This window comes from Aporhodopirellula aestuarii (assembly GCF_023701485.1).
GTDB classification, from domain to species: domain Bacteria; phylum Planctomycetota; class Planctomycetia; order Pirellulales; family Pirellulaceae; genus Rhodopirellula; species Rhodopirellula aestuarii.
Genome location: NZ_JAMQBK010000065.1, coordinates 84,235 through 134,269 on the forward strand (window position 1 = coordinate 84,235; position 50,035 = coordinate 134,269).

The following is a 50,035-nucleotide window of genomic DNA, read 5'->3' on the forward strand; positions in this document are numbered from 1 at the left end:
GTCCCCCGAGACCGAGAATGCAGGCGTTACCCGCTTTCGGAACCCGGGGGAGACTCAGCTAGGTGAGAGCGAAGATTTTAATCAGTCTGCCAGCAAATGACGCAGTCCGGCTAAGTCGTGGTGAATACGCGGATCGTTCATGCCGTGGCAGAATGATCGCGTGTTGAGGAAGGAGGGATTGTACTCGATGTCGATGCGCCGTACCGGTTTTCGTGCTGCCGAGTGTTCGCTCTAGCTACGGCGTCTGGGGCATCGTTGGCATTGCACTGGCCGCGATGCTAATGTGTTTGTCATGCAATACATGCATGGCAAATTCTGCCCGGGGGCAACGAGGTCGGAAGATCAGAGGTTTGGGAACCAAAGATGGACATGGATCAACTGGCGTACTTTCAGTGCGTCTCGGAAACTCGAAATTTCACACACGCGGCGGAGCGTTTATGCCTTTCCCAATCCGCGCTGAGCCGGGCGATTCAGCGACTCGAGGACGAGATCGGACAGCCGTTGTTCGAACGAAAGCCTCGCAGCGTCGAGCTGACGGATGCCGGTCTCATCTTCCAATCGCGTGCCGAGCAGATCCTGTTGATCGTCGAAGATATGAAGGCGGAAATTTGCGATGACGGGCAAACCGGCCGAATTCGGATCGGAGCAATTCCCACGGTCGCGCCGTACTTTTTACCTGATCTGCTGCGTCAGTTCGCCGATCAGTTCCCCCACGCGACCCAGGTCGTGCAAGAAGACACGACCGACAATTTGGTGCGGCGATGTAAGCAAGGCGAGTTGGATGTTGCGATCGTCGCGCTACCCATTCCCGCGAGATATGTGGAGATCGATAGTCTGTTCGAAGAGGAGCTGTACTTAGTCATGCCACCGGATCACCCGCTAACGCAAAAAAAGCAGATCCGTCTGAGTGACATTCAGCACGAGCCTTTTGTCTTGCTCAACGAAGCGCACTGTTTGTCTGACAACATTGTGTCGTTCTGCCGCCAGCGTTCGGTTCATCCGTTGGCGGTCGAACGCGCCAATCAATTGGCGATGGTCCAAGAACTCGTCGCGTTGTCGCACGGCATCTCGCTGATTCCTGAGATGGCGAAGAAGATCGATAACACGAAACGTCGTGTGTACCGATCGTTAAGTGGTGTGAAACCGAAGCGGACGATCGCGGCGATCTGGAATCCGTATCGGTTTCAAAGCCAACTGCTGATCCGGTTTCGTGAGACGCTTCACGACTTCGTGCAAGAACTGTCTTGATCGTGTTCAGGAATGCTGGACACGGTCGCGAGAGACCTTCGCCCAGTCAAATCGCTCGATCATTTCGCGGTGCCAACGAGCGAGCGTCCAGTCGGCGGTTTCGGTTTCGCTCGGGAATCCGTCGATGCGTCCGAACGCCGAGCGGGCGGCCCAAGCGACGATGCTTTCCGGTGCAACGCCTTGTTCTCGATATTGCGATAGCCGCGTGTCACCGTGTCGTTTGGCGAGTCGTCGTCCGTCTTCACCGACGACGAGCGGAACGTGGGCGTAGGTGGGGTGTGTGATTCCGAGATAGTCGTAGATTTGCATCTGGCGAAATGTGCTGACGAGTAAGTCATCGCCACGCACGACTTCAGTTACTCCCGCATCAATGTCATCAACGACGACTGCGAGTTGATACGCGGCAACGCCTTCTTTGCGTGTGACGGGAAAATCGCCAATCGACTCGTCGGGTTTGCAACAGACTTGACCGGCGACGAGATCATCAAACTGCATCCATGTTTTATCGACTCGCCAACGCAGGCAGTAACTACCTGCAGTCGGGAATGCATCGCCCGGATGCCAGCCGCTGCAGGTGCCAGGATAGAGCGTGTTTTCCGCGACAACCGTTCGTGCAGCAGCCAGTTGGTTTGGGCGCGTGATGGACTGTTCGTGCGGCGCCGAAGATGCGGTTTCGATGTCTTTCCGCGAACATGTGCAGGGGTAGACGCGATCATCTGCGATCAGACGATCGAGCAAGTTTTGGTAGAGCTCGGTGCGCTGAGTTTGAATGATCGGTTCGCCGTCATGTTCGATGCCGAGCCAAGCGAGGTCCTCGATCGCTTGCACGGTCGCCCACGGCTTGACTCGCGGGGAATCGATGTCTTCGATTCGCAAGATCAGTTGGGCATTTTGGGAGCGAGCACTCCAGTACGCGAGCAGGAACGTGCGGGCGTTGCCGAGATGTTGGGCGCCCGTTGGTGAGGGCGCCAAGCGGCATACCGGCGTTGCCACATTGTGGTTCGTGAGCACGTCGGCGGCCTCGGTTTAAAACTCCGCGTTGCCGGGAGTCCGTGGGAAGGGGATCACGTCGCGGATGTTGGTCATGCCGGTGGCGTACTGCACCGCTCGTTCGAGACCAAGGCCGAATCCCGCATGGGGCACGCTGCCGTAACGCCGCAGGTCGACGTACCACCAGTATTCTTTGTCGTCGAGGCCGGCCTCTTCCATCCGCCGCAACAATACATCGAGACGTTCTTCGCGTTGGCTGCCACCGATGATTTCGCCGACTCCCGGTACCAGCACATCCATTGCCGCGACGGTTTTTTCGTCGTCGCTAACCCGCATGTAAAACGGTTTGATTGTCGAAGGATAATCGGTCAGGATCAAAGGTCCGTTGACCAATTGCGTCAGGTGTTTTTCATGTTCGGCTTGGAGGTCGATCCCCCATTTCACTGGGTATTCGAACGACTCATCGCTCGCGGTCAGTCGCTCGACCGCCTCGGTGTAGGTCATGTGTTCGAACGGTTTGTCGACGACCGCTTTTAATTGTGCGAGTTTCCCTTTTTCGATCATCTTGTCGAAGAATTCCATGTCTTCGGCGCAGTCTTCCATCACATCGGCGAAGATGCGTTTGAGGAATGACTCGGCGAGTTTCATGTTGTCTTGGAGGTCGAAGAACGCAGCTTCGGGTTCGACCATCCAAAACTCGGCGAGGTGCCGTGACGTGTTGCTGTTTTCGGCGCGAAAGGTGGGGCCGAACGTGTAAATCTTCGACAGCGCGCTGGCGTACGTTTCGCCTTCGAGCTGGCCACTGACGGTGAGATGGGTCGGTTTGCCGAAGAAGTCCTGGGAAGGATCAAGAGGGCGATTGGAACCCGCGAGCTTCTCGAGGTTGAGCGTGGTGACTCGGAACATCTCGCCGGCACCTTCGCAATCACTCGCGGTCACGATCGGCGTGTGCAGGTAATAGAAGCCGGCTTCGTCAAAGAATCGGTGAATCGATTGGCTGAGCCGGTTGCGGACTCGCATTACCGCACCGAGCGTGTTGGTGCGGGCCCGGAGATGCGACCACTCGCGTAGTTTTTCGAATGAATGGCGTTTCTTTTGAAGCGGATAGGTTTCCCCATCACACCATCCGAGCACGCGAACGGATTCGGCGTGCAGTTCGGTTGCCTGTCCCTTTGCGGGCGACTCAACGAGATTTCCTTGGACGACGACGCTACAGCCCGCGGTCAGTTTTTGCACCTCGCTGGTGTAATTCTCCAATTCGGCTGGAGCGACGACTTGCAGGTTTCCCAAGCACGTTCCGTCGTTGATTTCGAGGAAGCTGAACCCGCCCTTGCTGTCGCGGCGGGTACGAACCCAACCGCGAATTTCAGCCGGCAGTGGCAATGCGTCACTGCGTCGGCAAGCGTCAATTGTCATCCAGTCCATGGAAAATTCACTCGATGGGGTGTTACCAGAAATAGTAATACAGGCCGGCGGTAGCGATGATGATACCAACGCCTGCCAGTCGTGCTCCCTTGGACGAATCCAAGTTCATCTGTTCATTCACCGGCATCGTTACAGGCGTCCTCAGCGGATGCAAGATCGTGACGACCAAACCAGTCAACAATACGATGAAGAAGCACAACGCCATACGATCCAAGAACGCGATTTGATCAGCGTACCACCATCCTTGTGCGACAATCATCGGGCCGAGCACCCATTTGAACGCGGCGTACGCGACGACGTTGACGATGATCCCTAGCGTACCGAAGTACCGTGGGGTTCGAGGTGAGAAGAAACCAAGCAAGAACACGGCCAGGATACCGGGCGAAATAAACCCTTGGAATTCTTGGATGTAAGTGAAGATGCTGGTGAAGTTATCCAGCCGAGGGGCGACCAACGCCGACAACAACACGAACGTGATGACGAAAACTCGTCCGACGACGACCAATTTGTGTTGGTCCTTCTCGTGAGTGACTTTAGCATACAAGTCCATCGTCGCGATCGTGGATGCGGAGTTGAGCATCGACGCGAGCGAGCTGATCACGGCCCCGGAGAGGGCGGCGAGGATGAACCACGAGATCATCGGATAGGGTTTGATCAGGTTGCGGACGAGCACCGGGAACGCGCGGTCATAGTCGTATTCATTGGTGGCGTTGTTAAACAGATCGGGCGCGAACAAGTTGTATGCGAGAATGCCGGGAATTACGACCAAGAACGGGATCAGCAGTTTCATGAAGGCTGCAAACACGATCCCCTTCTGACCTTCCGCCAGAGACTTCGATCCGAGGGTTCGTTGGACGATGTATTGGTTCAGACCCCAGTAGAAAAAGTTGGGAATCCAGAGTCCGACGATGAGGGCAGTCCAAGGCAACTCGGGGTCTTCCTTGGGGCGAACCATGTGGGTCTTGCCGCCGCTGCCGTTGGGGCCGTTGACAGCGACCGCTTCGTTGTCGACACCGTCGTTGAGCAGGATGAATCGCTTCCAGAACCCAGCCTCCTCCAAGTCAGCGACGGTTGCTTCGGAGTTGGCAACTTTGGTTTTGATCAAGTCTTCGGCGGGCCGCTCGGAGAGTTGGATGAATGCCATCGTCATGACGATGATACCGCCGAGAATCAACGCCGAGCCCCACACCAAGTCGGTCCAGGCACACGCCTTGAGACCACCGACAAACACGTAAGCCGCCGCAAACAGGGCGATCAGCCAGCACATCGCGGTCAAATTGTTGAGCACGGGGACGGTGTTGTAGTATTCCGAGATGAACTTCGCCCCGGAGAAAATCACTGACGAGGTCGCGACGAAGACCAGCGTCACGACGGCGGGAATCGCCATCACCAATCGTGCGATCGGGCCGAATCGGTATTCCAAAAATTCAGGAATCGTGAACAATCCGGCCTTGAGAAAGCGTGGCAGGAACAGGAATCCGACGACGACCAAAGTCACCGCTGCCATCCATTCATAAGAGGCGATCGCCATCCCCAGCCAGTTCGCGGCCGAACCCGACATGCCGACGAATTGCTCGGTCGAAATGTTGGCGGCAATCAATGAGAAACCGACCAGCCACCACGTCAATCCGCGACCGGCGAGGAAGTAATCCGACGCGTCGTTGGTTGGATCCCCATCATCCGGCTCGCTCGCCATCCAGATTCCCAGCGCGATGACGCCGATAACTGAGCCTAGAAACAAAACTACTTCGAGGATATTCATGAGCGAACAGAGGGATCGAGGGGAAAAGGCGTTTAGGCTCGGGTGCGGCAACGCACGTTGGGCGATGTTTTACGATATTTCGCAAACCCGTGTGAGGCTATGCGGTGAATCGATGGACAGTTTTCTCGTGAAAGTGGGCGCCCGGACGTAACAACGTCGTGGGAAAGTTTGGATGGTTAGGGGCATCGGGATAGTATTGCGTCTCGAGGCAGAAGGCGTCTTGAGGACCATAGCCGCCACTGCGTTCATCCTTTTTAAGATGGTTTGCTGTATAGAGTTGCATCGCGGGGAGGGTGGTTTCGATTGCGAGGCCCCGCCCCGATACCGGGTCGACGACGTGGGCGGCCGGTCGGAGCGTGCCGGCGGGGCCATCGACGACGTAGCAATGATCGTATCCTTTGGTTGCCTGCAGCGATTGGATGCGTGCGGCAAAAGAGGTTTGCCGCCGGAAATCGAAAGGTGTGTTTTCAACGTGAACCAATTCACCGGTCGGAATCAGGTCATCGTCGATTGCCAGAACTTCCTCGCCGTGGATGATCGCTTCGTGGTTGACGGCCGATCCCGAGTCGACGCCGCCTAGATTCCAATAGCTATGGTTGGTCAGATTGACGTGCGTGGGCTTTGTCGTCGTGGCGGTGTATTCGATGGTCAGCTCGTTGGCATCGTTCCAGCGGTACAGCGTCGTGGCGGTCAGTTCGCCCGGGAATCCTTCTTCCCCATCGGGGCTGACGAGGGTGTAGCGAACCATGTCTTCGCCGCGAGTTGCATCGTCTGGAATGATTTCGGTCGTCCAGTTGTGGTGCGAGAAATTAACGCTGCCGCCGTGGAGGCAGTGTTTGCCGTGGTTCGCAGTGACAGGGTACTCGACGCCATCGATCGTGAATTTGGCCTGGCCGATGCGATTGCAGAAACGCCCGATGGTGCTCCCGAATCCGGGGTGCGGCGCCAGATAACGTTCGATCGAATCAAATACGAGGTTCACGTTCGCGAGTTGACCGTCCCGGTCCGGCACAACAACCTCCAACAGGGAGGCACCCCAGTTCATGACGCTGATGTGGTTGCCGGAGCGATTGGTGAGCGTGATTTTGGTGACGGGGGCTCCATCCTCAGTTTGTCCGAACGGTTTGGTCGTGATGCTCATAGCGTTGCGGGGTGGGCGGTCGCGGCTGTTCGTTGACGAAGAGCCGAGGAGTTTACCCGCAAAGCACATCAAATCACTAGGCCCGCGAGCCCTAACTCGCAGGTCGGACGCGATTTGCCGCAGTCAAATGACGACGTCAGAGATAGAGATCACTATCGCAACTGCATCAGCACGGGGCTGCGGATCTCTTCGAGCGAGGGCACGTCGATGGGCGTGGTGCCTTCGATCAATTCGCTGGCTTCGGTGTAAAACGCGAAGAACTCAACGAAATCGAACCAGGGCGGTTTCGTCGCCGGGTTTCGTTCATCGCTGAGCATTGCGGTCACTTCTCCGATCGATTGACGTGATCGAGCTAACGCGTCGGCAGCATCGTCGGCCCGATTTGTGGCGTGCAAAGCGATCGCCATGGGGGCGTCGACGATCCAACTGGCCGGCCAAGACCGGTCGTCTCGGGCCTGTTCAAGCAGCTCGATCGCCCGTTCGTGCTCGCCGATTCGGAGGTGCACGAGTCCAGCGATGTATTGGCGAACGTTGCGTGGCAACTCATGAGGTGAGCGTGGCGGCCCGGTCCGATTGGATCGTGGTGGCGGGGGCTGATCCGAGTCGAATGCCCCCGGATCCCTCGGATTGCTGCCACTCGGTTCAGGACCAACCCAATCGGTGTCGCCATCATTTGGTCCGGTGAAATCAGATCGCGAGAAGTCAGACGGCATTCGTTCCGGAGGAGGACGTAACGGTCTACCTTCGGGTTCGAACAAGAATCCGGGGTGCCGTCGGCGATCGGGAGGACGAGGTCCATCGTCCCACTGCGGTGGTGGTTCCGGTTTGGCGAGTTCGGTGCGTGTCCACGCGGCCAGGTCGCGAAGCGATTGATCGCTCATGCAATCGCGGCAGGCCGCACAGGTGCGGACAAATTCCCACTGCTCAATGGGTTTGTGCAGAGCGATCTGACGATTGAGTTGCAGGCACAATTCGTTGGCGGCCTGCATGTGATCTGTCAACGTGAACAGTGCCACCACGCCCCACCACTGCGGCGTGTCGGTGGCGGCTCCGAGCGAGAGGGCATGAGCGTAATCGTTCGCCGCTTCTTCCCACATGTTCAACCGCGTGAAAAATTGGGCGCGGCCGATCCATGGCAAATCATAGTTGCGTTGCAATTCGATGGCTCGGTCGTAGTCATCCATAGCCGCCTTCCATCGTCCGGATCCGGCGTGCGTTTGTGCGCTGGCCACGAGTGAGTTCGCTTCCGTCACGACGGCGGCAAAACGTTCGACGTCGCGTTTAGCTTGAGTCGCTTCACGGAGGGCGACTTCTTTGAGATCGCGTTCGTGGTAGGCCACTCGCATCTGCCAGATGCTCGCGCCGGTACCGATCATCATCGCGAGCGCGACCAACGAGAACGTGGCGATCGCCACGCGTTGTCGACGGGCGAACTTAAGAAGTTGATACGACAATGTCGGCGGACGGGCTTGGATCGGTTGCTCGGTGAGATGCCGGGAGATGTCGTTGGCCATCGCCGCGGCGGAATCGTATCGGCGGTTGCGGTCTTTCTCGAGCGCTTTCATGACGATCCAATCAAGATCGCCCCGCAGCGTCGATGTCAGCCGTTTGACGTCCAATCGTCGCGCGTTGGAGACCGTGGTCATGCGGGCGTTCAGTGTCGTCAAACGTTGACTCGGCCGCGGTGGGTCTTCTTCCCGAATGATCCGACGCATTTCATCGAGTCCTGCCGAATCGAGTCGCTCGCGATCGAAGGGCGTTTCACCGACCAGCAATTGGTACAACAGCACACCGAGTGAATAGATGTCACTGCGGGTATCGACGTCCAGGCCGCTCATCTCGGCCTGCTCGGGGCTCATGTAGAGCGGCGTGCCAATCATCGAAAAGAATCGCGTGTAGATCGTCTTGTCGGTCAGCGATTGTCCGATTGCTTTGGCGACGCCGAAGTCAATGACTTTGACAACAGGCCGGTCATCGTGCAGCGTGACCATCACGTTAGACGGTTTGATGTCGCGGTGGATGACCCCTTTTTGATGCGCGTGATGTACCGCAGTGCAAACGTTCTTGAAGAGCTCTAACCGGTCGCGGATCGGCATCTGGTGCGCGTCGGCGAACTCACTGATCGGGACGCCACGGACGAGTTCCATGACGAAGTAGGGGCGACCGTCATCGGTAACACCGGCATCAAATACCTTTGCGATATTGGGATGGTCCATCATCGCGACGGCTTGACGCTCCGCTTCGAAACGGGCCAGAACCTCTTTGGTGCCGGTTCCAGGTTTTACGATTTTAAGTGCCACCTTTCGGCGCACGGGATGTTCTTGTTGGGCGACAAAGACGAGCCCGAAACCGCCTTCACCGATCTGTTCCATCAAGCGATAGGGGCCGATTTTCGAACCGATATGGTGCGGGAAGTCGATCTTCGGCACTTCCACCGGTGGCCGATCCAAGGCGTGGTCGGGAGCCTCGTGAGCCTGCAGTAACGCGTCCACGCTAGCGCGAAGTTCCGCGTCGCCCCCACAGGCTTGGTCGAGGTAAGCTCGTCGTTCGTGGGGATCGTTGAGGTCGATCGCTTCGAAGAAAATGGAACGTTCGGAGAGATGCGGCATAGCTCGGCTCGGCAATTCTAAACCGAGACGTCTCCTTCCATTTCGCGGCGCAGCCACGCTCTCGCGTAGGCCCAGTTGCGTTTGACGGTACGGGGCGAGACCCCGAGGATCTCGGCGGTCTGGTCAATCGTCAGTCCGGTGAAGTACCGCAATTCGACGAGCCGGGCCAATTCGGGATCTTCGTTGTCGAGTTTCTTGAGTGCGTCATCGAGGGCGAGCAGAGTTTCGGAATCTTCCGGGTGCGCCACGACGTCGTCAGACGAAAGGTCGATCCGCTGTCGATCACCGCCACGCTTTTCGGTTTTGCGTCGCCGTGCGGCTTCGATCAAGATTCGACGCATCGATTCGGCCGCGGCGGCGAAGAAGTGTCCCCGTCCATCCCAGTTCGGCTTGTCCTCACCGCCGACCAACCGCAGGAACGCTTCGTGGACCAATGCGGTCGGCTGGATCGTTTGCCCGGCGGGTTCACGCGTCATCTTTTGCGTCGCCAATCGGCGGAGTTCGTCATAGACCAGTGGCAACAACTGGCTGGCCGCTTGGCGGTCGCCGTCTTCGATGGCATTGAGGATTTGCGTCACTTCACTAGTCATTGGTGTCCATTGTAACTCGATGCAACGATGCCAAAATGTGCCGGGTAGACGCACATCGCTGGATGTTGACGGGTGTGTTGCTTGTCCACAAGGCTGTTGCTCGAGTTGCTGATACACGTGCGAGTCTTGTTGAAACCAGACGTGCTATTGGCCATGCGAGATCGCGCTCACGTGGGGGCCACCTTTTCAGGAGAATTTTGAAAGGGATTTTGCGGTGGGAAAAGCAGACCCCGCCTCTGGGGTCGCGGGGCGTTGCCTTGTGGAAGACTCAGACGCGAGCGGTCGAGCTGGACAGAGTCGTACTGGAGTTTTCGCCTCTCGCGTCGTTGGGCTCTCAGAGGCTCTGGAAGCGGGTAACGCCTGCCATTCTCGATTCCGGGGAGACCTAATGACGTAAACCGAGCTAGGCGAAAAGTGGTGCGGTCCAGTTAAAAGCCACGTTGCAGACCGGGGGTAATGTCGAGGTCGAGCGAGGCGAACTCTCCTCGATCGATCTTTTTCCACGCGATGGCGCCCATCACGGCGTTGTCGGTACAGAGTTCGGGTGGCGCGATGACAAGGTCGAACCCGTCTTGTTGGGCTGCCTCGGTGAGTTGTCGTCGTAACCTGCGATTTGCCGCGACGCCGCCACCGACGAGAAGTCGCCGCACGCCGTGTTCGGAAATCGCCCGTCGACTTTTGGCGACCAGTACGTCCACGACCGCAGCTTCAAACGAAGCGCACACGTCTGCTTTGACGTCATCGGTAAGTTCGAGTGATGAGAAGTCCTGCCGGCCGGGGCCGACGATCGCGTACCGGACGGCGGTTTTGAGCCCGCTGAAGCTAAAGTCGTATGATCCGTCATGCTGCATCGATCGTGGGAAAGCGAACGCCGAGTCGTTTCCCTGTTCGGCCCATTTCGCGACAGCCACGCCGCCGGGAAATCCGAGCGACAACATTGTGGCGACTTTGTCGAACGCTTCGCCGGCCGCATCGTCGATCGTTCCGCCAAGGTATGTTAGGTCGATGGCATCGCGGCAAAGGTACAATGTTGTGTGACCGCCGCTGACGATTAGCCCGATTGCAGGATAAACGCTCGTGTCCCCCTTTTCGTCCGCCGCCGTCGTCACCGTCGAAGGTGACGTGGAATCCGGTGCAGAGTCTGGTTGCCCGGCTGATTGAGGGCTCGTTGTCGGTTGCCGTGATTGGCTTAGCTGGCAGGCGTACAGGTGGGCGTGCAAATGGTTGATCGCGACGAGGGGTTTCTGCCACGCCATCGCGAGCGATTTGGCCGCGACGACACCGACGAGCAACGATCCGGCGAGCCCAGGACGATCAGCGACCGCAATCGCCTGGAGATCACTGCCGCTGATACCGGCCTGATGTAGCGAGGTGTCGATGACCGGGAGGATCCGTTCGAGGTGCGCGCGGGCGGCGATCTCCGGCACGACTCCGCCAAACTGTTCATGCAGCTTTTCCTGCGTCGCGATGCACTCGCCAAGCACGCGACCGCTCCGCGTGACCACCGCGGCTGCAGTTTCGTCACACGTCGATTCGATTGCCAGCAAAACGTCTTCGTTGCCGCATCCGCTCACCTTACAATTCCACCGTGTGCATCACGTTGTACGTCGGTCCGCGTTTTTCCAAGAAACTGCCGACGACCTGGACGCAGCGGGCGGTCATTTCACCGAGCGGGTCGTTTTCGTAACGTTGCCACATGTCGATGGCTGTTTGCGAAATTCGCCGACTGCCGCCGCGGGCACGACCGAGGGTGAGATGGGGAACATAATCGCGGGGTTCGCGTTTGAATCCCAAGGCCGCGTAACGGTCTTCCAATTGGCTGACCATCGCGGTGAGGGAATCGGTAGGGTCTTCGACCGTCGCGATGAGCACCCTTGCGCGTGCCAAGTCGGGTAGGAAGCCCGAACCGGTGAAGTTCAGCTCGAAGGGATCGAATCCGCTGCAGACGTCGGCGGCAACATTGCAAATCTCAGGGATTTGCACGTTCTCGACCTCGCCGAGGAATTTCAACGTCAGATGAAGATTATCTTCGGGAACCCACTTAATACCCATCGCGGAATTCGTCGATGGAGGCGAAACTGTAGCTCGCTTGTGCGTGGTCGACGTTTTTGAAGGTGTCGGCGATTTGGAGTCTGCAGGTTGCTTCATTTCGAGAATCCATTCAGACGCACCCTGGGCCAGGGATGCGGGTAATGGAATCGCGAGAAAGGTTCGAATGGTTTTCATGGCTGATAGTTGTACGACAAACCACGCCGCTCTTGAAGCGTCAGGGGGAAACGCATCTCGAGAGCATTCTTTCATGGATGGTGCGATGTTAGACGGGAATTTTGCGAGATGGATCCATGAGTTCGAGATTCCTGCCTTCGTCCCACACCGATTTTTGCGTGGTGGCCATTTGCAGACGCTGCTCGGGGCGCGGCCGGGCGACGCGCTGCGCCCGTTTGAAGCCAGCCACCGGCGACACATCATCCCGCTCAGCGACGGGGATGCATTGGCGATGCACGATGACGAGCCCGCAGGGTGGACGCCCCGAAACGGTTCGGTGCTGATGATACACGGCATTTGCGGATGTCATGCGGCTCCTTACATGGTGCGGTTTCAACGGCGTTTGGGCCAGCTGGGCATCCGGACGTTTCGGCTCGACATGCGAGGATGCGGCGATTCGGCAGCTCTCTGTCGGTCGATCACGCATGCCGGCCGGAGCGAAGATGTGTTAGCGGCGATCGAGTTTATCGCGTCGGTGGTCAACGATTCTGCGAGCCCGATCGGTGCCGTGGGCGTATCGCTCGGCGGCAATCAGTTGTTGCTGACGGCCGGTCGTGTGGGCAATGGTGTTCACGCCGCGCCTTCGGGATGGGATCGGGTGGGGCCGATCTTGGCGATCGCGCCGCCGTTGGATCTGCAGCGATGCAGTGATGCGATGCAGTCGGCGAGGCTGCGGTTTTACAATTGGTATTTCATCAAACATTTGCTCCGCCGTGCCTCGCCCCAATTGCGCTCGCGGGAGGACTATCAAGAGATGCTTCGTCAGCCGCGGCCGCGAACGCTGAGGCAGTTCGATCGCAAAATCACCGCCCCGTTGGCCGGATTTGAAAGTGAAACGGACTATTATGGGCAATCATCGGCGGCCTCGGTTGTCGGTGATATCGCGGTCCCGACTTTAATCGTCACGTCCAGTGACGACCCTTTGGTGCCCGTGGAGTCATTCTCTCCGTATTTGGCGGGAACTGACGGCGTGGGGAGGCATGACGCAAAGAGTCGAGGTGTCGAGGACGGGGGCCGGCCGGTTCGGTTGCACGTCTCCAACGGCGGTGGGCATCATGGTTTCTTGAAACGCGATCGGACGTCGTGGTCAGATGATTTGGTGAGCGCGTTTTTTGCGGGCGCGTTTGCAGCCCGTTCTGGTGGCTGAACATCACCTCACACACGATTACCTCGCCCACTATCTCCGAAGGCGAGGAGAGACGGCGTGCATCGACGACATCGGGATCATGTCCGGAGGGTTGGGGCACCGGTGGGAACGCGTGAATGTTCTTCCTACCCTGTGAAAAAAAATCGTCTGGGCTAATCTAGTGCTTCGTCCAACCTGAACTTGGGGGTTGCTTGAACCGCAGGGCTCGCGCCCCGCCGCTGAAAGACTTAGCGGAATACCGCAAGTCGTCCGGTCCCACACCGAGTTTTAGCACTGACAAAGCACGAGTGCCCCCGCCAGTCCTTTCCCCCACACGAGTCTTCACGTTTTGATCACGCCTCCGCACCAGAGACACGCTGCGGCGATGGCGTTCATTCTGCTGACGCTGTTCATCGATATTTTGGCGATCGGGATCATCATCCCCGTGCTGCCCGAATTGGTGATCGAATTCGTGGGTGGTGACGAGTCGAAAGCCGGGTGGTATGTCGGGATTATCGCGGCCACGTTTTCGCTGATGCAGTTTTTCTTCGCCCCGGTTTTGGGCGCCTTGTCGGACCGATTCGGACGTCGTCCCGTGATCTTGGGTTCACTGTTTGGGCTCGGCGTCGACTTCATCATCACCGGCCTTGCGACGTCAGTGGCTTGGTTGTTTGTCGGTCGCTTTATTGCGGGTGTGATGGGGGCGAGTTTTTCGACGAGCAACGCGTACATTGCGGATGTTTCCACCAGTGAAAATCGGGCCCGCAATTTCGGTTTGGTAGGGATGATGTTCGGGCTCGGGTTTATTATCGGTCCCGCTTTGGGTGGGCTGCTCGGCGCGATCTCGTTGCGGTTGCCTTTCTATGTCGCCGCCGGTTTGTCGCTCGTCAATTGGCTCTACGGATACTTCGTTTTGCCGGAATCGTTGCCGCCTGAAAAACGCAGTTCGACGATCACATTGCGGAGCATGAATCCATTTGGAACGATCACCCGGTTGCGATCCTATCCGATGGTGTTGGGGCTCGCCGTGGCGTTCGTCTTCAGTTCGCTCGCCCAACGTGGATTGGAGAACGTCTGGGTGTTGTCGATGGGGTTCCGGTTCGGCTGGGAAGAGCAGACGAACGGTTTGATGCTCGCGTTGGTCGGCTTGATGGCCGTGATTGTACAAGGCGGACTGGTTCGCCCCGTGATCCGTCGGTTCGGTGAACGACGCACGGTGATGATGGCGATGAGTGTCTCGAGCATCGCGTTCTTGTGTTATGGACTCGCCACGAGTGGTTGGATGATTCCCTGCATCATCGTGTTCGGATCGCTCAGCGGTTTGTCGGGGCCGGCGATCCAAAGCCTGATTACGAGCACGGTCGATCCGGCCGAACAGGGGCGGATCCAAGGAGCATTGACGTCGCTGTTGAGTTTGACGAACATCCTCGCGCCACTGATCTTCACCGCCGGGCTGTTTCGTTACTTCACGCACGAAGATACGGCGGTCCGCTACAACGGCGAACCGTTTGCGGGAGCACCGTTTGTGTTCGGTTCGTTTTTGTTGTTGGTCGCTCTCGGTATTTTGTACCGCGTGCTCAAACGGTTTCCTGCCAAGGTCGCGCCGATCGAATCCACGATTCCGGCTACCCAAGAACCCGTGGGTTGATCGCATGCGAATACTCGTCACCGGTTGCAGCGGGTTTTTAGGCAGCGAAATTGTTCGGCAGTTGATCGATCGAGGCGATGAAGTCGTCGGTCTGTCTCGACGGGAAACGCCGGATCTGGTGCGTCTCGGGATGCAGCACCATCGTGGCGACTTGGCCGATGTCGACTATGTGAATCGCACGATTGCAGATGTTGATGTGGTGATTCACACCGCTGCCGTGGCCGGAGTATGGGGGCCGTGGAAACACTTTTACGTCAACAATGTTGTCGCGACTCGGAACGTGCTTGCTGCCTGCAAAAGCTCCGGTGCATCGCAGTGTATCTACACGAGCAGCCCGAGTGTGACGTTTGCCGGGGGGCATCAAAGCGGGATCGATGAGTCGGCCGGGTATCCCGATCGATGGCTGTGTCATTACCCACACACCAAAGCGATCGCCGAACAAGAGGTACTTGCCGCAGACAGCGTTGGTGGGCTTCGCACGGTGTCGCTGCGTCCGCATCTCATTTGGGGCGATGGTGATCCGCATTTGTTGCCCCGGTTACTCGATCGTGCCCGTTCGGGTCGTCTGCGGATTATCGGCGATGGCGAGAATCGGATCGATACGGTTCACGTGACCAACGCTGCTTCGGCCCACGTCAGCGCGATCGGGGCAATTGCCTCATCACCGGAATCCGCCGCCGGGCGAGCCTACTTCATCGCGCAGGACGAGCCCGTTCGGTGTTGGGAGTGGATCTCGCGGTTGTGCCAGAAATTTGACGCCCCGCCCCCGACCCGGCACATCTCTTATAGGGCCGCTTATGCGATCGGTGCGACGTGTGAAGCGGTGTACAAGGCTCTCCGTCGCCGAGAAGAGCCGCCGATGACGCGATTCGTTGCCGCGCAGCTCGCCAAAGATCACTACTTCGACATCACGGCCGCAAAAGAGCGGCTCGGATATCGTCCAACGGTCAGCATGGAGGAGGGGCTCGACCGACTCAGCCGCGGCGAGAAAACACCCGTTTGAGTTCGTCGAGGCTGGTCAAGCCGCGGGCGACGGACAGGACGGCTTCGGCTTGAATGCCCCGGTGTCCTTCGGCCCGTGCAATCGAGAACAACTTGCTGGCGTCACTTGTTTGGACCAACGCGGTTCGGAATTGCGGTCCGGGGCGGAGGAGTTCAAACACGCCGATGCGTCCGAAATAGCCGCGGCCACCGCAGACGTGGCAGGGTTCGATCGGTGCCGGACGTCCGTTCTCGTCGACCTGTTCTTCGATCGGAGGGGGAATAAACGGTTGATACATCACGGGCACGCGGCCGGCGGGGATGCCGAGTTGGGCGAGCAGTTGTGGTGGCGGTTCGAAACCAACTTTGCAGTTCTCGCACAATCGTCGAATCAGCCGTTGGTGTAGCACGGCACCAAGTTGTTCAGCGATCAGCTTTCGCGATTCGGGGTAACGGCCCACGAACGACAAAAGAACCTCGATGGCGTTTTCGCCCGCGGCGCGGTGGATCACCTGGCGGTCTTCCTCCACCACCTTCTCCATGCACAGGTGCAATGATTCCGGTTCAGGAGGATTCGGGAACAACAGCACGTCAGGTTCCCGCAGCACCATCCGCTGGACCACTTGGAGTTCCGTTTTGCCGGTATCACCGCCGAATAGGTTCGAGGTGATGTTGATGATTTCCGGCTCTGGTGATTCGGCAGGTTCAAACGACTGGAAGTCGCGGATCAGCCGGTCGGCGGCATTGATGGCTACGTTCCACAGCGTCGTGACGCCTTCGCCTTTCTTGGCCGAGATCAAGACGACGTTGCCGTGGCCATTGAGTTGTTCCTTGAACTGCTCGACCATTTTGTCTCGCATGCCCAAGTCGGCGAGGCTGCTGAAGGGCACCTTTTCGGCGTCGAGTCGGCAGATCACACGTTCGCCCGTGGGCACGCCCTGCGACTGAACCGAGAGTTGATATTTGTCTTTGTTGACCTTCAGCCCCATCGAGCCCTTTTGGGCACCACGCCGGTCGGCCGGATTCATCAAACAGAGTTGTTTGAGGGCGTAGAGCATCGCGTCGCCGCTCTCGCGGTCGAGCGGCGGAAGTTGTTCCCAGTTCCCGTCGATTTGGTAGCGAATCGCGGTCGCGTTCTGCGAAAAGTCCATCAGCACGTGCGTCGCCCGGGACTGGATCGCGTGACCCAACTGGCCGGCGGCGATTAAGTAGCCGGCGCCTTGGCGGGTGGTGATCAGCAATGCCTGGGCATCGGTGCGCGATTCCACGTTGGGAACGAATTCCACGGGTGCCGCGGTTTGCCATAGTTGAATTTCTTCGGGTGCCTGTGCCACTTAGATAATCCCTGGAGCTTTGACATCGATGCCTTTGAGCGACATCTTCAGTGAGTCTTTGTTTGGAGCGACAGCAAATGCGGTCGGACGATCAATCAAGTCATCGTCAATTAATTGTTTCAAACTCATGGTGAAATCCTGCATTCCGTCCTCGGCACCGATCCGGATCGCATCGGGCAGTTTACTGTCATGCCCTTCGAGAACGAGTTTGCGAATCATCGGTGTGAACGTCATCACTTCGCACGTCGGCACGCGGGAGACGCCCGGGCGGATACTGCGGAGGAGTTTCTGAGCAACGATACCTTTCATATTCATCGCGATCGCCCCGCGGATTGCTCGGTGCATTTCCTCGGGGAAGAGGTCGAGAATACGACCGATGCACGTCGACGCACTTGCCGCGTGAATGGTCCCGAACACCAAGTGACCGGTTTCGGCGGCGTGGATCGCGGTCATGAATGTTTCTTCATCCCGGAGCTCACCGACGAGGATGATGTCGGGGTCTTCCCGCACCGCGTGTTTCATCCCGACGGAAAAGTCGACGACGTCTTGGCCGATCTCGCGTTGGTTGATCAGCGATTTGTCTTCGGTGAAGATAAATTCGATCGGGTCTTCAAGGGTGAGGATGTGTTTGCGGTAGATGCTGTTGATGTAGTTCAGCATCGAACCGATCGTGGTACTTTTTCCCGAACCCGTCACACCGGCGAGCAGCACCATGCCCTGTTCGTAGTGACAGAGTTTCTCGATCGAATCGGGAAGATAGAGCCCTTTGAAATCGGGGATGAAATTGCTAATCCGCCGTGCAACCAGCCCGATATTTCCCAGCGATTTGAGCATGTTGATCCGGAAACGCCACCGGACGCCGTCGACTTGGCATTGATACGAAAAGTCAGCCCCGCCCTCTTCTTCAAAGATGATGAGGTTGCGTTCGTCCATCATCGGCAGAAGGAGACGGACCATCTCTTCGGCTTCGATCGGGCCTCGGTTGAGCGGTTTGAGTTCGCCGCCGACGCGGACCATCGGCGGTTGGCCGACTTTCATGTGAAGGTCAGAGCCTTCGAGTTTCACCAACGCTCGGAAAATCTTGTCGACCTCGAGTTCGGTCGACTCTTTGAGCAAGGAGCTTTTTAGTCGAGCGGCGACCGCTTCTGCTGACATATCTCGACCGCCCACAACAGGGGCCGCTTTGGCAGGTTTTCCGTGTGACATGTGTTAAGGCCGAACCGGCGGGAAGAGAGCGAAAGAGTGAGGAGGGCTTAGCTTAGTTGATTGTAGGACGTCTGCGAGAGGAAAGTAGGAGGCTGACGACGAGACGGTTTGTGTATCAGTTCATTTTGCCGGCTAGGACGATCAGGCGATAAAATCCGAGCGAGAAACCGACGAACAACCCGGCGATTCCCAGGTAAGGTGTTCCGTTGCCTAGCCAGTGATCGATCGCGTAACCGGCACCGCCGAGAATCAACGAGAAGCTCGCTAATTCAAAACCGGCTGACGCCAAGTGCATGAGTGCTTGGCGATCTTCCACCGTTTCGGGGGCGACGGATGAGCGGTTGGGTTGTGATTTTGCGGAGGGATGGGGCGTGCCTGCCTGTTCTGCGTTTGCGGCAGTTGATTCGGACGCGGAGGAGGGGCTTCCGGGGGGGCTGCTCCCGTCAGGGTGCTTCTGTTCAGTTTCCGACTGGGACGCGTCCGGTTCGATCGGCATGTGAACGATTCCTAGAAAAAATGCTGGCGTTCGCGACTTGCGTGTCTAGGTTGAGATTAAGGAAAAATTCGGTTCTGGAACCTAATTGATTACACTTTTTAGGTCGAATTGTACAAATTAATCACCTAGCCCTAGAACCATTGGTGGTCCCTTGCCATAATGCTTGGGCAGCGAATTCTCCCATTACCAGAACCTTTAGGGGCTATTCTGGTGTTTGAGGCGAGCCGCCCTCGTCGGAGTTCTTCCTGCATGACAACTTTTGCACAAGTCCTGAGCTCGGTTTCAGGTCGAACTGACGAGGAATCCCCATGATCACCAACGCAGACCTCAGTTCTCAAACCCGCCGGGAACTTGCCGAACTGGCAAAAAACTACGGTATCGCCGGTTGGCATTCGATGCGGAAGGATGATTTGGTCAGCGAGATCACAAAAATCCAACGCCGACTCCGCCGTCAAGTCAGCGAGAAGAAAGCCACAGCGTCCACCAAGAAGGAAACGGCCGCTAAAACGTCGACCGCCAAGACTTCCACCGCCAAACGACGCAGCGGTGACGTGATCAGTCGGAGTTCGCCCGGATCGACCGCGAAACGGGTGACGCTCAGCAGTTCGGCAAAATCGGAATCCTCCAAGAAGGTGAAGAAGCCGATCATGACCACGACGGCACTCTCAGCGTCATCATCGAGTGGAAGCTCGACGAAGTCGTCAGGTGTCAGCGGCCGGTCCAAGGCTCGCAAACCGGTCTCTCGCAACGACGTTCCTCTGCCAGAGTTGAGCGAACCCAAAGTCTCCGCGAAAACGCTTCGCATCCGCGCCGAAATGCGTCGACGGCGTGAGCTGATGCAAAAACGCAAAGATCTTTCGACCAGCACGTTGGTCGGCGGTGCCGCGGTTACCGACGGCGCCGAACGCCATCGCAGCACCACGCCGCACCGTGATCGGATCGTGTTGCTCGTTCGTGATTCGTTCTGGTTACAGGCCAGTTGGGAAATCACGCAAAGCAGCGTGCAACGTGCCCAATCGGCGTTGGCCGAACGATGGCATTCTGCAGTTCCGACCGTCCGGCTGCTAAGCGTCGGCGACGTTTCGAGCAACCGAGCCGAAACCGTCAGCCGCGATATCCCTGTGCACGGTGGCGTGAGCACGTGGTATATCGACGTGCAAGACCCGCCGTCCCGCTACCGGGTCGCGATCGGGTATCTCACCGAAAGCGGTGAATTCCATTGCCTCTGTCGTAGCAATGTCGTTGAAACACCGGTTCCCGGTGACTGCGAGCGACTCGATGAACACTGGCAAGACATCGCGGAAGACTACGAGCGAATCTACGCTCTCAGTGGTGGACTGGAATCGGGTAGTGGCGAGTTACGCGAAGCGTTCGAAGGCCGGCTGCAACGTCGGATGCCCTATCCTGCTGACTCGGGTAGCATGACGGGCGATCCCTCGTTGCTACGTCAGTCGAAACTGCGTCTGGATGTCGAAGCCGAATTGATTGTGTACGGGAAATCGGATCCGACTGCCTCGGTGATGGTTTCCGGGCACCCGGTGAAACTGCAGAAGGATGGTGCGTTCACGGTGAGACTCGAATTCCCTGACAAACGCCAAGTTCTGCCGATCACGGCTGAGACTCGTGATGGATTGCGGCAACGCACCACCGTGATTGCGGTCGAACGCAATACCAAGGTGATGGACACCGTTGAGCTGCAAGAGAACAACTAGCGAACCAACAGGCTCCCTTTTGAATCCGCTAAAACCGAAGTCTTTTCAAGACTTCGGTTTTTCTTTTGTCGGTATCGTCCTGTCGCGGGGAGGGAAATCTCTCACTGATCGGCAAGCCAGCGGATCTGTGCGATAATATCGCGATACCGCCGCTGGCGAGCGAACCCGAGTTCGGTAAGCCGCGTGCATCCCACCTCCTATGCCCAAAGGCCCCTCCGCACCATGAAGTTTCCCGCCAATTCCCTCGCCCATCTGACGCTCGCATTCGCCATCTCACTTTCGGCTGTGTCAGGCACGGTTGACGCCGATGAGTCAGCGGCTTCACCAAGCAAGCCGCTGAACGTGCTTTTGATCACGAGTGGGTGCTGTCACGATTATGATTTTCAATCCAAGTCACTTCAGTTGGCTGCCGAGAAGGCTGGCGTGAAAGCGGCGTGGACGGTTGTCTCTCAAGGCGGCAAGGGAACCCACGCCGAGATCGATTTCTACGACAACGCCGATTGGGCCAAAGGCTTTGATGTCGTGGTCCACAATGAGTGTTTTGCCGCGACCACGTCGCCGGAGTAAATCCGCAAGATCACAACCGCCCACCACGCGGGAGTGCCCGCCGTCGTGATTCACTGTGCCATGCACACTTATCGCGACGCAAAAATCGATGATTGGCGAGAGTTTCTCGGCGTGACCAGTCGCCGCCATGAGCATCAGGCTCATTACGGTGTCGAAGTAGTCGCCGCGGATCATCCGGTCATGCGTGAATTCCCCGAGCCGTATGCGACTCCGATGGACGAGCTGTACGTGATCGAAAAAGTGTGGCCGAACACGACGGTGCTCGCCAAATCAAAGAGCCAGGTGACCGATAAATGGCACCCCGTCGTTTGGACGAACCGGTACGGCGATGCACGCGTGTTTGGCACGACTTACGGTCATTCACGAGAAACGTTTGAGGATGAGACGTATCTCGCGATGCTCGTTCGCGGCATGGTTTGGGCAGCCGGTCAGTAGCTCAATTGATCGGTTGCGGGGACTTCGGCTAGGCTAGGCGGTTTTCTCAATCGTCGGAAAGCCAAGCCATGCCCCGCACCCTGATTCGAAACGCTTCTATTGTCTTGCCCGGGGACGGGCTGCGGTCCGCCTCCGGCGAAATTCGCACCGGAAACGTGCTTGTCGGCGATGGGCAAATTCTCGACATCGACGCGTCGGATTCGGCGGCCTGCGATGAAGTGATTGATGCGACGGGATTGCATCTCCTACCCGGCGTGATCGACGATCAGGTTCACTTTCGCGAACCCGGGCTGACCCACAAGGAAGATCTCGCAACGGCTAGTCACGCGTGCGCCGCAGGTGGCGTGACTTCGTTTCTGGAGATGCCTAACACCAAACCTCCCGCGATCACGATCGAGGGAGTTCGTGACAAAGAACGGCTCGCGTCGGAAAAGTCGCTGGTCAATTTTGGGTTCTACATCGGTGCGACGCCTGACAACGCGGACGAACTTGCCCGAGCGACCGAAGTTCCAGGGATCAAGATTTTTATAGGCAGCAGTACGGGCAATCTGTTGGTTGACGAACAGGAGGCCCTGGAGCGGATCTTTGCCGAAACCACGCTCCCGATCTGTTCGCATTGCGAAGACGAATCGACCGTTCGTGCCAATACCGAAAAGTTTAAGGGCACCACCGACATTGCCGATCACTCGCGTATCCGTGATGAGCAGGCAGCCATGATCGCAACCGCTCGTGCTACTGACCTGGCACGGCGACACCGTCACCGGTTCCACGTGCTGCATGTCTCAACAGCGGCTGAGCTCGTTTATCTGAAAGATCCGTCGCCCTACCTCACCGCGGAAGTTTGTCCGCACCACCTATTCTTTAACGTCGATGACTATCCGCGACTGGGTAGTCGGATTCAGATGAACCCGTCGATCAAGACGGCGGCCGATAACGCGGGTTTGTGGCAGGCGCTGCTCGACGACGTGATCCAAGTGATCGCGACGGATCACGCGCCGCATACACTCGAGGAAAAGTCACAGCCGTACCCAAGCAGTCCTTCGGGTTTACCGGCGGTCGAAAACTCGCTGGCGTTAATGCTCAATCAAGTTCAGTTGGGCAAAGTCGGCGTGCAGCAGATCGCACACTGGATGAGCGACGCGCCGGCGCGGGTTTGGGGGATGACCGCCAAGGGCCGGATCGCTGAAGGCTATGATGCCGATCTCGTATTAGTTGACCTCCAGGAGTCGCGAACGATTCAGGATCAAGCTCAACACACCAAGAACCGTTGGAGTCCTTGGCACGGCGAGACCTTGACCGGGTGGCCCGTTAGGACGTTCGTCAACGGTCGTCAGGTATGGTCGTCGGAAGCCGGGTTCGACGAAACGGCCAGAGGCACCAAGCCGACGTTTGATCATAGCCGTGGAGGTTATTGGGCCACGGCGGGCGGCATCGGCCCGCGACAATAACTCGGCTCACGTCTCGCGATTCTGATCAAATATCCGCCACGACCGCCGAATTAGTTAAGTTGACATATCGTGAAGTGACGATATAATCCGCCAGGTCGTGTAGGGACCAGGTGGCTGGGCCAAGTTCGCGTGGTGAGAAGGTGTGTTTGTTTGAAAGCACACTTCCGATTGAAAAAAACGCGGGGCCTCACCGGTTTTTTTTGCGATGAAATATCGGCGACCCGCGACATAACGACGCATCGATTTATGATCAGGCAACCATCCGATGAAAACTGACGCCCTCAAGATTTGGCTCCGGCACTCCGTTCGGTTGCTCTCCGTCATCGGTGCGATGGTCGCCCTGGTCGCGACGATCGCTTGGCTGTCAGGCATGTTCGAGGAGAAAATCGAACCCGGTTGGACGCAGGCGACCGGTACTGAGTTGACCGATCAGCCGACGGATGTCGTGCACGAGGTCGAAAAGTCGTACGTCGAAGAGGCCGTGGGAACGCTCAAAGCGTCCAGCCGCATGATCGTCAGTTCGAAATTATTGGCGACGATCGACGAAGTCACCGTGGCGGCCGGTGATGAGGTCGAGAAAGGACAATTGTTGGTGCGGCTCGATGATAAGGAATATCAAAGTCGCTTGGCGCAGGCGAACCGAGCTCTGGAAGCAGCCACCGCGAATGCAGAACAGGCCGAAAAACAGTTCGCGCGGATGCAAACGTTGATCCAACAGAATGCCGCATCGCGTTCGGATTTCGATAACGCGAGTCGAGATTTGCAGGTGACGATCGCGGACGAATCCCGAGCGAGACAAGCGATGCGAGAAGCCGAAGTGATGTTGTCTTACACCACCATCACATCCGCCAAGAATGGCCGCATCGTTGATCGCACTGCCGAACCGGGAGACATCGTTCAGCCGGGGCAACCGATCTTGACGCTCTACGATGCCAGTTCGCTGCGTCTCGAAGCTCCCGTGATGGAACATCTCGCCGTCAAGCTTCACGCCGGAGATGAATTGCAGGTACGAGTCGATGCGCTCGATCGAACGTTTGCTGCCGTGGTCGACGAGATCGTGCCGCAAGCGGACGCGCCGAGCCGATCGTTCTTGGTTAAAGCCAGCCTGCCAAAATCCGAAGACTTATACGAGGGCATGTTCGGCCGATTGTTGATCCCAGCTGGCGAGCGACGGCATCTGTGTTTGGATTCCGACGCGGTCGTGCGGATCGGACAACTCGAATTTGTCGACGTCGTCTTGCCGGACGGCAACATCGAACGGCGTTTGATCAACAGCGGACAACTGGGGATGCCAGGCCGACAAGAGGTGCTCAGCGGCGTGGATGTCGGCGAGCGTGTGGTGCTCCACTCACGATCGAATGAGGATTGAGTTTTATATTCAAGGGGAGTCGTGCAAAACGCGAACTTGGATGGCCAGCCTGTTTCCAACGACTGACCCGTTCAAAAGAGGAATCTGCCAGTCTGATTGTTTAAGTTCATCATGAGTGTCATACGACTGACACGCCTCGATCGATAATCCGTTGCACCCAAGTGTCTGTACCGATGGAAAACCAAGACCAATCCCCGATATTGACTCGCATCGTCGAGATCTTCTTGCGCGGCGATGTGGCAATCATGTTGATCGTGGTATCGCTGATGTTGGGAGCAGCGTCGTTGGTATTGACTCCCCGTGAAGAGGAGCCGCAGATTGTTGTCCCGATGGCGGACGTGATGGTCAATGCACCGGGACTATCGGCCTCCGAGGTGGAGCGTCAAGTTACCGATCGGATCGAAAAACTCCTGTATCAAATCGACGGCGTGGAGTACGTCTATTCGATGTCGCGTCCAGGTGCGAGCATCGTCACCGTGCGGTTTTATGTCGGTGAGGACCGCGAAGATTCGTTGGTCAAACTGTACAACAAAATTGATTCCTCGATCGATTTGATTCCACCGACGGTGGAGTCTTGGGTGGTCAAGCCGATCGAAGTCGATGACGTTCCGATTGTGATTGCGACATTGTGGTCAGAGCAAACGGAACGATACGGCGATCATGAACTGCGTCGCATCGCAGAAGAACTCCAGCACAAGTTGCAATCGATTCCAAACACGAATCGCGTGGAAGTGATCGGGGGACGGCCCCGCCGGATCAACGTGCGGTTGGACGCGCAGCGGATGGCGGCACATCAAACGTCGCCATTGCAAGTCGCCAACGCGTTGCAATTAAGCAACGTCACACGACGCAACGGAAACTTTTCACAACAGAACGAATCATTTAATGTTGAAACGGGCACCTTCATTCGAGGCGTGGATGATCTGCGGGAAATCGTTGTTGGCGTTAATGGCAACCGACCCGTTTATCTCAAAAATATCGCCTCCGTGATCGATGGGCCGGCTGAAGCGGAGAGTTACAGTTGGATCGGTTTCGGCCCGGCGGATCGTGCCGTTGAGAGCAACGGAGGCGGCGGCGAACCGTCCGCTGGACCGGTCGATTCGGACGGTGTGAATTCGATCGCCGAGACTTTTCCGGCGGTAAACATCTCCGTCGCCAAACGCAAAGGCACCAACGCGGTACACGTTGCCGAAGCGGTGGATGCCAAGATGAGCCAACTCGCCGCAACACACTTGCCCGACGGAGTGCAGTACCGGATCACGCGAGATTATGGCGAAACCGCCAACGACAAGGTGAACGAGTTGGTCGAGGGGTTAGTCGTCGCGGTCTTAACCGTGATCGGGTTGATCGGTTTGACGATGGGATGGCGTCCGGCACTCGTTATCGCACTAGCCATTCCTGTTTGCTATAGCCTGACCCTGTTCATCAACCTGATGGTCGGCTATTCCATTAATCGCGTCACGATGTTTGCGTTAATCTTGTCATTGGGATTGCTCGTCGACGATCCGATTACCGATGTGGAGAACATCGCCCGATATTTTGCGATGAAAATCTTGCCGCCGCGCGCGTCTGTTTTGCGAGCGGTGCAGGAAGTTCGCCCAGCGTTGTTGTTGTCGACGCTCGCGATCATTGCGAGTTTTCTGCCGTTGGCGTTCATCACGGGGATGATGGGGCCGTACATGGGACCGATGGCATTGAACGTTCCATTGACCGTGACGATATCGACATTGGTCGCATTTGTGATCACACCTTGGTTGGCGATGGTTTCATTGAAGCAGATGAATGACGCCCATTCGGAGGAGAGCGGATACGACGTTACCAAGACCCCGCTTTATCGGTTGTCACGCTTCGTGTTGTCGCCGATCCTTAAAGGACGCGCAATGGCGTGGGGTGTGTTGTTGGCGGTCGGTGTGATGTTGGCAGCCGCGATGATCTTGCCGGTGCTTCGCATGGTGCCAGTCAAGATGCTGCCGTATGACAATAAGAACGAATTCCAAATCGTTATCGACATGCCCGAGAACACCACGCTCGAACGCACCGACGCGGTCGCTCGACGGTTGGGGACTTATATCGGTGGATTGTCCGAGGTGCGTGATTACGAAGTTTTCGTGGGTCTCAGTTCGCCGATCGATTTTAACGGACTCGTGCGTCATTATTTCTTGCGAGAAGGCAACAACGTCGCGGACATCCGCGTCAATTTGGTCGACAAGGATCACCGCGTGCAGCAATCACACGAGCTGATCTTGCGGATTCGTAATGATGTCACGCGGCTGGCGGAGTCGATGGGTGCGAACGTGAAGCTGGTGGAAGTCCCTCCCGGACCACCGGTGTTGTCGTCGATTACGGCCGAGGTTTATGGGCCACCTGAGGATGACTATGCCGATCAGATTGCGTTGGCACGCCGTGTGGAACAACGCATGGCCCTTGAACCGGGGTTGGTCGATCTCGATGTCAGTGCCGAAGACGATCAGGTGCGATATGTGTTCGAAACTGACAAGCCCAAAGCGGCCTTGTCAGGGATCTCGACGCAAACAATCGCCGATACCGTCGCCGCTGTCTTGAGTGGGACGCGGGCGACGGTGCTGCACCTGCCCGATGAAGTCGAACCGTTGTGGATCGAGTTGAGGCTACCGCGGGAAAGCCGCTCGGCGCTCGATGATTTGGAAGAGGTGTATGTCAAGGGTGATGGAGGGCAAGTCGTTCAGCTCGGTTCGCTCGGCAAGTTTCGCTCGGCGGTCGAAGACAAAACCATCTATCACAAGAATCTGAAGCGTGTCGTCTACGTCTATGCGGAAGTCGCCGGTCGCCCACCCGCCGATGCGATTATGGATATGGAATTTGACCGCATCGATGGCACCGCCGGAGCCGTGTCGGTCGGAAACAGCGAGGCAGTCATCCCGTTGGATGAGCGTTCGTGGTTGTCGATGGGAGGCGGTGTGCCGTGGGTCGTGCCCGACGGGTATTCCGTTGTTTGGTCCGGCGAAGGTGAATGGGATATCACTTTGGACGTGTTCCGCGATCTCGGCATGGCGTTTGGGGCGGCACTCTTAGGCATCTTTGTGATTTTGATGTTTCAAACCGGCTCGCGCATTTTGCCTGTGTTGATCATGCTCGCGATCCCGCTAACGATGATCGGCATCATGCCCGGATTTTGGTTGTTGAACGTGCTCACGGATAGGCCGATTGGTGGGCATCCCAACCCGGTGTTCTTTACCGCGACGGCGATGATCGGGATGATCGCGCTGGCTGGGATCGTGGTTCGCAACTCGGTTGTTTTGATCGACTTTATTCACCTAGCCCAAGCCGAAGGTCACGACCTGCGAGAGTGCATCATTCGTTCGGTTGCGGTGCGCACGCGACCGATTTTGTTGACCGCGGGAACGACGCTGCTCGCGAACTGGGTGATCACACTGGATCCTGTCTTTTCGGGCCTAGCATGGGCAATCATTTTCGGAATCCTGACGTCTACCGGATTCACGCTTGTGGTCATCCCAGCAGCCTATTGGCTGCTGTATCAAGGAAAGGAAGATTCTGCAGAGAGCGCAGCTTCCATCACTTAATCGCGGTCAAGTCCGCGCCGTGATTGATATGGAAGACGGCGTCGTTGAGCACGAGCGCGGGAACGGACACAACGCCGAGTTGTTCTGCCTCACGAATGCGTTCTTTGGCTTGGCCGAGATGAATGACTTCGACGTCAAACCGTGTGGGATCGAGCGAGGCTGCGACAGATTGCTCCGCGCTGATGCAGACTGGGCAGCCTGCATGATAGAATCGAGCTTTCGTTTTCATGATCGTCTCCATTGCGAGTGCATTACGTCGACCGTTGGCGGCTGACATGGGTATACCCCAAATCTAGACGCGAAAACGAAGCGATCTAGCAGGTACTTTTGGGTGCCCTACTTACCTATTGGTAACAATTTGGAAATGCGGGAGAAAATGTTTGAGTGAATCTTCGCAATCGACCGATGTCGCCACGATTCTTCAGAACGTGTTGGGATGCAAATGGACACTACACATCCTCGCGGAGGTTCGTGATGGTGTGAATCGTCCCGGTGAATTGGTGCGATCGGCAGAAGGCTTAACCACGAAAGTGCTCAACGAACGGTTGGTCAAACTCGTTCGATTTGGCATCCTGCAAAAGACAAGTTATCCCGAAGTTCCTCCGCGAGTTGAGTATGAGCTCACGCAATTCGGAAAACGATTCTCAAGACTTCTTGATGAAATAGATCGGCTTCAGAAGGAATGCTGATTATCGAATGGCTGCGTGACGTTGTTTTCCCGCGGGCACGCGTGTGGCGTGTTTGCTGCCCCCTGATTTCAAAATGTCGAGTTGAAATGAAACATTGCATCGTTGTTCTGACGCTACTGTCTGCGTTGTCCGCCGGCTTCGTCGCCGCTCAAGACAAATCACCGAGCGTGGTACCGCCGGGAATAAACGACAACTTCAAAAAACCGGAACTCAACGTCGATGAGTGGATGGCGAAGTTAGAGGTTGAGAGCCGTGAAGTCTACGCCGCCCGCGATGAAGTGATTAAAGCCTGCGAAATCAAGGCTGGCGAACGGATCGCGGACGTTGGGGCGGGGACCGGTTTCTACAGCCGATTGTTCGCACGCAAAACCGGTTGGGACGGATGGGTTTACAGCGTTGATATCGCGCCGAATTTTTTGCAACATATTGCTGCTCGTGCGACGGCTGATGGAATCGAGAACCTGACGACGGTGCTTTGTACTGACGTTTCGGTCCGGTTGCCGCCCGAGTCGGTGGATCTCGTTTTCATCTGTGATACGTATCACCACTTTGAACAGCCGACGGCGTCGCTGGCATCAATTTTTCGAGCCCTCAAGCCAGGTGGGCGGTTGGTGCTGATCGATTTTGAACGCGTTCCGGGGAAGTCACGAGACTTCATTCTCGGGCATGTTCGGGCGGGCAAAGACGTCTTTCGAGATGAAATTGAGTCGGCGGGATTTGAGTTCGCCGATGAAGTGGACGTGAAGGAATTCAAAGAAAACTACATGTTGCGTTTCCGTAAACCTGAATAGTTCCGAAATCGCTACCGATTCTGACTGAGATGAAAGGGACGGGCAATGGATGTTGAGATGCTGAGTCGCCTCCAGTTCGCGGGGACGATCATGTTTCATTATCTGTTCCCGCCGCTGTCCATCGGGCTCGGGCTGCAGTTGTTCCTGTGCGAGTTAGCGTATTTCCGCACTCGCAATCTTGCCTGGGAGGCCGCGGCTCGTTTTTGGACCCGCGTGTTCGCGGTGAATTTTGCGATGGGCGTGGCAACGGGCATCGTGATGGAGTTCGAGTTCGGGACGAACTGGGCGGCGTATTCGCGGTTTGTCGGGGACGTGTTTGGGTCGGCGCTGGCCGCCGAAGGGATCTTTGCGTTCTTTCTAGAGAGCGGATTCTTGGCAGTACTCGTCTTCGGTTGGGATCGGGTGGGGCCGAAGATGCATTTGCTCAGCACGTTAATGGTGTTTTTAGGGTCGGTGTTCAGCGCCGTGTGGATCGTCGTCGCGAACAGTTGGCAGCAGACTCCGGCGGGGTACCACATCGTCTGGCATGATGTGCAGGGCGAAATGATGCCTCGTGCCGAAGTGACTGATTTTTGGGAGATGGTGTTGAACCCGTCTTCGGTCGATCGGTTGACGCACACGCTGATCGGCGCGTTCGTGCTGGGCGCCTTTTTTGTCGCGTCGGTTTGTTCTTACTACCTGCTGAAGAACCGGCATCAAGAAATCGCAAAACGGTGTCTGGCGATCTCGCTGCCGACGGCACTTCTGTTCACGTTTCTTGCGGCGGCGACTGGTCATGACTCGGCACAAAAACTCGTCGAAACGCAACCTGCGAAATTGGCGGCGATGGAAGGTCACTTCCACTCGAGCGATCAGCCGACGGGATTGAACTTGTTCGGATGGCCGGATACCGAAAACGAAACGGTGCGTTTCAACGTCGAGTTACCGTATTTGCTCAGTTTGTTGGTGTACAACGATCCGACCAAGCCGGTGCCCGGGATGGATCAGATTCCCAAGGATGAACGTCCGCCGGTGTGGCTGCCCTTTCAAACGTTTCATTTGATGGTCGCGTTGGGAACGATGATGATCCTGGTCGCCGCCTATGCGTGTTGGTCTTGGTATCGGGGCGCTTATGAACAACGTCGTTGGTTACTATGGGCGATGGTGTTCATGCCGGTCGCGGCGATGACGGCCAATCAAGCCGGTTGGGTCACCGCGGAGGTTGGCCGGCAGCCATGGATCGTTTATCCGTCGGTTCAGAACGGTGTCGAAATGATGGGGCTGCGGACTGCGGACGGACTCAGTGAATCGGTTACCGCGGAACAGGTGCTCAGTTCGATTGTTCTCTTTGGCATCATCTATTCGATGTTGTTCGCGGTTTGGATCTTCGTTCTCAATCACAAGATTCAACACGGACCCGAGTCGCCCGAAGAGCTCGCTGAGTACAAAAAGAAGCTGCACGCGGAATCGATGAGCGAAGCGTTCGGGCATCATGGCACGTCACGCGGTGGCGGAATGATGGAGGATGGAACCCAATGAGTTATGAACTGCTGACGATGATTTGGTTCTTCTTGCTGGGCGTGTTGTTATGCGGCTACGCGATTCTCGATGGATTCGATTTGGGGGTGGGCATCCTGCACCCTTTTCTCGCCAAAGACGATTATGAACGACGTTTGGTGATGAACTCGATTGGTCCGTTGTGGGACGGTAATGAAGTTTGGTTGGTGACGTTTGGCGGTGCCCTATTCGCGGCTTTCCCGGTGGCGTATGCGACCGTGTTTAGCAGTTTTTACACCGCGTTTTATTTGTTACTGACTTGTTTGATCGGTCGTGCGGTTAGTTTGGAATTCCGTTCGAAGGTGAGCAGTCCGTTGTGGCGGCGGATTTGGGATTGGGCATTTTTTCTCTCGTCGATCACGGCAGCCCTTTTGTTGGGTGTTGCGGGTGGGAATGTATTGGCCGGGATGGAGTTGGGGCCGAAATACCGATACGAAGGCAACTTACTAAGCCAGATCTATTGGTACCCGTTGCTGGTCGGCGCGTTAACGGTTTCATTGTTCGCACTCCACGGCGCGATCTATTTGTATTTGAAAACCGAAGACGACTTACAGGCACGCGTTCGCCGGGCGATCACGCCGCTGTTCTTTGTATTCGCGGGCTTGTATCTCATCGTCACGCTGGCGACGTGGTGGCATGTTCCTCATGCGACGGCGAACATTTCCCGGCATCCTTGGTTGTGGATCGTGCCGGTACTCAACGCACTGGCGGTGTTGAATATTCCCCGAGCGATGCACTGGGGACGACCCGGCTACGCGTTCTTTAGTTCGTCGATGGTGATCTTGGCGTTGGCGACTTTATTCAGCGTTGAGATCTTTCCAAATTTCATGCTTTCGACAATCGATCCGGCATATAGCGTGACGCTGGAGAACGCTCGCAGCAGTCGTGACACACTCGAGACGATGCTCATCATCGCGGGGATCGGGTTTCCTTGCGTGCTCAGCTACACGGTGATCATCTACTGGATTTTTCGAGGCAAGGTGAAACTCGATCCGCACAGCTATTGAATATGCCGGGCGGGATTGATGGCGGTGCGATGTCGATTCGACCGTGTTAGGCGACGGTCATGGTTTCAACATCGTTGGGTGTCTTCTCGCTCTCCTCGCTTCCGTTCGGGGATATCCGAGTGTCGTCCTCGCCAATGCGTCGGACGACCCACCACAGTGCAAACGTGACCATCAAAATGGATGCGATCGCAGCGAGTCCTTCGCGGAACAGCGAGCGTCGGAGTTGGCCGACCGGGCCAAGGACTTCGGACAATCGATATTGCACGAGAACGAGCAAATCCGTTGAACGACTGGAATCGTGCAGATGGAGATCGTCCTGTTCGTCGTCAAGGTCCATCCCATCGGAGTCGTCTTGGTTGACGACCGTCTGACTCGGTGCCGCCGGCAGCGATACCGGTTGCATGGCGGCGATCCATTGGCCGGCATAGGATTGACCACAGGGGGCCAAGGCCATCGGATCGCGGTAGTCGACATCACCACCTTCGAGTAATTGATCGATGAGATCCGGTGCGACTTGGAAGCGTTGTTCTGACAAAGTCACGCCATGGCGTTGTTGTTCATCCATCAACGGGTGCTGTAGGACCGTGCCACGTAAAGGACCTTGCCGCGCCTCGACGAGAACGGCGACTTGGCTTCCCGAGCGTCCTTTCGGTCCGGTCTTGTTTTCCCGGAGCAGTTCAAAATCCCCGAGGTTGATCGTGGCGACGAATACCGCATCGACTTGATCGGGCGCCGTATCGGGGTTGAGTCGGACCGGGGTGCTGATGGCGACCTTCCACAAACCGGTCGCGGTGCTTTGAAATGCAGGCGACAGGTGGGTGGTTTGCAACGGAGAGACGCTTCGAATGTCCAATTTGTCGGGGGAATAGTCGCGTTGTCCGTTAAAGTAGGCTCGATAGGCGTAATTCCGGCCTGCGCTGTTTTGTTCACGGGCGACCGGTTTTCCGTATGCAATCGAGAAGATCGTTCCGGCGGAGTCCACCACAAACAACGAGGCGAGTCGTTGCCGGTGGGTGGAGAGGCCTTTCTCAGACGTGTAGATCTGCAAACGTCGATCGAGATAGGAATTGAGTTTTTGGCGGACCGGCGAATCAAGAATGAGATCTCGAGCTTCCGTTTTCGAAAGCGATGCGGTTGGAGTTTCCGATGACGCGACCTCCTGCAAGGCGTCTGCCATGACGGGATCTTCGAGCGTCTCACGCAGCAATTTGATGAATGAGTCGCGTTCGGCTTCGTCTTCGGTGAGATGGAAGTAACGTTCGATTTCGGTTTCGAGCGTTTGCGCGGCGAACTGGGCGGCGAGCTGGTTGCTGCCGAACGCTTCTGTGCGAAGGGCGGTCGTTGCCGCTTCGGTGGCGCGGTTGATGCTGCGGATGGCGAAGACACATGTCGCGATGAGCAACAGGATGGGGCCCACGATACCGAGCAACATCAACGGGCGGCGATGCTGTTGGTCTTCACGGCGTTTGAGGTCGCCGAGCACCTGTTGCATGTTGGCGTATCGTTTTTTGGGATCAACCTGCAGCGTTCGTTCGAGGATACGCCGTAGCGGTCGGTCGATGCCGCGACGCGATAGCGAGTCGACTGCCGACGGCGCCGCTGCAATGGCATCACGATACCGGGCCAACCGTCCCGGCAGTGATCCGGCGGTATCGAGTTGTGATAGCAGTGATTGGTCGCGGTGGGGGGCGTTGCCCGACAACATCCGATACAGCAACGCACCGGCGGCGTAGACATCCCATCGGCTGTCCGGGGTCGAGTTCAAGTCGGCTTGCTCGGGCGCCATGTAAAACAATGTTCCCATTGCCGGCGTTTGATCATGCGACATCCGGCTCTGCCCGAAATCCGCCAACCTCGGTTCGTTGTCAGCGGCGAGCAGAATGTTGGCGGGTTTGATGTCACAGTGCAGCACCCCTTTGCCGTGGCAATGGTTGAGCCCGACGCATATCTTCTGAAACATCTCGACAGCTTCTCCGACGGGCAATCGGCCCCGTCGCAGCAACATGTCTTCGAGTGAACCGCCCTCGACGAGTTCCATGACGTAATAGGGCGGGTCGGCATCCCAGCCGACCTCGAGAACTTGCACGACGTGTCGATTGGCGGAGAGCTGGACGAGGTTTTTGACTTCGCGTGAGAGCAGCGACCAATTCACGCCGCTGCGGTGCAGATAGAACTTCACCGCGACGCCGCGACCGGTATTCAAGTCGCGTCCGATCCAGACTTGGCCAAACGCCCCCGCCCCGAGAAATCGTTCGACGCGGACCCCCGGGACCTCCGCGGGCGGCATGGTGGCCTGCATCGATAGCCGACGCGCCGCCGCCTGGCCGAGCGCACCCTGGTCTTCGGTCTGATCCGGTTCGGGGGACTCGGGATTTTTCGACGGGGAAGGTTCAGTCACCCTGTTGTCACCCTGGGGTAGACGGGGAAATTCGGACGCGGTGGGGATATCATTGGAACATGATAGGCAATGATGCAAGCCCGGCGACGAGCGGCAGCGGTTGGGTTAAACTGAGGCAACGCGAGGGGGTCGGAATTCGGCCCATCGGCACCACCACTTCTCATCTCTTCCGCCCTGCGAGTCGCAATGTCGATTCAAGTCACCTGTCCCCATTGCTACAAACGGTTTCAAGTCAGCGATAAGTTCGCGGGCAAATCGGGGCCATGCCCGGCGTGCAAAAAAACGATTAAGGTTCCTGAAGCCAGTGAACAAGTCGTCATCCATGCACCGGCGGACGATTCACCCAAGGACTCCAAGGGACGCAGCGTTCTGAAGCCGATCACGGCCAAGGATCCCGAGCTGACCAATCGGATGTTGTTCATTGCGATCGGCTGCGTGGTCGGGCTGTTCGCGATCGCACTCGGGTTTCGTTTCTCCGGTGGAACGCCGCTGTGGGCACAAATCCTCGGGGTGATCTTGCTGGCGCCACCGCTAACACGGATCGGATATGGTTTTGTCCATGATCGTGAATTGGCTCCCTACACTGGTATAGAACTTCGCAACCGCGTGCTGATTTGTTCTGCCTTGTTTGCCGCGACGTGGATTATTTATGCGTTTGCTCCGGCGTATGTGTTCGAATTGGATGCGGCGAAAGAAATGTCGTGGACGGTTGCTGGAATCACGTTTTGCGTGATGGTGGTGCTCGGCGCGTTCGCTTCGGTGGCTTGTTTTGAACTCGAATTCGCCAACGGACTGACGCACGCGGGATTTTATTTCGCCGTCGTGATCATCTTGGCACTGGTGGCCGGGGTGACCCTCGCCGGTGTTGCGCCACCTGACCGATTTGCGACGCCGGCGAGCTTAATTCTGTGAGCGGCGCCCTCCCGGAAGTCGTTTCCCTTCGCCGGGGTTCGTCACGTGTTCGCATCCCACCGTCGATGGACGTGCCGATGACGGAGCGGGTTCGGCGGATCGTGGACACCGCACCGATCCGTCATCTCGCGACGATCAGTCAGCTCGGATTGGTGTCGCTGGTTTATCCAGGGGCAACGCACAGCCGTCTGGAGCATACTCTCGGCGTGTATGCCAACGCATTACGTTTGCTCGACCATCTTGGATCGTTGGAGGGGCCAATCAACGAGGTTGCCCAGGAAGCGTTCATTGTCGCCTCGCTCGTGCACGATGCCGGTCATTGGCCCTTCTGCCACCCGATCGAGGATATGGGAGATGCGCTGCGGCGCAGCCGCGACGATCCACAACGGGGAGCGATCAAGCACGAAGACCGTGTTGACGCAATTTTGCGAGGTTCGGACATTGCCGCGTGCCTCGAACGAGATTGGAGTTGCAACGCCGATGACGTGATGTCGATCCTACGTCCCAAAACGATGACGGATCGCTCACAATGTCAGTTGTCGCCGTCCGACGTGTCGTTCTATGCGAGTTGTCTGAGCGGCCCCATTGATATCGACAAACTCGATTATCTCCAACGTGACAGTCTGCACGCGGGGGTCCCCTACGGCCGAAATTTTGATGCCGAGCGAATCGTTTCGTCGTTGTGCGTTCATCCCACCGAGCCGAAGCTCGCGATCGGCGCCAAGGGCCGGACGGCAGCGGAGATGATGGTGTTCGGTCGCTATGTGATGTTCAGCGAAGTGTACTGGCACCACACCGTTCGTGCGGCGACCGCGATGTTGCAGCGGGTGTTATTTTCGTTGCAACATGAAATGGATCCCCGGGCCGATGTCGAACCGCTCGACATTTCGGCGTGGTCTGACCTCTCGGAAGCGGCGTGGATCGATTCACTCAAAAAAGTCTCGCGGGTGGTTTCGCACGCGAGTGGATCCGGCGACGACCTGGGGCCGCAAGCGACGCTGACCGAAGGTTTGTTTGGACCGACGCGGGGGTTGGTCAAACTGGCGGCGGAGTTCAATGTCGAATCGGGCGATGAGGTGCATTCGCTGCTCGCCCGGCGTCCGTATTGGTGGCTGGTAGCGTGTTCGCGACGATTGGCGGTATCGATCAGTCGCGCGATCGGCCGTGAAATTGATCCGACGATGGTGTTGATCGATGCCCCGCCGGTGAAGCTCGAAGTGGACATCAACATCGATGTTGTGGGGAGAGGTGGCGAGGTGATGGCGCTTGGTGATGTGTCGCCGGTTGCCTCGGTGCTCGCTAACCGCCAATTTGATAACCACGTCAAACGGGTGCGGGTGTTTGTGCCCAAAGGGGTGCGTGCTGACCTAAGTCGACGCGATGCGAATTTGCATGCCTCGATCGAAGAGTGGCTGGTCCGGGCGGTGGAGGAAATGGCGGACGAAATCGCATAGCGATGGGTGTCCACTTTTTCGCGAGGCCCTCAAGAGAGCCACCGCATCGCAGCGAATGCTGTTCTTAGCCAATCGCACCGCGGTCGCCGGTCGTGGCGAGGGTGAGGTCAGCGGCATAGCAATCGATCAACGTGCTCAAGTTAGCACTGCGGTCAATTTCACGAAACACACGTAGCGTGCGATCAAGACGATGGGCGCAGTCGTTGTCGAAACGCCCCTGTCGTGCTGACTCACGCAGACTGCTGCGGTAGTGTTGCACCGCGATCGAGCACAGGTCTCGCAGGGCGGCCCGACGCAGCGGTGCTTCTTTCTTGCTGATCTCGTTGAGGTGGTCGTTGATGCAGCGGGCGACGATCACCGGATCGGGAATCGGCGTGTCGAGTTGGGCGAGCAATTTGCCGCGAATCTCGCCGCTCTGGCCGCTCGCCAACCGGGCGGCGACCTGCATGTCTCCGGCGGCTAGCTCGATCGCCTCGTCAAGTGCTGCGTCGCTGAGGGCAGGTGGCGTTTCTCCCTCTTCGGTCATCCGCACCAAATGGCCACGCAACAGTTCACGGCCTTCAGCGCCGACCGGGCTGTTGAATCGCATCGTTTGGCATCGCGAACGGATCGTCGGTAACTGCCGCTGTTCGCTCGTCCCGATCAGGACGATGACGGCATCCGAAGGAGGCTCTTCGAGTGTTTTGAGAAGGCAGTTGGCGCCTTCTTCGTTGAGGAAATCAGCGTCGTGGAGGATCGCGACTTTTCGCTCGCCCTGCATCGGTCGCATATGAACGTCGTGGCAGAACCCTTGCTGCAACCGGGCTTCGACCGGGCCGATGAGAGCCTCCAGTGGAATCAGGGTTCGATCGACGGGTTTGGAAACCTGAATCAGATCGGGGTGAGTCGCCGCGCGGACTTGAGCACAATCGGGACACTGCCCACAGGGGTTCATGTCCGACGAGGAATTGCGTCGGCACAGGATGGTTTGGGCGAGCAGCAACGCCGCAGCGGTTTTGCCGACGCCGGGCGGGCCGACAAAGAGCAGACTGCCGCCGAGTCGCCGTTTGGTGATGGCGGTGGCGATGGCAGTGCGAATGCGTTCGTGGCCGATTAATTCATCCCATGACCGCGGGAACGCGTGGGATTCGATGCGAGGAGATGCCAAGACGGTAGATGCCCCAGCTCAGTTTGCTCGAGAAGTGACGGACGATTTTTGAGCCGGCGTGCAATCCGTCGACTGTTCGGACGTGGTGTTCACGGTGGACTCCAAGCTGCAGATTTTGTCGACGCGAGTGCCGTGTCGTCCGGCTTCGAATTCCGTACGCAACCACATCAGCACGAGGTCATCGATCGGGCGTTCGCCGATCAAGTCCCCCGGAAGGCATAGCACGTTGACATCATTGTGTCGCCGAGAGATCTCAACCATGACTTCGTCATAACACAACGCTGCCCGAACCCCCGGAAACTTATTGGCTGCGATCGACATGCCGATTCCAGTGCCACAGATCAATATCCCACGATCGAGCTCACCGTTGGAGATCCGCCCGGCGACTTTCATTGCGAAATCCGGATAGTCGACCGGTTCCGATGAATCGGTGCCTTCGTTGCTGACGTCGAAGCCAGCGGCGGTCAAAGTTTGCAGCAATCTCGCCTTGATATGCACCCCGCGGTGATCGCTCGCTATACCAACTCTCAAAATAATCCTCCTCAGGAATGGCTCGTGTCGTCCGTGGGTTCGGGCTCATTATGGCCCTCGGGAGGTTCCGTGTCAGATGTTATTGGGAAAAAATCGTCATCTAATGCGTTGAGCCACTTTTCCAGCTCGTCTCGAATTTGGTCGGCGCACTGCTCGTAAATGTCAACGGGCAGGCCCACGGGGTCGCTAACGTCCCCCCCGTCGCGGCGAAGGGTGAAAACACGGTCCTTACGGTCAGGCCAAGCCGCCAGGATGGCGTCCCGGTGTCGCCGAGTCAGGGTCAGAACGAGATCCGCCATCGACATCAACGGATCATCGAGCGGTTGGCTGCAATGCCCCGTCAGATCCAATCCACGACGTCCCATCACCTCGACCGACTGGGGGCTCGCCCCATTGCCGCGTTGGGCCGCCACGCCGGCGGAGAGCACCCTGGCGACGTCTTCACGCCCGAAACGCCGGTGCAGAAGGTCTCGCAAGAGGGTCTCCGCCATCGGGCTGCGACACGTGTTGCCCGTACAGACGATGACAATGACTGGTTTCACAAACTGGTTCATAGCTGCTCGCTGGATCACCCCTTCGCGGAGGATATGCCAATAATTTCCTGACACTCGGACAATTGTTCCCATTCCACCATAACGACTCACCCCGTCATCGAGCAGCACTGGTAACGGATTGTCGCCCACGATTTCGGACAGATGCTGGTTCAATTTCTCCGCCGTCGAAATCGCCGAACCCCCAGCAGGCGAGAACTCACCCCACACCAGAGGCGCCGACAAATAGCGGTGGATGTGGCTGAGCAAACGGTGGTTGGAGACACGAAACGCGATCTCGCTCTGAGAACCGGCATCCTCGGCACCGTCGGCGGCGCTGCCAAAGCGATGGAGGATCGCACGTACCGAATCGGGCAGCATTCCCGCCGCCGAAATATTGGCGTCACAGGACGCGATCAGGGTTAGCGGACCGGGAAAGCATCGCTCGTTCAGGCGGCGAGCCAGACGCGTTTGGGGAACGAGATAATCGGCGGCGGCGTCGCTGCTCCGCAGGCAGAGGGCGACTTGGCCGAGGGTTGTCCCCCCGCTGGTGTTTTTTCCGCCCGCTGACTGCCCAGGAGCCACGCTCGAGGCGTCCACCATCGCGGCGACACGTTCGACGGCTTCGGGGCACAACGAGCTCGCGACGACGCCATAGACCGTTTCGCTGGGGATCCCGATCACCTCGCCTTCCACGAGTGCCTGGACGCTGCGGTGGACGATGTCTCGTGGGTCATCGGTTTGCTGCAGGTCGTAGATCATTCGCGGTTACGAAAAGAGGCAAAAAGTGGGGAAGCTCATTTTTAGTGATGAACTTTTGGACCGGAGCCGTGGCGGATGTGGCCGGTCGGTTATCCTATGTCGATGAGTAAAGCCGATCCAGTATGCGACAAAAGTCCGAACCGACGAAAGTGCTTGGCGATGCTAGCCGCGATGGCGTCGGCTCCGCTGGCGATGCCTCTGAGTGGGTGCGTGGCGACCGGAGGTCCAGGCCGCGTGGATCTCGTGTGGGGGCGACGCGGGCTTAGTGACGGCCGGTTTCTCAAACCCAGGGCGATCACGATCGACCCCGATGACCAGTTGTATATCGTCGACACAACCGGGCGGATCCAAGTCTTCGATGCCGATGGCAACCACCTCCGCACCTGGAAAGTTCCCGATACGGCCAATGGACGCCCCACGGGATTGGCCTTCGATGTGCGGCCCGATAAGCGGGCGGATCCGAGGTTGCTCGTCGCGGACACGCACTACTACCGGATGTTGGTCTTTGATACCGAGGGCGAGTTGCAACACGATCAACAGATCGGAGGCGTCAAAGGATCCGCGGACGGCGAGTTCGCTTTCGTGACCGACGCGGTTTGTGATGCGGAGGGCCAAATCTATATCGGCGAATACGGTGCGTCCGATCGAATTCAGAAATTTTCGAGCGACGGAGAATTCATCGCCTCTTGGGGAGGCACCGGCGAAGAGCCCGGGCGTTTTTTGCGTCCGCAGAGTCTCGTCGTCGAAGGGCAAACGCTCTGGATCGCCGACGCCTGTAATCATCGCATCGTGCGATATGATCTGTCGCATCCGACGCCGCAACTGATCGGGCTCTGGGGCACCGAGGGAACCCTACCCGGGCAACTGCACTATCCCTACGATCTCGCCGTCGATCGAGATGGGACGGTGATCGTTTGCGAGTATGGAAACCAGCGTTTGCAACGGTTTTCCGCCGACGGCGAGTGTCTCGGCGTGTGGGGGTCACCCGGGCATGAGCCGGGGCAGCTGTATCAGCCTTGGGGCGTCGTGATCGACACGCAGCGACGAGTGCATGTCCTCGACAGCAACAACCACCGCGTGCAACGTGTCACCGCGATCTAGCAGCGTGTGCGGGGCGATGGAGCCGCACGCGGCTGACTCGAATACTGCCTGCAAGCAAAGCCGATGCGTTCGAACAAAGCCAGTGCCTGCGAACTAACTCAGCGGGCTGCGACGGAGGTGTTCACCCCGGTCCCGTTCATGATCGCTTTGCTGGGCAGTTCTTTCGTTGGCCCATCCACGCGTTGTTGTGGTGGGACGACGACGCCGCAGCTGACGACAAACTGAATCGCTTCGTCGATCGTCAAGTCGAGGTCGATCGCTTCGCTGCGTCGAACCGTGACGGTGAACCCGGTCATCGGCATCGGGCTGGTCGGCATCAGCACGCTGAGCATCGGTTCGCCAGCCGCTTCGGAGATTTCTCGCATGCTGTTGCCGGTAACAAAACCGAGTGACCAGATGCCTTCGCGCGGATACTGGATCGCCACAACGCGGTTGAATTCGATTTGGCGGTCGTCGAACGCGAAGTCGGTGATCTGTTTCACGCTGCCGTAAACTTTGTTTACGATCGGAATGCGTAAGATCGTCGCGTCGAACGTGCTCAGGAACCATCGTCCGATTCCGCCGGCAAACAACCTGCCGAGGAAATACAGCAGGGAGAGAAAGACGATCAGGAAGACCGGCACGACGACCGAGCGTGGCATGTATCGCAGTTGGACATATCGATCCCAGTACGCTTTTGCCGAATTAGGTGCCACCGCACCCGGGCCAAACGCACCAATCTCATTATCCACTTCTTGGACGACGTATCCGGGCAGGTACCGGCGCCCGGTTGGGTCGGGAACGTAGTAGAGACCTTGGTAGGTAAAGCCGCGTTGGTTGCTGCTGTCTTTGAGTTCGGGGAGCGGGTCGCGTAAAGCACCTTGCGGGACGCTATCTCGGATATCCGCAAGGCTCCAAACGAGGGTGTGACGGATTCCCGACTCGACCGGCGCGAGGACGTAGTTCTCGATCGCGTTCCAGGCCCAGATCAACACCACGATGGTCAACAGCGGTGGCAGAACGACACCGAGCCCACGCAGCACCGCGCGACGTGCACCGCCCATGGCCGTTGGCGGCGCGGCAGCCAACAGAGCCTCTTCCGAGGAATCGGCCATGTGCGATTCGCTATGGGTATTCGGGTTGTGAGGGTTCGTCATGGAGTCAGCCGGGAGGGGGTGGCTCGTGGTGAAAAGTGTTTGACGTCAAACCGGATGGCGGGAAACCCAACCAACCTCAGAATCTCGGCCACCTGGAAAACTGTAGCACGTGATTACAGATGTAAAAGCGATAAGGTCGACAAAGTCGGTCCGGTTCGTTCGAGTTTTCCCATTTTTAGTCTTCTCGCAAGGCCATGGCCACGACCGCGAGCGAGACTTTTCGGGCACCGGCGTCCAGCAAAACGCCCGCGATCTCGTTTGCGGTCGCCCCCGTGGTCATCACGTCGTCGACCAGAACGATTTCTCGGCCCGATATTTTTTCGCCCGCTCCGGCACGAACGCAGAACGCGCCGCTGACATTCTCGCGGCGGGCGTCATCGTCGAGCAACGCCTGTTTGGCGATCTGGCGGCGGGTCCGCAACAAGGTCACGTAGGGCAACCTTAGCCGTGCTGCAGTGTACTGAGCCAACAACCGTGTTCCGCTGCCACCCCGCCGAACCTGACGGATCCAAGGGCTGGGGACACTCGTAACGATCGGGCCGTGAGGGGACCAAATCCCAGCCGAACCGACGCCGGGTCGCCAGAGAAATGCCGGCAGAAATCCGTTCCCATTCGCCGCTTTCGGGCGAGGATTCTGCTCAGTCAGGTCCGGCCAACGCTCGTGGCAGCGGGCCGCCAATCGGATCGCCAGTTCCCGGGCGACGACCGAATTGTGGGGGTATTTGGCCGCCACGACTGCATCACGTGCGGCGTCATGGTACCGATAAAGGGGCGTGATCCGGTCGAATCGGTGCGGGACTTTTCGGGCATGACACTTGGCACACGGCAGACCCTCGCTCGCGGTGTCCTCGTCCTCCGCCTGATCGATTTCGCCGCAATCGTCTGCGTGGGAACCGATTCTCCGCGGGGTCGATCTCGCCGATCGAGCTCCACTGGGCCAGCCACACGTGTCGCACGCCGTCCGCATCATCGGGGACGACTGGATCAGCGACGTTTCACAGGCCAGGCAAAACGTCTCGTACTGCCGATTTGATTTCTGGCGGTCGGCGGGATGGGTTGGTTCGGTTGCTGCGCCGCAGAGCACGCACACCGGCGGGAAGATGAGTGGAGCGACGGACTCCCAAGAGAGCGACAAATACTCAGTCGGTAAAACGCTCCTTGTCTTCAAATTGGACTCCTTCCATCTCCTCGGAATCGAACATGGCTACTCAGCAACGGGCCGCCACGCGGTCTCGGCCGCGAACCTCGAAAATGCTGTGAAACACGGTGTTTCTCAATGACTTTAGCGAGATATCGAGGCTGGTTGCCGAAACATATTTGGAAATTTTCAAAGTTTTTCTAGTAGCCGCGCGAACCTTCTGCTGAAATAGTCTTCTATTGAATCGTCTCACCGACGGCCCTTTTTGGGGGTGGTTTCACGACAGAAGTGAACCCACGTGAGCTGACTTTCCAATTTGTGCTCCAAAACCGCACCGCAAGAAACGGTGCCGGGAGGATCCGATGCGAACTCCAATTTCCAACCTGAATGTCATTCGTGCGACCCGCGTCAGCGGCTTCTTGTGCAATGGTATCTGCGGAATGGCGACACGTATCGTAGTCCTCACCGACAGACTCGCGGATACCGCGTGGCGGACCTTCGCGGTCCACCATGTCGAACGTCGCGAGATGTTTTGGAAGCCTCTGTATGCCAGTGTCGGCAGTCCCTCTGCCGTCATAGGGCACGAGAAACATTCCGCTTTCTCGTGGGAGTCGGACCTAACGTGTCCAACTCAGTCGCGATCTTGGGGGAATCCCCAAGTGATGGAATTCAAAGGTCATTCGGTGTCACGCACCGCGAAACCGGCGAATTCAGCAGGCACGGGTTTCAACCCGGCAGGCTAAAGCCTGACCAACCGAACCCGCGCTCGATGACTCGATCGATTTCATCGGCCCGAACGTGATGGATGCTGCCCTTTTTGCAGCCCCTCGCACAACGTTCTGCCCCTGATTCGGTGCTGGTCAATCACGGCGAATTTCGCACATCACGCCAGGCCAACGAGCCTATTCGGCGCCCCAACATTGCTACCTTTCGGCCCTGTTACCGTTGCCGGTTTCAGAATGCCAGCGAAGGCAGAAATTGGACACCGATGGCTCTCCCACCCTGGAGTGCGTGTGGCGGAGGTCGCCTGAGTCAATCGCGATTCCTGATACGAATCAATGAAAATTCTCACTGGCAGATCGAACATTGGAATGCCCCGCGTCTTTGGGGAGGAACCTATCATGAAGATTTCTTACAACACGGACACTCACGCACCTATCTTGCCGATCGGCACCGCAGTCGCGGATGCCTCGGTGACGGTGGCGCAGCTCGTCGTGAAGGCTCAATCGGGAGACCGAGATGCGTTCGGCGAATTGTTCGAGCGATACCGGCCTGCCATCGTGGCGCTGGCGATGCAACGGGTGCGCAACGCGCATGAGGCCGAAGAACTCGCCCAAGACGTTTTTATCCAAGCGATGCAGAAGGTCGACCAGCTCCGAGTGCCCGAAGCATTCGGTGGATGGTTGCGGCAAATCGTTCACCGGATGGCGATCAATCGCGTGACCCGCGGTCGGTTGTCGGTGGCGTGTGATCCTGAAACGTTGGAGTCCACGTGCGCCGATGATGCGTCGCCTCAAACGGCGGCCGAAGCGCAAGAGCGAGATGATGCCGTTCGAGTCGGTTTGACCCGGCTCGGTGACATGGATCAACAAACCTTGAAGGCGTTCTACCTGCAAGGACAATCGTTGATCGAAATGAGCGATCGGTTTGACGCGCCTGTCGGAACGATCAAACGACGGTTGCACACCGCGCGGAAGCGACTTGCCGAAACGATGCGGACTGACTTTCCGGCGACGGTACCGATGAACCATCCCGTTCGGGAAGTCGCGGTATGCCAAGCTGTGTGACGCAGGTCCGAGGAATCGGTAGGGAGTGACTGTCGTTGCAATCCTGTTAGGCAATAAAAAACACCCCCTCGACTTGTTGCAAAGTCGAGGGGGTGTTTGTCGTTAATGACCGCTTGCGTGAATCAATTCCACGCGAGAAATCGTTCTGTCAGCTCGTGGACCTAAAACAGATCGTTGATTGCCGCATCAAGGGTTTCTTCCCGCGAGTCCGAAGACTCGGACTGGGATGAGCTGCCTGCCGCATCCATCGCGATCAATTCGAGCAAATCGCTGCCAGCATCCGACTGAGATCCTCCGACGAATTTCGATTCGGTTGTTTCGATCGACGCGACCGGTGCGGATGGCGTTGCCGAGGTTTCATCTGTCTCGTCGGAACCAACCGCGAGCAGTGCAAGCGGTTCGGCATTGGCTCTTCCGCTACCTTGAGCATTCAACGCGTTGATAACCCGCAGGGCATCGACTTCCGTCACGAATCCGTCGTCGTTGACGTCGTAGAAACTGTCATCACCAGCTGGAATGGCACTGATCGGAATACCGCCCGCTGTCGCACCCTGGTTTCGATTGAGCAGGTTGATGATCATCAACGCATCCAATGCGGTGACAAAACCGTTGCGGTTTACATCTGTCGGTGAAACCGGATTCGTTCGTTCATTCACCGTTGTGTTGAACTGAACGACCACGTCACCGCTCTTCACACCATTGACGTCTTCGACCTCGATGGTGACGGTGTCTTCGCCGGTATGCCCCGCATTGGGTGTGTAGACCAATTGTCCGGAAGCGTTGACGACAGCAACACCGTTTTGGCCATTGACCTTGATCACGGTTTTGGTGAGGTCGAGCCCATCTGCCGAAACGAACAGGTCGTCGAGGTCGACAACGGCTGTTCCCGTACCGCTCGCGTTATTGAACGTGCCGGTCCGGATCGGAGTTACCAACGGCGTCGGACGGGCGACGATGTGCACGCTCGCCGGAGCACTTGGTTGGCCCGTCGCGGTTCCGACGGCATCGCTGAGCGTGTACTCAAAGGTGTCCTGACGGTTGCCGAGTGTCAAGAAATTTGGTCCCGGCAAGTAAGTCACTGCGCCCGTCACCGTGTCTTGTCGAAGCACACCGTACTGAGGCTGGACCGTTACCGTGAACGTCAACGGTTGGATCGCGTCGCCCTCGTCAATGTCGGTGTCATTATCGAAGATCGAGTTTCCAGGAATCGTCAACGATTTCGCAATCGGTGCGCCTGACGCGTTTACTTGATAGGTGATTCCGATCACGTCGTCGCCCAAGATCGGAGCATCATTTGCTCCGGAAATCGTCAAACGCACGGTGGCGAAATTACTCAATTCTCCCGCCGTATCGCGGATCTGATACTGGAATGTATCGACGATGGATTGGCCCGCCCGCAGTTTCTGAATCTCAGGTGATCCGAGCGGGTTGTAGGTGATCAATCCGCCGGTCGTATTGATGTTGATCGTGGCATTGAGCGTGGTCAACAACAATCCTGTCTGCACCAATGTCTTCGTATCACCAGCGTCAATGTCCGTGTCGTTGCCGAGCAGGTCATTGATGGTGAATGTCAGAACATTGTCCTCGGTCGTCATGAAGTCATTGTCGTTGGCGACCGGTGGGTCATTGACCGGGGTGATGTTGATCGTCAGCAACACCTCAGGTGACGTCAACGCGGGCAGTCCGTCGTTGGTCAATAACTGACCATCATTTGGATCGGCGTCATCGGTCAGAGAGATCCCCAACACGGTGCTGCCGTTGGCTTCTTCCTTGAATTGGAAGGTCAGTTCGCCGGTCGCATCGATCGTGGGCAGGACCTCGAACAAGGCTTCATCACCAGCTGGGATCCTCACGAGGAAGCGGGACGTTTGCCCGGTGTCTCCCGCCGAGACGTTGTCAGCCCAGTTCGCAATGTAGAGCGGGTCGCCTTCGACGACTGTGATCGGATTATCACCGACGACATCAAACGACGGCACATCGTTTGAGGAATCAATCGTGATCGTTAATCTCGTGCTCGCGACGGCCACGTTGGGTGCGTCGTTGGAACCATCATCGGTGACGATGACATCGAACGTCGCCATACCTGATGCACCCGGCAGCACATCGAAGACGAGCGTGTTTCCTTCCAGACGCACGACCGAGTCGAGATCACCATCGGTGAACTGGAAGAGATCACGATAACGATCGTCGGTCGCGACGGGGCGAATCGTGATCGAAGCGAATGTCTGTGCCGGGATCGTGCCCAAACCATCGATCTCGTCGTTGGCACGGCCCACACCCGCGGAATCTCCGGCAGGTCCCACGGTGACACCGGCGAACCAGTCATCAATGCGAACGGCGCCGATGTCCTCAGGTAAACCGAGCATCAAGTCGAGCGAACCGAGGTCCGGTGCGTCGTTGACCGGAGTGACGTTGATCAGCCAAGTCCCCGGAACGTTTGCCGAATCCGGTGTCGCGGTATCGCTGATTTGATAAACCACCGTATCCAAGCCCGCGAAATTGAGGGCCGGGGTGTACGTGAACGTCGAGCCGGTTCGCGTGATGGTACCGCCGCCGGTTGTCTTGACAGCAGGGCCGCCATCAGTCGGCAAACCGGAGGCGATCAGAAGACCTTGGGTCGTCTCATCGATCGCACCGCTGCCCGCCGGCGCCGCAGGACCGCCTTGGAATTCCGCCAACAGTTCCGCTTCGGTGATTGTCGCAATGTCGCCTTCCGCGATCGTGTCGGAAACGATTCCGTCTTCACCCGGTTTGGTTTGAGGCGGATCATTCACCGGAGTGATCGAAATCGTGAATGGGACTGACGTTGACGTATTCACATCGCCACGGCCGGCCGGGTCATTTGCACCGCTGTCCATCGCGAAGACGCTGAAAACAAAGTCGCCTGAGATGTCCGTGCCGGCAGCAAAAGTCAATCGACCCAGAGCGTCGACCGATGGCGGTGTGGTGAACGCACCCGGATACGCCACGGCGGGATCAGGGGTGATGTGGTAAGTCACGGTTTGTCCGTTGACCGGATCCGTCTCGTCGGTTGCGGTCGCGGGGCCTGCCGAGCCGTTGGCAAGGAGATTGAACCTCACGCCCGCCGGCGCACCTTCGGTAACCGTGACTTTCGCATTCCCGCCGACATCAATCCGTGCTGGATCAATCGTGAACAGAGGCGCGTCGTTGACCGGTTTGAGCACCAGTCGAACCCGACCCGTTGAACTCAACGGATTGCTCTGGAGGATTCCCGACTCAAAGCTGGTCGATCCCAACGTATACGTTTGCCCGTTGTCTCGGACCGTGTACAGGAACAGATCGTTGCCGATGGTATTGATGTTCTGATGCAATCGTGGGGTGTAGTCGAGATACTCGCGGCCACCAACGCCCGCTTCGATGCCTCGGACTAGCGTTCCACCTTGCGTGGTCATCGCGGGGAAGTTCGTTAGTTGCAATGTTTGTGCAATGGCAGTTGTCGTGGGGTTCCCCACAACATTTTGGCCGCCATTGATTTCATCGATAGGTCCGCTCACGAATAGATCTAACAATCCGGGGCGTTCCGTAGCGGTGTCTCGCTCAAGGTAGATTCGATACGTTCCGCCACCATTGATCTGATTGTCCTCGGTCATCGTAATGACCAAGGTTCCGTCAGACTCGACGTGATAACGATCGTCCACGCTCGCCGTGTTATCAACCGGGGTCGGCACAAACTGTGTGTTCAATCGCGGAGCGTCGTTAACGGGTTGCACGTGAATGGTGGTCGTGACTTGCACGAACTTGGATGCAAATCCGGGGGCGTTGGCGAGCGAGTAGTCGACGACGTTGAACACGAGCAAGGCCGTGCCGACCGCATCGACAGCCGTTGAAAGTCGTAGCGTTCCATCTTCGCTAACCGTTGGAGCCGTGTTGAACAGCCCAGCGGGAATGGTCGACAATCCGGTCTGCAGTTCGAAGCGAACACCCTGGGTCGCAAGCTCATCCAACGCGGTCGTTGCACTCGGCCGAATATTGGTCGCCCAATTGGTGATGCTCCTTACGGCCAGGTCGTCACGTTCGAGGATGAAGACGGCGTCCTGGTGATCAAACCGAGGAGCGTCGTTGACCGCGCGAGTGGTCAGGGTCATCTGCTTCGGTGCCGAGCGGTTGTTGGTGCTCGTGTAATCGATCGAACCGGTGGCATCCGGATCCGGTAGCTCGGAACCAGGGATGCGAGTGGGACCGAAGTCCTCGACGATGTAGCTGAACACTTCCGTTGGATCGAACGGCGTCTGTTCGTTGTAGTCCACGTTCGGCAAGTATTCACCACTGGTGAAGGCGCCCGTGGCGTCGAAGTTGAACGTGATCACACCGGTCGCGAGCGTGATCGCCACGCCGTTATTGTTGTCCTTGTCAACCGTGACCGAGGCACCCGCGCTGTCGACGACTGTGAACTCGACGACGCGAAGACTTTGCTCTTCTTCGTCGTACTCGACTCCGCCTGTTGACGTGTCGTAGTCGATGTCGTCGGTGAAGTCGCTGGCTTCAGCCAGTTCAGGGTTTTCGGTGGTTCCGCCCAAGAAGTCGTCTGGCGTCAGAGGAAGAATCGCCACGTTTCCGGTCGGATCACCCGTTCCGGCGGCAAACTCTTGCACTTCGGTGACTTCCAAAGCTCGGTCGAAGGTGACCGGAGCATCGTTGACCGGGGTGATGTTGACCGTCAAGGTTCGCGTCACACTGCGGAAGTCGTCTTGCATCGCCCCCGCGATGTAGCTCTGGCCGTTGTCGGTTGCCGTGATTTCGAACACGGCCCAACCGAAGACATCGGGATTCGGCATCAGGGTCAACACGCCGTACTCGTCCAGAACCGGATCGCTGGCGAACATTCCCGCCGGCGCCGAGGTGGCCAGAGCCGAGTAGGTGAACGTCAGGTTCTGGGTCGCCGCGTGACCGGCGCCGTCACCGCGTTCATCAAACGCCGTGTCACGGCTGACGAAGATGGCTTCGGGCAACCCATGCACACCCGGATCGTTGCTGGCGATGACACCGCCACCGTAGATGTCGTAGTAGACAGGAGCGTTGTCCGCGTTGACATCCTCGGCGAACGTCACCGTGTTGAACACGGGGAACTCGGGAGCGTCGTTGACCGCGCGAGTCGTCAACGTCATCTGCTTCGGTGCCGAACGGTTGTTGGTGCTCGTGTAATCGATCGAACCGGTGGCATCCGGATCCGGTAGTTCGGCACC

At 57.6% G+C, this 50,035-nt stretch carries 38 protein-coding genes; 19 read left to right on the forward strand and 19 right to left on the reverse strand.

Annotation, left to right across the window (positions count from 1 at the left end):
- Positions 1-363: 363 nt before the first annotated feature.
- Complete coding sequence (locus NB063_RS24345; protein ID WP_250931628.1) at positions 364-1,248, forward strand: LysR family transcriptional regulator; 885 nt, start codon at positions 364-366, stop codon at positions 1,246-1,248.
- 6 nt (positions 1,249-1,254) lie between these two features.
- Here the strand turns inward: NB063_RS24345 and gluQRS are convergent, their stop codons facing one another.
- The 8 genes from gluQRS to thpR all read right to left on the reverse strand — a co-directional run bounded on the left by gluQRS (position 1,255) and on the right by thpR (position 11,991).
- Complete coding sequence (gene gluQRS / locus NB063_RS24350) at positions 1,255-2,259, reverse strand: tRNA glutamyl-Q(34) synthetase GluQRS (protein ID WP_250931629.1); 1,005 nt, start codon at positions 2,257-2,259, stop codon at positions 1,255-1,257.
- Positions 2,260-2,274: 15 nt separating this feature from the next.
- Positions 2,275-3,663: an asparagine--tRNA ligase gene (gene asnS / locus NB063_RS24355; protein WP_250931630.1), complete on the reverse strand. Its 1,389-nt coding sequence runs from the start codon at positions 3,661-3,663 to the stop codon at positions 2,275-2,277.
- A gap of 22 nt (positions 3,664-3,685) precedes the next feature.
- Entirely contained in the window at positions 3,686-5,425 is a 1,740-nt protein-coding gene (locus NB063_RS24360) for a sodium:solute symporter family transporter (protein WP_250931631.1), read from the reverse strand.
- Positions 5,426-5,522: 97 nt separating this feature from the next.
- Positions 5,523-6,566: an aldose epimerase family protein gene (locus NB063_RS24365; protein WP_250931632.1), complete on the reverse strand. Its 1,044-nt coding sequence runs from the start codon at positions 6,564-6,566 to the stop codon at positions 5,523-5,525.
- A 152-nt stretch (positions 6,567-6,718) separates the two neighbouring features.
- Complete coding sequence (locus NB063_RS24370; protein ID WP_250931633.1) at positions 6,719-9,175, reverse strand: serine/threonine protein kinase; 2,457 nt, start codon at positions 9,173-9,175, stop codon at positions 6,719-6,721.
- A gap of 17 nt (positions 9,176-9,192) precedes the next feature.
- The gene (locus NB063_RS24375; protein WP_250931634.1) at positions 9,193-9,765 is read right to left on the reverse strand and encodes a sigma-70 family RNA polymerase sigma factor; all 573 of its coding nucleotides are present in this window, start codon (positions 9,763-9,765) and stop codon (positions 9,193-9,195) included.
- A 428-nt stretch (positions 9,766-10,193) separates the two neighbouring features.
- Entirely contained in the window at positions 10,194-11,339 is a 1,146-nt protein-coding gene (locus NB063_RS24380; RefSeq protein ID WP_250931635.1) for a tRNA (adenosine(37)-N6)-threonylcarbamoyltransferase complex transferase subunit TsaD, read from the reverse strand.
- 1 nt (position 11,340) lies between these two features.
- Positions 11,341-11,991: an RNA 2',3'-cyclic phosphodiesterase gene (gene thpR, locus NB063_RS24385; protein ID WP_250931636.1), complete on the reverse strand. Its 651-nt coding sequence runs from the start codon at positions 11,989-11,991 to the stop codon at positions 11,341-11,343.
- Positions 11,992-12,076: 85 nt separating this feature from the next.
- Between thpR and NB063_RS24390 the strand changes: the two genes are divergently transcribed.
- The 3 genes from NB063_RS24390 to NB063_RS24400 all read left to right on the forward strand — a co-directional run bounded on the left by NB063_RS24390 (position 12,077) and on the right by NB063_RS24400 (position 15,807).
- Positions 12,077-13,177, forward strand: a complete 1,101-nt coding sequence (locus NB063_RS24390; protein WP_250931637.1) for a YheT family hydrolase — start codon at positions 12,077-12,079, stop codon at positions 13,175-13,177.
- A gap of 364 nt (positions 13,178-13,541) precedes the next feature.
- The gene (locus NB063_RS24395; protein ID WP_250931638.1) at positions 13,542-14,804 is read left to right on the forward strand and encodes a TCR/Tet family MFS transporter; all 1,263 of its coding nucleotides are present in this window, start codon (positions 13,542-13,544) and stop codon (positions 14,802-14,804) included.
- Between the two features lie 4 nt (positions 14,805-14,808).
- Positions 14,809-15,807 (forward strand): NAD-dependent epimerase/dehydratase family protein, encoded by a 999-nt coding sequence (locus NB063_RS24400; RefSeq protein ID WP_250931639.1) that lies wholly within the window; start codon positions 14,809-14,811, stop codon positions 15,805-15,807.
- Here the strand turns inward: NB063_RS24400 and NB063_RS24405 are convergent.
- The 3 genes from NB063_RS24405 to NB063_RS24415 form a co-directional block, all read right to left on the reverse strand.
- A complete protein-coding gene (locus tag NB063_RS24405; protein ID WP_250931640.1) occupies positions 15,779-17,119 on the reverse strand; it encodes an ATPase, T2SS/T4P/T4SS family in 1,341 nt (446 codons plus the stop codon). The two genes, NB063_RS24400 and NB063_RS24405, sit on opposite strands and share 29 nt — an antisense overlap.
- Positions 17,120-18,325, reverse strand: coding sequence for a type IV pilus twitching motility protein PilT (locus NB063_RS24410; RefSeq protein WP_250931641.1), 1,206 nt, complete (start codon positions 18,323-18,325; stop codon positions 17,120-17,122).
- 115 nt (positions 18,326-18,440) lie between these two features.
- Positions 18,441-18,821 (reverse strand): AtpZ/AtpI family protein, encoded by a 381-nt coding sequence (locus NB063_RS24415; protein WP_250931642.1) that lies wholly within the window; start codon positions 18,819-18,821, stop codon positions 18,441-18,443.
- 308 nt (positions 18,822-19,129) lie between these two features.
- Between NB063_RS24415 and NB063_RS24420 the strand changes: the two genes are divergently transcribed.
- From NB063_RS24420 to NB063_RS24445, 6 genes are all read left to right on the forward strand, one after another.
- Positions 19,130-20,533: a DUF4912 domain-containing protein gene (locus NB063_RS24420; protein ID WP_250931643.1), complete on the forward strand. Its 1,404-nt coding sequence runs from the start codon at positions 19,130-19,132 to the stop codon at positions 20,531-20,533.
- 222 nt (positions 20,534-20,755) lie between these two features.
- The gene (locus NB063_RS24425) at positions 20,756-21,100 is read left to right on the forward strand and encodes a hypothetical protein (RefSeq protein ID WP_250931644.1); all 345 of its coding nucleotides are present in this window, start codon (positions 20,756-20,758) and stop codon (positions 21,098-21,100) included.
- 9 nt (positions 21,101-21,109) lie between these two features.
- Positions 21,110-21,535, forward strand: coding sequence for a ThuA domain-containing protein (locus NB063_RS24430; protein WP_322975294.1), 426 nt, complete (start codon positions 21,110-21,112; stop codon positions 21,533-21,535).
- Positions 21,536-21,603: 68 nt separating this feature from the next.
- Positions 21,604-22,983 (forward strand): dihydroorotase, encoded by a 1,380-nt coding sequence (locus NB063_RS24435; protein WP_250931646.1) that lies wholly within the window; start codon positions 21,604-21,606, stop codon positions 22,981-22,983.
- A 265-nt stretch (positions 22,984-23,248) separates the two neighbouring features.
- Positions 23,249-24,352: an efflux RND transporter periplasmic adaptor subunit gene (locus NB063_RS24440; RefSeq protein WP_250931647.1), complete on the forward strand. Its 1,104-nt coding sequence runs from the start codon at positions 23,249-23,251 to the stop codon at positions 24,350-24,352.
- 173 nt (positions 24,353-24,525) lie between these two features.
- Complete coding sequence (locus NB063_RS24445) at positions 24,526-27,912, forward strand: efflux RND transporter permease subunit (protein ID WP_250931648.1); 3,387 nt, start codon at positions 24,526-24,528, stop codon at positions 27,910-27,912.
- Here NB063_RS24445 and NB063_RS24450 read toward each other — a convergent pair.
- Complete coding sequence (locus NB063_RS24450; RefSeq protein ID WP_250931649.1) at positions 27,905-28,189, reverse strand: thioredoxin family protein; 285 nt, start codon at positions 28,187-28,189, stop codon at positions 27,905-27,907. The genes NB063_RS24445 and NB063_RS24450 overlap by 8 nt on opposite strands.
- Before the next feature lie 103 nt (positions 28,190-28,292).
- On the opposite strand from NB063_RS24450, the gene NB063_RS24455 reads away from it, so the two are divergent.
- The 4 genes from NB063_RS24455 (at position 28,293) to cydB (ending at position 31,935) form a co-directional block, all read left to right on the forward strand.
- Positions 28,293-28,601 (forward strand): winged helix-turn-helix transcriptional regulator, encoded by a 309-nt coding sequence (locus NB063_RS24455; protein ID WP_250931650.1) that lies wholly within the window; start codon positions 28,293-28,295, stop codon positions 28,599-28,601.
- An 86-nt stretch (positions 28,602-28,687) separates the two neighbouring features.
- Entirely contained in the window at positions 28,688-29,392 is a 705-nt protein-coding gene (locus NB063_RS24460; protein WP_250931651.1) for a class I SAM-dependent methyltransferase, read from the forward strand.
- Between the two features lie 45 nt (positions 29,393-29,437).
- Positions 29,438-30,910: a cytochrome ubiquinol oxidase subunit I gene (locus NB063_RS24465; protein WP_322975292.1), complete on the forward strand. Its 1,473-nt coding sequence runs from the start codon at positions 29,438-29,440 to the stop codon at positions 30,908-30,910.
- Complete coding sequence (cydB, locus tag NB063_RS24470; RefSeq protein ID WP_250931653.1) at positions 30,907-31,935, forward strand: cytochrome d ubiquinol oxidase subunit II; 1,029 nt, start codon at positions 30,907-30,909, stop codon at positions 31,933-31,935. Before NB063_RS24465 ends, cydB begins: the two co-directional genes overlap by 4 nt.
- Positions 31,936-31,981: 46 nt before the next feature.
- Here cydB and NB063_RS24475 read toward each other — a convergent pair whose 3' ends face one another.
- On the reverse strand, positions 31,982-34,333 hold the full coding sequence (locus NB063_RS24475; protein WP_250931654.1) for a serine/threonine protein kinase: 2,352 nt from the start codon (positions 34,331-34,333) through the stop codon (positions 31,982-31,984).
- Positions 34,334-34,519: 186 nt separating this feature from the next.
- Here NB063_RS24475 and NB063_RS24480 point away from each other — a divergent pair, with 186 nt between their 5' ends.
- Both NB063_RS24480 and NB063_RS24485 read left to right on the forward strand, forming a co-directional pair.
- Positions 34,520-35,245, forward strand: a complete 726-nt coding sequence (locus tag NB063_RS24480) for a hypothetical protein (protein WP_250931655.1) — start codon at positions 34,520-34,522, stop codon at positions 35,243-35,245.
- 65 nt (positions 35,246-35,310) lie between these two features.
- On the forward strand, positions 35,311-36,699 hold the full coding sequence (locus NB063_RS24485; RefSeq protein ID WP_322975295.1) for an HD domain-containing protein: 1,389 nt from the start codon (positions 35,311-35,313) through the stop codon (positions 36,697-36,699).
- A gap of 64 nt (positions 36,700-36,763) precedes the next feature.
- Here NB063_RS24485 and NB063_RS24490 read toward each other — a convergent pair whose 3' ends face one another.
- The 3 genes from NB063_RS24490 to NB063_RS24500 are packed head-to-tail and all read right to left on the reverse strand — an operon-like array spanning position 36,764 to position 39,669.
- A complete protein-coding gene (locus NB063_RS24490) occupies positions 36,764-37,846 on the reverse strand; it encodes a DNA polymerase III subunit (RefSeq protein ID WP_250931657.1) in 1,083 nt (360 codons plus the stop codon).
- Between the two features lie 18 nt (positions 37,847-37,864).
- Positions 37,865-38,380 carry a ribose 5-phosphate isomerase B gene (rpiB, locus tag NB063_RS24495; RefSeq protein ID WP_407652707.1) on the reverse strand — a complete coding sequence of 172 codons (516 nt, stop codon included), beginning with the start codon at positions 38,378-38,380 and terminating at the stop codon, positions 37,865-37,867.
- An 8-nt stretch (positions 38,381-38,388) separates the two neighbouring features.
- Positions 38,389-39,669, reverse strand: a complete 1,281-nt coding sequence (locus NB063_RS24500; protein ID WP_250931658.1) for an arsenate reductase/protein-tyrosine-phosphatase family protein — start codon at positions 39,667-39,669, stop codon at positions 38,389-38,391.
- 96 nt (positions 39,670-39,765) lie between these two features.
- On the opposite strand from NB063_RS24500, the gene NB063_RS24505 reads away from it, so the two are divergent.
- Positions 39,766-40,770 carry an NHL repeat-containing protein gene (locus NB063_RS24505; protein ID WP_250931659.1) on the forward strand — a complete coding sequence of 335 codons (1,005 nt, stop codon included), beginning with the start codon at positions 39,766-39,768 and terminating at the stop codon, positions 40,768-40,770.
- A 98-nt stretch (positions 40,771-40,868) separates the two neighbouring features.
- On the opposite strand, the gene NB063_RS24510 is transcribed toward NB063_RS24505, so the two are convergent.
- Positions 40,869-41,864, reverse strand: coding sequence for a DUF502 domain-containing protein (locus tag NB063_RS24510; RefSeq protein WP_250931667.1), 996 nt, complete (start codon positions 41,862-41,864; stop codon positions 40,869-40,871).
- Positions 41,865-42,081: 217 nt separating this feature from the next.
- Positions 42,082-43,074 carry a ComF family protein gene (locus NB063_RS24515; protein ID WP_250931660.1) on the reverse strand — a complete coding sequence of 331 codons (993 nt, stop codon included), beginning with the start codon at positions 43,072-43,074 and terminating at the stop codon, positions 42,082-42,084.
- Positions 43,075-43,406: 332 nt separating this feature from the next.
- On the opposite strand from NB063_RS24515, the gene NB063_RS24520 reads away from it, so the two are divergent.
- Together NB063_RS24520 and NB063_RS24525 are read left to right on the forward strand one after the other, a co-directional pair.
- Complete coding sequence (locus NB063_RS24520; protein WP_250931661.1) at positions 43,407-43,787, forward strand: hypothetical protein; 381 nt, start codon at positions 43,407-43,409, stop codon at positions 43,785-43,787.
- A 378-nt stretch (positions 43,788-44,165) separates the two neighbouring features.
- Positions 44,166-44,831, forward strand: coding sequence for an RNA polymerase sigma factor (locus NB063_RS24525; protein WP_250931662.1), 666 nt, complete (start codon positions 44,166-44,168; stop codon positions 44,829-44,831).
- Positions 44,832-44,992: 161 nt separating this feature from the next.
- Here NB063_RS24525 and NB063_RS24530 read toward each other — a convergent pair.
- On the reverse strand, positions 44,993-50,035 hold a 5,043-nt coding region (locus tag NB063_RS24530), incomplete at its 5' end, for a tandem-95 repeat protein (RefSeq protein WP_250931663.1).

Bases quoted from the DNA above. Each gene is read 5' to 3' on its own strand.
- NB063_RS24345 (WP_250931628.1), top strand. From the start codon at position 364: ATGGACATGGATCAACTGGCGTACTTTCAGTGCGTCTCGGAAACTCGA.
- asnS (WP_250931630.1), bottom strand. From the start codon at position 3,663: ATGGACTGGATGACAATTGACGCTTGCCGACGCAGTGACGCATTGCCA.
- NB063_RS24360 (WP_250931631.1), bottom strand. From the start codon at position 5,425: ATGAATATCCTCGAAGTAGTTTTGTTTCTAGGCTCAGTTATCGGCGTC.
- NB063_RS24365 (WP_250931632.1), bottom strand. From the start codon at position 6,566: ATGAGCATCACGACCAAACCGTTCGGACAAACTGAGGATGGAGCCCCC.
- NB063_RS24370 (WP_250931633.1), bottom strand. From the start codon at position 9,175: ATGCCGCATCTCTCCGAACGTTCCATTTTCTTCGAAGCGATCGACCTC.
- NB063_RS24375 (WP_250931634.1), bottom strand. From the start codon at position 9,765: ATGACTAGTGAAGTGACGCAAATCCTCAATGCCATCGAAGACGGCGAC.
- thpR (WP_250931636.1), bottom strand. From the start codon at position 11,991: ATGAAAACCATTCGAACCTTTCTCGCGATTCCATTACCCGCATCCCTG.
- NB063_RS24390 (WP_250931637.1), top strand. From the start codon at position 12,077: ATGTTAGACGGGAATTTTGCGAGATGGATCCATGAGTTCGAGATTCCT.
- NB063_RS24395 (WP_250931638.1), top strand. From the start codon at position 13,542: ATGGCGTTCATTCTGCTGACGCTGTTCATCGATATTTTGGCGATCGGG.
- NB063_RS24400 (WP_250931639.1), top strand. From the start codon at position 14,809: ATGCGAATACTCGTCACCGGTTGCAGCGGGTTTTTAGGCAGCGAAATT.
- NB063_RS24410 (WP_250931641.1), bottom strand. From the start codon at position 18,325: ATGTCACACGGAAAACCTGCCAAAGCGGCCCCTGTTGTGGGCGGTCGA.
- NB063_RS24415 (WP_250931642.1), bottom strand. From the start codon at position 18,821: ATGCCGATCGAACCGGACGCGTCCCAGTCGGAAACTGAACAGAAGCAC.
- NB063_RS24420 (WP_250931643.1), top strand. From the start codon at position 19,130: ATGATCACCAACGCAGACCTCAGTTCTCAAACCCGCCGGGAACTTGCC.
- NB063_RS24425 (WP_250931644.1), top strand. From the start codon at position 20,756: ATGAAGTTTCCCGCCAATTCCCTCGCCCATCTGACGCTCGCATTCGCC.
- NB063_RS24435 (WP_250931646.1), top strand. From the start codon at position 21,604: ATGCCCCGCACCCTGATTCGAAACGCTTCTATTGTCTTGCCCGGGGAC.
- NB063_RS24440 (WP_250931647.1), top strand. From the start codon at position 23,249: ATGAAAACTGACGCCCTCAAGATTTGGCTCCGGCACTCCGTTCGGTTG.
- NB063_RS24445 (WP_250931648.1), top strand. From the start codon at position 24,526: ATGGAAAACCAAGACCAATCCCCGATATTGACTCGCATCGTCGAGATC.
- NB063_RS24450 (WP_250931649.1), bottom strand. From the start codon at position 28,189: ATGTCAGCCGCCAACGGTCGACGTAATGCACTCGCAATGGAGACGATC.
- NB063_RS24460 (WP_250931651.1), top strand. From the start codon at position 28,688: ATGAAACATTGCATCGTTGTTCTGACGCTACTGTCTGCGTTGTCCGCC.
- NB063_RS24465 (WP_322975292.1), top strand. From the start codon at position 29,438: ATGGATGTTGAGATGCTGAGTCGCCTCCAGTTCGCGGGGACGATCATG.
- cydB (WP_250931653.1), top strand. From the start codon at position 30,907: ATGAGTTATGAACTGCTGACGATGATTTGGTTCTTCTTGCTGGGCGTG.
- NB063_RS24480 (WP_250931655.1), top strand. From the start codon at position 34,520: ATGTCGATTCAAGTCACCTGTCCCCATTGCTACAAACGGTTTCAAGTC.
- NB063_RS24485 (WP_322975295.1), top strand. From the start codon at position 35,311: ATGGACGTGCCGATGACGGAGCGGGTTCGGCGGATCGTGGACACCGCA.
- NB063_RS24500 (WP_250931658.1), bottom strand. From the start codon at position 39,669: ATGATCTACGACCTGCAGCAAACCGATGACCCACGAGACATCGTCCAC.
- NB063_RS24505 (WP_250931659.1), top strand. From the start codon at position 39,766: ATGTCGATGAGTAAAGCCGATCCAGTATGCGACAAAAGTCCGAACCGA.
- NB063_RS24510 (WP_250931667.1), bottom strand. From the start codon at position 41,864: ATGGCCGATTCCTCGGAAGAGGCTCTGTTGGCTGCCGCGCCGCCAACG.
- NB063_RS24520 (WP_250931661.1), top strand. From the start codon at position 43,407: ATGCGAACTCCAATTTCCAACCTGAATGTCATTCGTGCGACCCGCGTC.
- NB063_RS24525 (WP_250931662.1), top strand. From the start codon at position 44,166: ATGAAGATTTCTTACAACACGGACACTCACGCACCTATCTTGCCGATC.